The organism is Fortiea sp. LEGE XX443 (assembly GCF_015206815.1).
In the GTDB taxonomy this organism is placed as follows: domain Bacteria; phylum Cyanobacteriota; class Cyanobacteriia; order Cyanobacteriales; family Nostocaceae; genus Nostoc_B.
The window spans coordinates 1-40,926 of the sequence record NZ_JADEXZ010000056.1 but is presented as its reverse complement, the minus strand read 5'-3'; the positions used below and the strand labels follow the sequence as shown (position 1 = coordinate 40,926).

Below are 40,926 nucleotides of genomic sequence, written 5' to 3'. Positions count from 1 at the left end.
CCTTTTAATTGCTGTGCAGTTTCCTTCAACAAATGCTTTAGTGAATCTGTTAATTCCATTGACACCTATGCACATCCAAAATCGAATCATCATTGAATTTACTACAAAAAGGGAAGGGAAAGGTTGCCGTTAGCAACCTTTCCCTTCCCGCCACCAGAATGATTATCATTTTCATAAGTTGTATACTTTATTCTCTGGAAGTCCCTAAGCAGACAGATTCTAGTTTCTGATAACAAAAATAGAGTGTAATGTTCCAGATTGCATTGTTCTGTCGAGGGTTTACTGATTTCTCTAATTGTCCGATAAGTAGAAAGGTGCAAATAAACGGAACTATGTAACGGAAAGTAAAGTAGGTTGAAAACCTCTTCCCTTCTGCCTTCTGCCCTCTGCCTCCTGCCTCACCTCACAAAATCGCATTGCTCCCGACAAGGTTTAGCTTCCCCAAACAATGGTAGGTTTTCACCAGACACAATATTATTCTTGTGCGCCAGCTTGTTGCAAAGTTTTGACTATATCTTGATAGCCGTTAAATTCTGCCAGCATTAAGGCAGTATAGCCACCGCGATTTTTCAAATTCAGATTTGCGCCTGCGTTAAGTAATATCTGCACAGTTTCAGTGTAACCCCCAGAGGTAGCCCACATTAATGCTGTTGCCCCAGCTATGTCTTGAAAATTAACATCTGCACCTTTGGCTAGTAGCAGTTTCATGATTTCTATGTGGTTGCGTTTCGCAGCCTTGAGTAAAGCAGTCTGACTGTCATTTCCCAGAGTATTAGGATTAGCACCGTAGTCTAATAATACTTTGACTGTTTGGGTATGTCCCAAGGATATTGCAGCGATTAAAGGAATCTCTGCTTCTGCATAAGGACTTGCGCCTGAACGCAGCAGTGCTTCGAGAATTTCGCTGTATCCTTGCAATACGGCGACTAATATGGGTGTGTCGCCTAAGTTATTTCTGACTTGGACATTGGCACCACGACTTAGTAACACTTGTACTACGTTAATATGGCCTTCGACAACAGCAATATGTAATGCAGTTTCGCCGTCTTTGTCTTGGTGAAGAATTTCTGCACCTTTCTCTAGTAAAACAGATGCGATCGCACTATTGCCAGCAGCCGCAGCGGCCAATAGCGCTGTACCACCATCGCTGTTTTGTAAGTTGACATCTGCACCAGCCACTAACAATGCTTGGACAATCTCCAAATTTCCCAAATCCGCAGCAATCATCAACAGTGTTTCACCATCTTCATCTTGGTGATTTACATCTGAGTTATTTTGTGCTAATAGTTGCACAACTACTGCATGTCCCTGTTTCACCGCCAATTTCAAAGCAGTGTCATCGTCTTTATCGGCAATATTTACATCAGAACCAGCAGCAAGTAATATCCGCACTATTTCTACATAACCTTTGAGTGCAGCTGCCATCAATGCTGTGCTGCCATCTTCATTGATAGCATCAACATCAGCATCTCTCGATACTAAAAGCTGCACAATATCTACCTGTTGATTACTAGCAGCCAACATCAACGCTGTTAACCCATAGCGTTTTCTGGGTAAGTTGATATTTGCCCCCGCATCTAAAAGCGATCGCACAATTTCGGTGTAGCCTAAATTAGCAGCATACATTAACGCTGTAGTCCCATAGCGATCGCCCGCATCCACATTCACACCAGTAGCTAAAATCTCACTTAGCCGCTTGATATCCCCACTCTTCGCAGCCTTCAGCAGTAAGACATCGTTGTTTTCAGTCATGAATTAAATCCTGCCCAGGCAGTTTTATCATCTAGTCCCCAAACTTAGTTTGAAATTCTTTGAGTACTTTTGCAATAGGGCTATCTGAAGAAAGTGCTGAGTAAAAATAGTCTAGTTTGTGAAGTTATATTGCAGGAGGAATGCTCAACCCGAAGAATGTACACAGTACATCACACCTGATTAATTACGAATTACGAACTACGAATTACGAATTAGCATTAAACTTATGCTAATTTTTATTAAGATTTAAGAATTGGGCGAGAACACAATGACTCTGGAACTATCACCCGCGGTTAAATATTGGCTTAACTTTTTCCACCCGCTAATGATGTGGGTACTTTTAGCGCTTTCATTTTATGCTGCTTACTTGGGGTTGCAAGTACAGCGTACCAGAAACGCTCAAGGGGATGAAAAGAAAGAACTGATCAAAGGTAAATTTAACGTCAAACACTACCAAATAGGGTCGATTCTTTTAGCTTTGATGGTAGCAGGTGCAATTGGTGGTATGGCTGTCACTTACATAAATAACGGTAAGCTATTCGTGGGGCCGCACCTGCTGGCGGGGTTGGGAATGACTGGTTTAATTGCTTTTTCTGCGTCCTTATCTCCTTTTATGCAGAAAGGAGCTAATTGGGCAAGAATGACTCACATTTTGTTGAATTTTGTGATTTTAGGTCTTTTTACCTGGCAGGCTATCAGTGGCGTGCAAATTGTCCAAAGAATTCTTAGCAACGCATAATTAATGATCAATAATCAATAGTCAATGGTCAAAAATTTTTGGACTATTGACTATTGACTCTGGACTTATCGCTTTTTCTTAGAATTACCGGAAAAAGGTATTCCCAAAGACTGATGAAAATCTTCTTGAACTTTGCGTGTTAAACGGCGAGAGACTTGACGGACAATTTGATTAAGCAAGCGATCGCCTGTAGATTGAATTAAAGACTTGGGCAATCGTTGAATAAACCGGGGAAAGTGAAGATAAACTTTTAAATCTAATTCCCATTCAACGCGCGTTATTTCACCTGAAATAGTCGCAGCATCGTCAGTTTGATCCTCTTTTAATTGCATTGATGCCCGATAATCTACATCATAGCCCGGTGCTTGATAGTCAGGAATAGCGATCGTCCGAATGTAATATATCCCTTCTTGCGGTGGTAAAAGTTCTAAACCAATTTTTGGCTCTACTTCATAACCAAAAGAGCCAAAACGTCCAATAATCAACGCATAACCATTTTCTCCCAATGGCTGTACCTTCATTGGTTCGGCACAACGTGTAAACCACGACGAATGAGCATTGAGATATTCAGCAACTTGATGTACTGGGGCGTACATCTCCATAAAATCGCTATAGCAACCGCAAAACTGGGTTTGTGTCCCGAAATTTGTATCTGTAACTACATCATCAGTTTCTACTGCATTAGATTCTACAGGTAAAACAGTTTCTTTTATATCAAAAGATTGATATTCGCCGTTTGTTGAAAGCATCAATGCGTTCCCCTCTGAGTTGGCGTTTGGCTATATTAATAATTCCCAGCTTACTTGGGTGATTTCGCACGCAAGATTCTATTTTGGCTGAAATTTTAAGGTTCCGTCATGAACTTTATGAAATCACTAAAATACGGATAAATCACACACTAGTTTTTTAGGATAGCGTTTGTAATGAAAGCATTTGTAGCAGGAGCCACAGGTGAGACAGGGAGTAGAATTGTCAAAGAGTTAGTAGCGCGTAACATTCCCGTGCGTGCGTTAGTGCGAGATATACAGAAAGCTAGAGCAATTTTACCCCCTGAGGCTGAGTTAATTGCAGGTGATGTGTTGCAACCAGAAAGCCTCCCTACTGCTTTGGGAGATAGTACTGTGTTGCTGTGTGCGACTGGTGCAAAACCAAGTTTTGATCCAACTGGGCCATATAAAGTAGATTTTGAAGGTACTAAAAATTTAGTGGATGCTGCTAAAGCCAAAGGAATTGAGCATTTTGTTTTGGTTTCCTCCTTGTGTACTTCTCAGTTATTCCATCCCTTGAATCTATTCTGGTTAATTTTAGTTTGGAAAAAGCAAGCGGAAGAATACATCCAGAAAAGTGGTCTTACCTATACTATTGTGCGGCCTGGCGGTTTAAAAAACGAAGATAACTCCGATGCGATCGTTATGCAAAGTGCAGATACATTATTTGAGGGTAGTCTTCCTCGACAAAAAGTTGCTCAAGTTTCTGTCGAAGCACTATTTGAGCCAGCTGCACGTAATAAAATTGTTGAGATTGTAGCTAGACCTGACGCTAGTACAAAAAGCTTTGGAGAGTTATTTGCTAACGTTGTCTGATATACAAAGTTGGGTTGCGCTGTCGCTTAACCCAACAGCACCAAGGCTTTTGTTGGGTTAGGCGTAAACCGTAACGCACCAAAAGATTTGGGTGGTGCGTTATGCTTCCCTGCGGAAACGTTAACACACCTTATATTTATTACAAAAATTAAATATCCCACATCTCAACTTAATTGTTCATACTTAAATTTTCCTTTAATAAACTTATGAAAATATTGACCTTTAGACGCTGCATTGTCTAAATCTTCCTTAACACTGGATGGTATTTTAAAATACTCGTAAACACTTCCGCCATCAAACTCAATAGTCAGTGTTTGAGTGTTTGAATCATAGCTAAATTCTTTGATAAAACTACCTTCAGGCTTGAGTAAGGGGAATGCGATTACATCCCGAATACTTGCAGAATCAGTCAATAACATCACTAACCGATCAATTCCAATACCTAGGCCGCCCGTAGGTGGCATTCCGTATTCTAACGCTGTGAGGAAGTCTTCATCTACGCCTTGGGCTTCTAAGTCACCAGCAGCTTTGCGGGCGGCTTGGGCTTCTAAACGTTCTCTTTGGTCGATGGGATCGGTTAATTCTGAGAAACTGTTAGCAGTTTCACGTCCCACAATAAATAACTCAAATCGTTCTACCAAACCAGCCACAGAACGGTGCGGCTTGGCTAACGGCGAGATTTCTACGGGATAGTCAATGACAAAGGTAGGCTGAATCAAGTTAGCTTCTACTTTCTCTTCAAAAGCTAAATTTAGTATCTTACCAATTGATTGGGCTTCATCTACACCAGGAATCCCAGCATTTTTAGCTGCTGTTTTTGCTTCTGCTAATGTTTGGAATGAATTGAAGTCTAAACCCGTATGTTCTTTGACTAAATCGTGCATTGTCACCCGTCGCCAAGGTGGTGTTAAATCTACAGTTTCCCCTTGGTAAGTAATTTGCAATGTGTCGAGAACTTCTTGGGCGACGGTGGTAATAATTCCTTCCGTCAGCGCCATCATATCGTTGTAGTCGGCGTAGGCTTGGTAAACTTCGATTGAGGTAAATTCGGGGTTGTGGCGTGTGGAAATGCCTTCATTGCGAAAAATTCGCCCCAATTCAAACACTTTTTCAAAGCCACCGACAATCAACCGCTTGAGATGGAGTTCTGTGGCAATCCGCAGATACAATTCCATTTCTAAGGTGTTGTGATAGGTGACGAAGGGACGTGCATCTGCACCGCCAGCTTCACTTTGCAAAACAGGCGTTTCAATTTCGAGAAAATCTCGCTGTTCTAAATAGCGGCGAATACCGGCAGTTATTTGGGCGCGACGGCGAAAAGTTTGCCGGACTTCGGGGTTAACAATCAAGTCAACGTAGCGCTGACGGTAGCGCTTGGCAACATCTGTTAATCCATGCCACTTGTCGGGTAGAGGCAGTAGGGATTTGGTCAGGATGGTGTATTGTTTGACGTAGACTGATAATTCGCCCTTTTCAGTCCGTTTGATTGTGCCTTTAACTCCCAGAATATCGCCTGCATCTGTGAATTGCTTTAGGTGGTTGAAAGCCTCAGCATCAATCTCTGCCATGCTTTCTTGGATACGATTTTTTTCCAGATAAAGCTGTATGTTGCCGGTTTCGTCTTGCAAGGTGAAGAATGCTAACTTACCAAAAACCCGACGCGCCATAATGCGCCCGGCAACGGCAACTTCTAAATCCACTTCTTCGCCACTGGGTAAATCAGCAAATTTTTCTTGCAACTGGGCGGCGTTATGGGTAGATTCCCAACGATAGGCGTAGGGATTAGCCCCTAACTGCTTAATCTGGTCTACTTTTTCCAGCCTGGCGGCACGGATATCTTCTTCCGACATGGTAACGAACTAGAATAGGGCAAGATTAATTATAGATGCTGCGATCAAGTGGGTGCTGATAAGTCAACTAAGTTGACAGCGCATCTTGAGCTAAATTTTGCATAATATGTAAACTACATCTACGTAAATAAATTAAATAGACTTAACATTGGGCTTGATTCTACTTTTGAGAATGAGAATATCACGAGAGAGCGATCGCTTTCTTAACTAGTTATATAGTTTATTTGTACTACTATAAACACACCTCTACTGATCACTTTGTCAACATTTAGATGCGATCGCCCTGAACCCAAGGTAGAAAGTAAATTAAACTGAGTTAGGTTTAATAAGCTGTTAAGCATTTAATTTGCACATTGAGGCAGCAGGGGGGCAGGGAGCAGGGAGCAAGGGAGAGGGTTTGCAGCTTTGATTACCATGAAAATGGTGCAATTTAAATGACGATTAGCTTACCAAGTTATCAAAATTAGTCTTGTTGATAATCAAAGTGGTTCTTAAACCAACTTTCAATTCAATAATCCGAACTAAGACAACTTGGTATGGATTTAGCTAACTATCTTTATAAATTGTCAACTCTAGATTCAATTACACTTTGAACAGATGAAGAAACATTAGAAAGGAAATTGTAGGTAGTTCCAGTTCTACTAGTAAGTCTTGATTCTAAAGTATCAACACTAATTCTATAATCTCTCCAATTCGCGTTTCTCACACCTTGTGTATTGGGTATGTCTACAGTAATTACTCTTGTAGCAGTAGTTACGCTACTAGCTCCAGAATTTGGTTTAGGTAAAATTACAATCACTTTGTAAGTTCTTTCTGGGACTGTAATTCTACCACTATCAATTGTGGTTTTGAAACCGTTCGACCCTGTACCGCCAGTACCATAAGAACCGGAAATTATTACAATTTCGTTAGTTGAGGTTAGTAAGCTTCTAGTATAACTTTCCAGATTCGCCCATACACCTTGATTATTATCAGGGGCTTGGGGAATCATATTTGTCATCAAGAATGTAGCAGAATTATTGGCAACTGTGTTGGTTCTATCAGCAGAAGGAGACATGTGTCCTCTGTCAAATCCGCTACCAGAGTAACTACTACCTGAGACTCGATAGCAGCCGGAAGGTAAGGTAGTATCTGCACGAAAATCATCCTGGCGAGGCGCACTTCCTAACCACTCATTGTTTAACTTCCAACTTACCCAATTGGGTGTTCCTCGGGAACAGTTATGTGAGGTTGCGTACTGAAATTTGCTCAATAATAAATTACTGAAACTAGTACCAGCGTTAGTGGGATTTCCTAACACTAAATGATTCGCTGAACTTGCGCTTTGAGCAGTAAGTGGCTTTTGGAAAGCATTAAACAGAGCGAAAATTGTAGCTGGTAAGGCAATAGGTAGAATAGCCTTGAAAAAATTAGACTTCTGCATGTTCATGTGTTGCTGATTTGTTGAAAAAAACTACACTTGTTTCTGGATTTATTACAGAAACTAAGTAGAACTTAAGCGTTTGAAGTATAAATCTGCTTCAATAAGAAGAGGTAAAAGAGCCGTAAACTTCGCATTAATATTTAGTAATCATTCAAGTAAATGCGGGATGATTTTCTTATATTTATCTCTCAAAACCTCTTCTTCTCTACGAGACGCTGTGCGTTGGCGGAAGCCTCTCGTAGAGAATGCGTACTTTGCGTACTTTGCGGTTCATTATTTCATCCCTAAATTCAGCAACGCCAGAATTGTTTGTAGTGATTTCTGGATGAATAAGCTACAGAAAAAAATAATTAACCGCGGATAAATGCAGATGAATATGTATAGTAGAGACGCGATTATCGCATCTTTAAATGGTATGTATTTAGATGACCGCAGGTGACAGCAACAATATCAGCGATCGCGCTTTTTTTCAAGTTCTTCTTACAAGGCTGGCTACTACCGTCGCTAATTCAGCAGGTTCAATGGGTTTAGGTAAATGTAGTTGAAAACCTTCTTGAATAGCACGCATCCGATCTTCGGCTCTAGCGTAGGCGGTTAAAGCAGCTGCGGGAATTTTACCACCTTGTTCTGGGGGTTGCGATCGCAATTGGCGAATCAATGAATATCCATCTTCACCAGGCATACCAATATCACTAATTAGCACATCTGGTTGCCACTGGAAAATTACTTGTAATGCTTCTTGTGCCGAACCAACAGCTTGCACTTCGGCTTGACATTGTTGCAAGACTGTGGTCATGTATTCGCGGGTGTCGGCTTCATCGTCAACAACTAGTACTCGCACACCTGTGAGCAAGGGACATAAAGGTACAACATCAAGGTTTGCTTCTGGGATGCTAAGAGGCTGAGAAATCGTTTCTTTGTTTGGTAATAGCAAGGGTAATTTGACAGTAAATGTTGCTCCTTGTCCTTCCCCCATGCTCTCTACATGTAGAGTACCACCATGCAACTCTACCAAGTGACGCACAATTGCTAAACCTAATCCTAAACCACCGTGCGCCCTGGTGCTGGAACTGTCGGCTTGACGGAAGCGATCAAATACGTAAGGTAGAAACTCTCGCTTAATGCCAATACCTGTATCAATTATTTGGATTTGTGCGTAACTGGGGATGAGTAAAGATTCTTGCACATGACCAATGTTTTTGGAGAGTTTAATTTCAACTTTACCGCCTTTGGGTGTAAACTTGATGGCATTTGATAGCAAATTCCAAATGATCTGCTGCAAGCGATCGCAATCACCAGAAATTAAAAATTGCGGTGGCAAATCTGTATCTTGAGGCACACAACATAAAAGAGGAGTTAAAGATGCTCCATTTTCATTGTGCTGTGGCTCCCACTCCTCAAACCTAGAAAATTGCAACTCAATTTCTTTAGCTTGGGCTGCGAGAGTCACAGTTTCAATTGTTGATTCAATAATGGGTACTAGATTGCATGTAGAGACTTTGAGCCGTAAGTTACCTCTGATCATCCGGGAGATATCGAGTAAGTCTTCAATCATTTGGGTTTGCGCCCTAGCATTGCGTTCAATGGTTTCTAGAGCTTTTGCCATTTGGATATCGCTGAGTTTGCGGCTGCGTAGGAGTTGCGCCCAGCCGAGAATAGCGTTGAGGGGCGATCGCAATTCATGGGAAAGTATGGCTAGAAACTCGTCTTTCATACGGTTGGCTGCTTGCAACTGTTCGGTTTGCTGCTGCAACGAAGTAATTAAACTTGACCTTTCCATTGCGATCGCAATTTGATCGCCAACTGCTTGCATCATACCTCTTTGATTTTCGGTGAAGAAATCACGCCGCCGACTACCAAAAGAAAGCGTACCGAACAATTTTCCTTGAGCAATTAACGGGTAACAGTAGTAAGCCTTAACGCCTAGTGAGCGAATCAATTCTGTTTTAACATCGGTTGCTTGCTGGACATCTTCTACATAAATTAGTTGGCGACATTGGGCTGCTGTACCGCAGACAGCTTGACCAAATTCTAACCACTCAATTTCTTTTGCTAGTTCTTCTGCAACGCCTCCATAAGAAGCTAGGCGCATTACCTGGGAGTTGTCTTCAACCAAGTAGTTGAAGTAAACATCTAAACTAATTTGTTCTTGAAGTTGGCAAAAAACGCTGTTAATCAGCGCTAAAGGTTCCTGGCTAGATAATAAAGCGCTGGCTGTATTAAACAATAGCTGGAGCCTTTTGTTACCTAGAGATAATGCTTTTTCTACCTGCTTGAGTTTAGTAACATCTTGAAATACAACTACACAAGTGGCTGGATAACTGTGCATTGCTGGAAGCGTATCAGCAAATATTAATAAAGAATGTACACCTTTGCTCGTGTGCCAGTCCATTTCCACGCCATCTAAACGTTCACCACGGGCAACGCGTACCCCTGGCATTTGGTCATTGGGGATGCGATTGCCTGTGGCATCTGTGTAGTGGTACACCGTGTGATGCTCTTCGGCTGGTATTCCTTGGGGAAATTCACCTCCAGCTAATTCGTTCGCCGCTCGATTAGCAAATGTTACCCGTCCCGTTCCTGGTTCAATAAACAGTAATGGTCTGGGCATCAGGTTTAACACATCTTCTAGCCACTTTTGTTGATTCTGCTGTAATTCTTCTGTTTGCTTGCGGCTAGTAATATCTAAGAATGCACCAATACAGCCTCTAGTCTTGCCTTCTTCATCGAATAATGGTGCTACGTACTCCAACAAATTGACAACTTTGCCATTGTCATGAATGATATCGACTTCAAAATTTAGAACTTCCACGCCATGCGCTGCGGAGTACTGCATGGGTAGTTCTTCTGGCAATAATTCCCGACCTTCGCGGTAGGCTTTAAATGTTGTTGGTCTTTCTTCGGCAGGTGCGCTGAGGGAAGCATTCTGGTCTGGTGTGATGCCCAATTGCTTGGCAAAACAAGGGTTAACGCGAATATTTTGACATTCAGGATCTTCTGCAATTCCAATTCCTATAGGAATCACATCCAGTAAAGTTTGCAACTCGACAACCCGCCGCTGTAAATCTCGATTTAGTTGCAGGATTTTTTCTTCTGCTTGTTGGCGATCGCTTAAGTCTAGAATAAAGGCTACAGATTCTTCCCGTTTTTCTCCTACTAAGACGTAGCCAATTAAAATCGGGATGCGGCTACCATCTTTGTGAATATATTCTTTTTTATAAGGTGTACAAGCACCAGTACTATTTGCCTTAGCTTCAGCAATTGCTTGCTCATCTAAATGCAAATTCTCTGGTGGTGTGATTTTTTCCCAATTTAATCGGCCTGCTAGTAAATCTTCTCGCGTATAACCCATCATCCCCAGAAATTTGTCATTTGCTTGGTGAATATTGCCGTAAACATCCCCAAACAAAATGCTAATAACGTTAGAATCTACAAAACTTCTGAGTTTTTCTTCGTAGGCTCTGAGCGCTTTTTGAGCGCATTCGTTTTTGTACCAGAGACGTTGTACGACTACTGCACATTGCCAAATTAAAAAGGTAAAAACAATAATCAGGATCAATGCAAAGACAGCTATGGCAAAAGCGGTGTCATAATGTCTGTTTCGCTGACCTTGAATGATTAACCATCCTGATAATAAAGGTACAGCGATCGCAGCTATTAATAAACGACGAGCTAGTAAACCGCTGTAAGTTTCACTCATGACTACGCGCATGAATCCTTTATCGACATGCGACCAGAGAATTCCTACACACAACACACTAAACAGTACTACTGTGTGTAACGCCATAGGTGTTCCTGAAGGAAACAGGCTGTAGAGAATTTTGACATTGTAGGCGTAACCAATGAGTGCTTCTAAAGAAATCACCCCAGCAATCAGAACGAGAATCTGACTATACCAATTCCTGCAATTGCTTTTTAAAGACACCAAAAATTCTAAAGCAGAACCCAGCAACAAAAAGTTTAATGCTGTGTTTAACCCCATCCGTCCTGGATAAGATGTCAACAAAGGAGTTGGTGAGTCTTGAAATAATAGCTCGTCAATGCCAAAATTCCAGCCGAATAAATATTCAATAATTGTGAGTGAGGCAACAATTATTGGTACTAAACTCAACGCTCTAACAACTACCTTGATTTTTTGCCGTAAACCCACATCAGACTGTTTGTTTTTGTTTATCTGTAACAGCCACAGCGACACCCCCAATAATACAAAACACAGCGCTGTGTTTGCCGTCATTGTCAATAAACTGGGGTAGTTACCGTTTTTGAGAAATTCAATGTCGAACATCCACCCAAGCAATACAAAACTACCAGCAAGGGTGGAGATGGCAGCTGCAACCCTTACCACTATTGAATTCCGTACATCTTGCAGTTGCAAGTGGTTGCTGTTTAGCATTGATATTTTTGTCAGTAAATTTATAACTAGACTAGCGTGTTAAATTTTGAGTATTTTGCGGGTTTACATCTTTTATTGTTCGCCATAAATGATACGAGCCATTTGCAATTTTTTCATCTGTCTATGTGCAGATTTCACCCTTTAGTTAAGCAAAATCAGCACTCAATGTATTAATTATTCGAGCGATCGCATTAATTAATCTCTCCCTCAATTCCTGTCAAAAATTGAGAGAAACCCTAAATTTTTGCGTCCTCTCTCGCAGGGAAGAGGACTGGTTTATGTCTGATGTGAGAGGATGCGATCGCGCAACAATAAAACAGCAAGTTCGTAATTCAGGTGACGTGATCAAGAGGTTCAACTTGTACTGAAGAAGCGTTAGCAACCCCGCCAAGAGACTCACTAACGCCCTTTACTGACCCCTTATGGATAAATTAATCATGCCACAAAACAGCAAATACAAAGATTCCACTTCAGAAACTCAGGCTCAGGCGATCGCCTACAAAGAACGCTTAAATCCTTGGACTGTTACTCGTCTACTTCCAGATATGCAACAGGTAACAGTTGCTAGATTTCGCAGTCGCTCTGATGCGGATGGTTATTTACAAAGTTTACATCAACTCTTACCTGACGCTCATTTTGTCGTGGTATTTGATTGTCCCCATCACGAAGTAGTGATTTAAATTTTAGGAGATAAGACTGTTGGTTGTTATTTTTGCTGACAGTTATAAAAAATCTCTCCAAATCTCTTTTCTACGGTGTACACACAAGTATTTTAGTCAGCAATGTTAATGTGTTAACTCACAATGTTAATGTGTTAACTCACAATGTTAATGTGTTGACTTGCAATGTTAATGTATGGCCTGCAAAAGTTAACGGGAGCATTCACTTTTGAAAGAAACACCGGGCGATAGGAAATTGCGGCTATACGAACAAAACCCGCAAAGGCGGACTTTGTTTGTGTAGCCCCAGACTTCTAGCCTAAGAGGTTGTTTGAAAAGTGGCTGGTTGTGATGATTTGTACTTCTTGATCCCCCCTAGCCCCCCTTAAAAAGGGGGGAAATGCTTCAAAGTCCCCCTTTTTAAGGGGGATTTAGGGGGATCTAAAAACGGTATTAGCTTTCCGCAGCAAAACCATAACCTCCACCACCAGGTGTTTCAATCACAAACACATCACCAACATTCATCTCAACTACAGCTTTGCTACCTAAATCCTCAACAGTTCCATCACACTTTTCCACATAATTTTTTCCCACTTTACCCACTTCACCGTCAAATAAACCAAAAGGTGCAACTATACGATGATTTGACAGAATAGCTGCTGTCATTTTTTCTAAAAAACGCAAACGACGAATCACACCATTTCCCCCATGATGATGTCCTTTACCACCACTATCATTACGGATAGCAAAATTTTCTAAAACAACAGGGAAACGCCATTCTAATATTTCTGGATCTGTTAAACGCGAATTAGTCATGTGTGTATGAACTGCATCTGTACCATCAAAATTTTTACCTGCACCAGAACCACCGCAGATAGTTTCATAATATTGATAGCGTTCATTACCAAAAGTAAAATTATTCATTGTTCCTTGAGAAGCAGCTAAAACACCCAACGCGCCATATAAAGCATCGGTAATTGCTTGAGAAGTTTCCACATTTCCCGCTACCACAGCAGCGGGGTAACGGGGATTTAACATACAACCTTCAGGTATATGAATTTCTAAAGGTTTAAGACATCCAGCATTTAAGGGAATATCATCATTAACTAACGTGCGGAAAACATATAAAACTGCTGCCTTACAAACTGCCGCTGGAGCGTTAAAATTATTATTCAGCTGCTGAATTGAAGTGCCTGTGAAATCAATTTTAGCGCTGCGGGTTTCTGGATTGATAGTAATTGCAACTTGAATGATACTACCATCATCCAAAGCATAACTAAAACTACCATCCTTTAAAACTTCAATTACACGCCGCACCGACTCTTCCGCATTATCTTGCACAAAACCCATGTAAGCTTGCACAGTTTCTAAGCCGTAATGTTCTACCATCTTGAGGAGTTCTTGCACACCGCGTTCATTAGCAGCAATTTGGGCTTTTAAATCTGCTAAATTTTGCGTGATATTCCGTGCAGGATAAGGTTCACTTGCAAGCAAATTTACTAATTCTATTTCGCGGAAACTTCCGCCATCAACTAACTGAAAATTATCAATTAATATGCCTTCTTCTACTACATTTATACTGTTAGGCGGCATAGAACCGGGAGTAATACCGCCAATATCTGCATGGTGTCCCCGTGAGGCGACGTAGAAAAGTAGAGATTGGGAAAATACTGGAGTGATAACGGTGATGTCTGGTAGGTGAGTACCGCCGTTGTATGGGTTATTGGAGACAAATACATCACCAGGTTTGATAGTATCGCCATAGTTAGTAATTAAAGCTTGCACACTTTCACTCATCGAACCCAAATGCACAGGAATATGAGGTGCATTCGCGACTAATTGCCCAGAACCATCAAAAATTGCACAGGAGAAATCCAGCCTTTCCTTGATATTGACAGAAGAACTCGTATTTTGTAAGGTTATACCCATTTGTTCTGCGATCGCCCGCAACAAATTGTTGAAAATTTCCAGCATTACGGGATCTTTTTGAGTGCTGTTAGCGGTAGCGGGGCGTTCAGCCCGTACTGAGTACTGAGTGCTGTTAGCGGTAGCGGGGCGTTTAGCCCGTGCTGAGTGTCTTGTTAAGACTAAGTGATTGCGTGCAGTTAATTTTGCTTGCCAACGAGGTTCAATCACATTTGTACCCGTCGCCTCAACAATAATCGCTGGCCCTGAAATACAATCCCCCGGCTGTAAATCCTGCCGTTGATAGACTGGTGTAGACTGCCATGTACTAGCAGTGTACATCTGCACAGTTGCCACTGCTACAGGTTGTCGTTCATCTCTGCGTGATACCAAAGCTTCTGCCGGTACATCATGTTTCACCACCACCTCAACCGCCACCGCTTCCACAATCAGCCGCTTCTCTGGCGCAATAAACCCATAACGCTGACGATGCAACTCCTCAAACTGACACTGCATCATCGCCACATCACCAAAATCCACACTTAACGGCGCATCCGTCCCCTCATATCTCAAATGCACCTTGTGATAAACCTCTATCTCCCCTCCTCCCTCCGCGCCCTCCGCGCCTCTGCGGTTCGTGTCCCCAAAAGCCTCCGCCACCAACGCCACCGAACCCTCACTCAAAACAACTTCCACCGACTTTTCTCGCATCACCCTTACATCAGCCAAACCCATACCATAAGCCGACAACACCCCCGCATAGGGATGAATAAACACCTGCTTCATCCCCAAAGCATCAGCAATCAAACAAGCGTGTTGCCCACCAGCACCGCCAAAACAACACAAAGTGTACTCCGACACATCATAACCACGCTGGAGAGAGATTTTTTTAATTGCATTCGCCATTTTATCAACTGCGATCGCCAGAAAACCCGCAGCTACTTCCTCCGGTGTTCTCCCATCCCCAATTTCCGCCGCCAATTGCTGAAACTTACGCCGCACAACCTCTGCATCTAACGGCAAATCTCCATTCGCCCCAAACACTTTGGGAAAAAACTCCGGTTGCAACTTACCTACCATCACATTGCAATCAGTCACCGTCAACGCCCCACCCTTAGAATAAGCCGCAGGGCCAGGATTTGCCCCGGCTGATTCTGGCCCCACCCGATACCGGGAACCATCAAACTGCACAATAGAACCACCACCAGCCGCGACGGTATGAATTGCCATCATCGGTGTTCGCAGACGCACTCCCGCAACTTCTGTTTCAAAGGTGCGTTCATACTCGCCATTGTAATGAGCCACATCGGTAGATGTGCCACCCATATCAAAGCTGATAATCTTGTCAAACCCAGCCATGAGGCTTGTCTGCACTGCCCCAACTATCCCACCAGCCGGCCCTGATAAAATGCTATCCTTGCCTTGAAAATTTTCTGCATCCGCCAGCCCACCATTGGATTGCATGAACATCAATTTTACAGGGGAGTGGGAAGAGGAAACGGGGCAGGGAGCAGGGAGCAGGGGGTACGGGTTGGACTCTAGCGCAGCCTGTAGGTGGGAAGAGGAAACGGGGCAGGGGGCAGGGAGCAGGGGAGATGAACTTACAGTAAAATTTCTCTCTTGCTCCCTGTTTTTCATCTCCTCTGCTTTTTCTTCCTGACTCCCAACGCCCAATTCCCTATTGCTCGTTGTCAATTGATTAGAGACTTGATCAACATAACGCCGCAAAATAGGTGATAAATAAGCATCAACTACAGTTGTGTCGCCCCGACTGACTAATTTCATTAAAGGGCTGACTTGGTGAGACACTGAAACTTGAGTAAATCCAATACTCTGCGCTAAATTAGCAACCTGCTGTTCATGGTTGGTGTAGCGGTAACTGTGCATGAAAACAATGGCACAACCACGAATTCCATCATCATATGCCGCTTGTAATTCGGGACGAACACCATCAAGATTTAGAGGTATTAATTCCTCGCCTTGGGCGCTATAACGTTCTTCGACTTCAATCACCCGTTCATAGAGCATTTCTGGCAAAATTATCTCAAGGGCAAAAATGTCGGGACGGATTTGATAACCGATACGTAGAGCATCCCGAAAACCTTTGGTAATTACTAAAACGGTGCGATCGCCTTTTTTTTCCAATAAGGCATTTGTCGCTACAGTTGTTCCCATTTTCACCGCCGCGATGCGATCGCTTGGAATGGCCGCATCAGCCGAAACTCCTAAAATTTCCCGAATTCCCTGCACTGCTGCATCGGTATAGCGTTCAGGATTTTCTGACAGCAGCTTGTGAATTACCAACTCCCCATCAGGGCGTTTCGCCACAATATCAGTAAATGTCCCGCCTCTGTCAATCCAAAATTCCCAACTTTCAGTAGATGCTGATGCCCCAGTCATGGTAAATTCCTCAATGCTGATTTTGCGGCTGCCAAGGTTATGATTTTTAAGTTATCAGATGCTTGCTGGCATGATTTGCTAGATATTTGGAGTAAATTGCGTGGTAATTAAAAAAATTCCCTGTTTTCAAATGGCTTTCCAGATCAAAGGTTCTGTTATTTTATCCATTTATCAAGGAGTGATTTGGTTTGGCTGCTTTGGATTTTTGATTTCTGTACTATATTATTTTAAGTTACCTGTATCCCAACCAATTTTAGCCAATGTTATTCCTAGCATTGTTTTAGGTTTATTATTAGTTTTTCGGACAAATACAGCTTATGATAGATTTTGGGAAGGTAGAAAAATCTGGGGTTCTATCGTTAATAATACCCGCAATTTAGCGCGACAAATTTGGGTATCAACTAATGAAGTATCACCAGGAGACAGAGAAGGTAAAATTGTTGCATTGAAATTATTGGTAGCTTTTGCTGTGGCTACCAAGTTGCATTTACGAAATGAAGAAATAAATAGCGAATTAAAAGACTTAATGCCATCTTCTAGATACTTCAAATTGCAAGGTATGAATAATCCACCTTTAGAAGTGGCTTTTTGGATTAGTGATTATTTACAACAGCAGTACGATCGCAACTGCTTGAACAGCGATCAATTAACAAATATGCAGCAATTATTAAATTATTTAGTCGATAATTTAGGTGGATGCGAACGTATTTTAAAGACACCTATGCCTCTAGCTTACGCCATTCATCTCAAGCAATTGTTATTCCTGTATTGCTTGTTGTTACCGTTTCAAATGGTAGAAAGCTTGGGATGGTGGACAGGATTAATTGTGAGTTTAGTTAGTTTTACATTATTTGGCATAGAAGCCATCGGCTTGGAAATCGAAAACCCTTTTGGTTATGATACCAACGACTTACCCTTAGATACAATTTGCCTGACCATGAAACGGAATGTTGACGATTTGATCAGTCTCCCTCCGAGTGTGCGATCGCTTCAATCAGATGAATCTGCAATTTCTGATAATTAATTGCCTTGATTTATGGTTACTTCATTTTGGCAAACAAAATATTTGTTTTCAAGACAAGTCTAAGTAATAACGTCCCGTCGCGCTAATTATTTTTAATTGTCATGCTCTTGTTGATAGTTATCTGTAGATATATTAGTTTCTAATAGACTGGAAATAAATACATCTGGTTTTCTACTAACAACAGATATAACTTTATCAATAGCAATTACTTCACTAGTTTTCACAACCATTTCCCACAAAGTATCTTCTTCTGCATCTTTATTGTGAGTTCTGTGTTTAAAACATAACAAATCATCGCAAACCTTAGTAATAGTTGCGAAATACCATTTATCTCGGATTAATAACCAAATTTCTTGCTCTAAGTATGTTTGTAGAATTGATTTCACAATAATTTAGATGATTAAAAACAATGTCGTAAATACTATTTGGGGATGAGAGACTGGTGCAACAGGGAAAATACTTAATTGTGACTAAAGATAATACTACTACATGAATAACCGTATTATATCAGTGGTGCGTTACGGTTTTAACCTCACACACCTTATAGTATTTTTACTTCAAACTTCAGACTTCAGTTGAGCGATCGCGGTTAGCATTTGTTGGTAATACTCAATGTTTCCTTCTTGATAATAGATGTTGGCGGATTTTTGAAAATCAGCGATCGCACCTTGAAAATCTTCTAATTGACGGTAGACATCAGCCCGTAACATATAAGCTGAAGCCCAATGAGGTTGACGCTGCAAGGCTTGGTTTAAGTCAGTTAATGCTCCCTGTAAGTCTCCCAATAGCAAACGGCTACGACCTCGATGATACCAGTCTTCTGCAAAGCTAGGATCAAAGGCAATGGCTTGATTGTAATCTTGGATGGCGCTTTGATAATCTTGCAGAGCATAGTATGCACTGGCGCGATCGCTGTAAAATGCCGCAGAGTTGGGATTAATCTGCAAAGCTGTGGTGTAATCAGCAATTGCACCTTGATAGTCTTGCAAGGCATAGCGCAGAGAACCACGGTTGTAATAAGCTTCTACTAAACTGGGGTTGATTTTTATGGCTTGATGATAATCTGCCAAGGCTCTTTGTTCGGCTCTTAAAAGGCGCAGGGCGTTACCTCGGTTACAATAAGCTTGAGAAAAATCAGGAGAAATTTTGATTGCTTGGGTGTATTCTTCCACAGCGGCTAAATAATCTTCCAGAGCTTCGCGGGCTAAACCACGGCCATAGTATGCTGTAGCTAAATTGGGTTTCAGCTGCAAGGCGCGATTGTAATCTAAAATTGCTCCTTGATAATCTCCCAAACAACGACGAGCAGTAGCCCGATCGCAGTATGCTTCTGCATATTCGGGGTGAATTTGCAAGATCCGATTGCTGTCTCCGATTGCGCCTTGGTAGTCGCCCAGTTGGCAACGAGCATGAGCTAGAAAACCGTAGACTAAAGCTAAAGTCGGATTTTGTGCTAATGCTTGCTCATAATCGGCGATCGCACCTTGATAATCGCCCAAAGTTGCCCTTACTAGTCCCCGTTCGTAGTATGCTTGGACATCTTCAGGATTTAAATTCAGAGCTTGGTTAAAGTCTGCAATCGCCGCTTGATAGTCATTTAGGTAGGAACGGACAAGCCCGCGATTGTAGTATGCTGGTGCAAAACTGGGGTTAAGTTGTAATGCCCGATTGTAATCAGCAATTGCACCTTCATAGTCTCCCAGGGCATAGCAAGTATTACCTCGGTAATGATAAGCTTCCACCAGATGAGGATCTAGCTGTAATGCCCGTTCATAATCGGCGATCGCTTGCTCATACTCTTCTAAAATATGGAAAATATTACCCCGACTGCTGTAAACGGCAGCATACTGAGGATACCACTGTAATGCTTGCTGGAAATCTGCCAGCGCGTCTTGATAATGTCCATTCTCGCTGCGAACTACACCTCGATCATGAAAAGCTCGCGCTATATCAAAATCTATATATGTAACTAACTCAGGATTAATTTCGATCGCTTGGTGATAATCAGCGATCGCTCGATCATATTCTCCCAAGGCACAGTAAACATTTCCCCGACCGTGGTGTGATTCTGCTAAGTTGGGATTAATTGCCAATGCTTCCTCGTAATCTGCGATCGCTTCCTCGTAATCTGCTAGAGAATAACGAGTGTTGCCTCGGTTATGATAAGCTTCTGCAAAATTAGGTTTAATTTGGATTGCCTTGTCAAAATCGGTGATCGCTCTCTCATAATCAAAGAATGAGCTATAAAATATATTACCGCGATTGTAATAAGCTTCAGCAAAGTCAGGATTTAGCTTAATTGCCTGACTATAATCAGCGATCGCGCCTTGAAAGTCTCCTTGCAAATTTTTGTTGAAACCCTGGTTAAAAAAATCGTCAGCATTCATCTACGTTAAATGGGCTGTGAAACTCCCGTTTCCTAATTTTAGGCTGGGTGCAGTTTCGTATCAATTGATTTCAGCGGATTTTTACAATTACACCTGTAAATATAAATTAGAACATAGTAAAGTACAGCAGAAAAACAGATAATATCCTACTAATAGAAAAAACACAGTATAGATATCTTAATATTTATACTTTTATCTTGTTGTAGGATAGAAATCCCATTTGATTTATGAACTTACTACATAAACATCGGGAACAGGGAACAGGCAATAGATTTGTTGCAAATTAATTAAGATTGCCAAAGTTCCGCAAAAGGGTATTAAGAGCAAAACACAGTAAAATTCCAAAAAATATCATAGAGGGACTAAACCAATGAATATTTTGGTCACACCTGAAGATGATCAATTACATAAATTCCGGCTCGAATTAGGAAAATATCCCAATACTCAGGAAGTGATTAGCACAGCGTATAAGGTAATAGAAGAAAATACGCATCGTCCCACAGACATAAATCAAAAAATAACTATAGAAGATGAAAATCTTTACTGCCGAACTTTTGGCGATCGCTCAATAGCAGAAGGATGTAATCATACTGAAGATGACATTTATACTGGGTTAGTTGAAAAATAAGGTCATAGCCAGTACAGATAAAAAAGAACTTTAGAGTTGGTAAATATTCGTGAACAAAAAGATTCCCCGACTTCTTAAAGAAGTCGGGGAACTGAGCCTCTCAATTTTCACAAATCAAATTGGATTGCTCTGTATATAGCAACGATCAAGCCAGTTAGGACATTGCTAATTGCTCAAAGCTCTTAAACAACTGGATTTACACTCAGCACTCAAAACTCAGCACGGGCTGAACGCCCCGCTACCGCTAATACCGTTTCACTTTAAGTTTGATACAAGTAGGTCGGAGGGGGCAGGGGGTAGGGAGCAGAGGGAAAGAATTAAAAACCATTAATTTGTATCAAGATTTTCGTGAATTGGTATAACAGCACTTTGCTATATTAAGCAGCGACTTTTTCTTCCATTGGTTTAAAAGTCTTTTTGGTAGCACCACAAATTGGACACTCCCAATCATCGGGGATTTCTTCAAAAGGTGTGCCTGGTGCAATTCCAGAATCAGGATCACCAGCAACAGGATCGTAAATCATGCTGCATTGTCTACAAATCCATTTGCGAGTTTGAGGATCTTCACTAGCCACTCTGGTGGCTGCTTGTCCGCCATTTAATACTTCTAGCGCTTCAGTATAGCGATCGGCATGGTAATTTTCGATAAATTTGAGTAACCCAAAACGGTGCGCTGCTTCCCGAAAAGTATTGGCGTGTTCGCCAGATTCTTGTGCTTGCTTGAGAAATTCTGCTGCGGCTGGATTGTCAAGATCGCTTTTAGCTGCTGCCGCAAATTCGGGATACATTGTAGTGTATTCGTAAGTCTCACCTTCAATTGCTAAAGATAAGCAACGAGAGATAATTTGCCGTTTTTGTTCATCAGTTAAAGCCGCTGGATTTTCCACCACGATTTCTGGATGTAACAACTCAAAATGAGCAAAAGCATGTTCAGTTTCTTGTTCTGCGGTTTCCCGAAAAAGTTTTGCCAAATCTGCAAATCCCAATTTATTAGCAACCTTAGCGAAAAATAAATACTTGCGGTTTGCCATCGATTCACCACCGAAGGCTGCTTCTAAGTTATGAAGTGTAGTAATGTTGGATAAATCCATAGTTTTGGGATGTCTGTGAATTAATATTTATTGCCTAGTAAAAAAACAGACTAACAATCAGATTAATGAGCTAATTTTGTATAACAGAAAACGTTTTATACAAATTTTTATTGCCCATCTTTCTTTACCTGCTTTGTTAGCTGTTCCAGGAAAATTATAGAACTAAAAAAGTGGTAAAAATCACCACTTAACTTGCCTGAAGTTCTAAAAATGGATAGTCTGTATATCCACTAGCATCGGGAGCGTAAAATGTCTTCTGATCTGGTGTATTTAACTCGGCGTTTAACTGCAAACGCTTCGGTAAATCAGGGTTTGATATGAATAGTCGTCCAAAAGATACTAAATCGGCATCATTGTTGGCCAAAATACTATCTCCTGTTTGGCGATCGTAGCCGCCATTTGCCATCAATGTCCCTTTATAGATTTGCCGGAAGAGAGGTGTGACGGGATTGATAACTTCACGGTTTGCCAAATCAATATCATTTGGTTCCATTAGGTGTAGATATGCTAGTCCAAAGCGATTTAGTGCATTGATGACATAGCCAAATGTTTCTTTAGGATTGGAATCAGACATTCCATAAAAGGTGTTACTAGGTGAAAGCTTAATGCCTACACGGTTTCCACCACAGACATTAGTGACTGCTTCCATAACTTCCAAGACGAATCGACTGCGATTTTCCACTGAACCGCCATACTCATCAGTGCGCTGATTTGAGCCATCTTGCAAAAATTGGTCGATTAAATAACCGAATGCACCGTGAAGTTCGACACCATCAAATCCCGCAGCCAAGGCATTTTCTGCACCTTTGCCAAATTGCTTCACAACACCAGCAATCTCCGGAGTTTCTAAAGCGCGGGGTGTTTCTAAAGAGACTTTACCATTGGGAGTGTGCAGCGAACCAACACCAGCGATCGCACTCGGTGCAACTGGTAACTCTCCACCCAGCAAAAACGGATGAGCAATTCTCCCTGAATGCCATAATTGCAAGAAAATTCGTCCCCCTTGTTCATGCACAGCATCAGTTACTAAACGCCATCCCGCTACTTGTGCATCTGTGTAAATTCCAGGACAGTTGATATATCCCAAACTTAACGGAGAGACTGCTGTACACTCCGTTACAATTAATCCTGCACTTGCACGTTGGCCATAGTAAGTCGCCATCAGTGAGTTAGGAATATTGTCAATTGCCCGTAAACGAGTCATGGGAGCCATGACAATGCGGTTAGGGAGTGTGTAAGCGCCAAGTTGAACTGGTGTGAATAGATTGATTTGAGAGTTCATTACTGACATTTCCGTAGTTAAAGCCAGAATTCAAGAAAAAGAATAGAACATTTTTAGATGAAACTCAAAGTTTCGAGCAAAAAGCATGAAATTTTAAGTAAAAAGCTTGACATTTCAAGTTCAAAACCTGACACTTCGAGTTCAAAGCCTGACGCTTCGAGTTCAAAGCCTGACGCTTCGAGTTCAAAGCCTGACGCTTCGAGTAAAAAGCCTGATGCTTCGAGTAAAAAGCCTGACACTTCGAGTTCAAAGCCTGACACTTTGAGTTCAAAGCTTAAATGCTTATTAATAGCAGTGATTATTTTGGATAAACAATCATGCTGCAAGATAACTCCCGAAAAGTTGAGCGCCATTTTGCCCTTCTGATGGGCGTAGTATTTGCTACTACCTACAGCATCCCCATCAGCGCCCAACCCATAATTCCCACAGCATCCCAGTCACCAACAACAGAAAACTCCGCCACATCAAGAACGCGACAACCCATACAGGCATTTGGCGGACAACTTGTCGTATTTCTGGGGCATCAGAATAGGCTCACCAGTACAGCATTTAGCCCCGATGGTCGGCAAATCCTCACTGCTAGTGCAGATAAAACCGCCCGGTTGTGGGATATCAAAGGCAATCTCCTCCAAGAGTTTCGGGGTCATGAAAGAGACTTAACAAGTGCAGTATTTAGTCCCAATGGCAAGCAAATTCTCACCGCCAGTGAGGATAGAACCGCCCGGTTATGGGATACTAAAGGCAATCTTCTTCAAGAGTTCCGGGGGCATGAAAATACCGTCAACAATGCCGTATTTAGCCCGGATGGTCGCCAAATCCTCACCGTGAGCATTTTTTGGGATAAAGTCCGGTTGTGGGATACTAAAGGCAATCTGCTCAAGGAGTTTCAAGCACATAAAGCGGTTATTAGTGGGGCATTAGTCGCCCCAAGAGCTGTATTTAGCCCCAATGGCCGCCAAATCTTCACCGTCGGTGCAGATGGAACAGCCCGGTTGTGGGATACCAAAGGTAATCTTCTCAAAGAGTTCCAGGGAAATAAAGATAAGATTCTCAGTGCAGTATTTAGTCCCGATGGTCGGCAAATCCTCACCGCTAGTGTAGGTCAAACTGCCCGGTTGTGGGATACCAAAGGTAATGTTCTAGCAGATTTCCAGGGACATGAAGGTTCTGTTTACAGTGCAGTATTTAGTCCTAATGGTCGCCAAATCCTGACTGACAGCCAAGATGGAACAGCCAGAATTTGGGATACTAAAGGGAATTCACTGGCTGTGTTTGGGCGAAAGGGATATTCCGAGTCGAGTTCTGTCTGGATTGCCACAGGATTTAGCCCCGATGGTCGTCAAATCCTTACCAGTAGCAAGGATGGAACAGCTAAAGTTTGGGATACCAAAGGTAATCTACTGGTAGAATTGCGAGGGCATAATGATATCGTCCAGGCAAGATTTAGCCCAGATGGTCGTCAAGTCATCACCACTGGTTACGATAAAATCGCCCGCTTATGGGACATATCAGCTACTCGTGCTGCCCAATCTGAGCAAATAGCTGCCAGGGAAACCTTTCAGGAAGGCGTGTCTGAGAATAACGCTCAACTAGCAATATTCCGGGGGCATCAAGAGCTTGTCAAAAGTGCAGTATTTAGTCCTGATGGTAGGCAAATCCTCACCGCTAGTGATGAGAAAACCGCGCGGTTGTGGGATATTAAGGGTAATCTTCTGGCAAAGTTTCCAGGGCATAAGGAAGGAGTTAGTAGTGCCATATTTAGCCCGGATGCTCGCCAGATTCTCACCACTAGTTATGATGGCAACATGTGGTTGTGGGATACCAAAGGCAATCTCCTCAAAAAGTTCCTGGGGCGTGACAGTCAAATCAGCAGTGCAGTATTTAGCCCTGATGGTCGTCACATTCTCCCCAGCGATCGCGCTTATCCTGCCAGACTGTGGGATAACCAAGGCGAGCGCCTCACTGAGTTCCGCGTACCTGATGAGCCTGATATAAGATTTCGCCTAATAGTCAACAGTGCCGTATTTAGCCCTGATGGTAGCCAAATCCTCACTGGTAGTGATGATGGAAAAGCCCGGTTGTGGGATACCAAAGGTAATCTTCTGTCCGAGTTCCAGGGACATGAAAAAGCGATCGCAAGTTTAGTATTTAGCCCCGATGGTCGGCAAATCCTCAGCACTGGTGGTGACGATGAAACCGCCCGATTGTGGGATATCAAAGGCAATCTCTTAGCCGAGTTCCGGGGGCATAGAGAGAAACTCAAAAAAGCCATATTTAGCCCCAATGGTCGCCAAATCCTCACTATTGGTCTAAATAACGTCCACCTGTGCGATACCAAAGGTAATTTATTAGCAAAGTTCCAAGGACATGAGAAGGGAATTACCAGCGCCGTATTTAGTCCCGATAGTAACCAAATCCTCACCGCCAGTTACGATCGCACAGCACGAGTTTGGGATACTAAAGGCAATCTCCTAGCTGTGTTTCGGGGGCATGAAGGTTATGTCAACAGTGCAGAATTTAGCCCGGATGGTCGCCAAATCCTCACTGCTAGTAATGATGGAACCGCTCGTTTATGGGATTTTGCGATCGCTCGTGCTAACCAAACCCGAAACTTTCAGGAAAGTGCTGCTAAAAATAACGCTCAACTAGCAGAGTTACGAGAAGATAAATATGGAGTCGATCAAGCAGAATTTAGCCCCGATGGTCGCTACATCCTCACTGATAGTAGTTATCCTTCTGTAACTACCCGCCTGTGGGATACTCAAGGTAATCTGCTCACCGAGTTTCAAGTCCCTAAAGAAAGGCTCAAAAACCCAAAATTTAGCCCCGATGGTCGCCAAATCCTGACAATTGGTGATGAAACCGCCTATTTGTGGGATAGCAAAGGCAATCTCCTCACCAAATTCCAGGGACACAAGTATTCTGTGAGAAGTGCAGAATTTAGTCCTGATGGTCGCCGTATCCTAACTGCCAGTATCGATGAAACTGCTCGGTTGTGGGATATCAAAGGTAATCTCTTAACTGTTTTCCCAGAGCATGAGAGTCAGTTAAAAAGTGCAGTATTCAGCCCTGATGGTCGTCAAATTCTGACCAACAGTTTAGATAAAACTGCCAGGTTGTGGGATATCAAAGGCAATCTCTTGGCTGTATTCCAAGGAAGTGAGGCAAGTTTTGATAGTGCCAAATTTAGTCCCAATGGTCGCCAAATTCTGACTGACAGTGGTTATCTTTATGGAAATGCCCGCCTGTGGGATACCAAAGGCAATCTCCTAGCCGAATTCCCAGGACGAAAAGATGGAGATACAAGTTCGTTCAGGCACTACAGGGCAGAATTTAGCCCCGATGGTAATCAAATTATCATTGCCAGAGGGGATGGAACAGTCCGTCTGTGGGATATCAAAGGTAATCTCTTAGCAGAGTTACTAGGGCATGATTTTAGAGTGAACACTGCCGTATTTAGCCCCGATGGTCGTCATATCCTGACTGCTGGTGCTGATAAAACTGCCCGGTTATGGGATACCAAAGGTAATCTTCTCGCCATCTTCCGGGGACATGAGCAAGAGGTGAACACTGCTGTATTTAGTCCTGATGGTCGGCAAATTCTGACAGCTAGTAGAGATAGAACCGCCCGTGTCTGGGATATCTCCGCAGCAATCAAGGTTTCTGCGGCTGAAGTAGCATTTATCAAAGGAAATCAATTTTCTAATCAAGGAACCATCGAATCAAGAAAACTAGCACTTCAAAAGTTAGAAGAAGCTGGCGCACTCTATCGTGCAGATAAAAATTACGCTCAAGCCGCACTAACTCTGTTATCAATTGGAAAAATTCACGCCAATTTAGGTCAATTCCAAAACGCCCTAGACTCCTACAATCAAGCGTTGCCTTTATCAAAACAAGCGGATGCTCAAGCCGAACAAGCCGCTATCCTCAACAGCCTTGGTCAACTCTACACCGATTTAGCTGATCCGAAAATGGCTGTGGATTACTACAACCAAGCGTTACCCTTGTTTTACCAATTAAATGATCAAGGAGCAGTTGCTACCACCCTCAACAACATTGGTGATATTCACGCTGCTACAAAAAAAAGGGAAAATGCCCTACACTCTTACAACCAAGCTTTGGTAATCTCTCGTCCCACAGGTGATTTAGCCGCAGAAGCTACTGCTTTAATTGCTATTGGTAGAACACACATCGTTTCCGAAGAATGGGGAACCGCCCTCAATGCCTATAACCAAGGTCTTCTAATCTCCAGATACTTAAATGACAAAGTAAAAGAAACCACAATTCTTAATCAACTAGGCAAAGTACACGCCGCTTTGGGTCAAAAGTCCACCGCAATTGAAAACTACAACCAAGCTTTATCTTTATCTCGCCAGTTGGGTTACAAAACTGAAGAAGCAAACATTCTCTACAATCAAGCTATCTTTAACCGCCAACAAAATAATCTCACAATTGCTAAAACAGAAATTGAAACGGCGATTAATATTATTGAATCACTCCGCACCAAAATCGCCAGCCAAGAATTACGGCTATCTTATTTTGCCAGCACCCAAGATTATTACAAGTTCTACATTGATCTGTTAATGCAGTTGCACCAGCAAAACCCCAATCAAGGTTATGATGCTGAGGCTTTACACATTAGCGAACGCGCCCGCGCTCGGAGTTTATTAGAATTAATTACAGAATCGCAGTCCGATATTCGGACTGGTGTAGATGCCAAATTACTACAAGCAGAACAGGATATCAAACAACAACTTGATAATAACGAAAAACGCCGTATACAATTGCTCAGTGGCACATATACACCAGAACAAAAACGAGCTTTAGAAGCAGAAACAGCCAAAATTTTAAACCAATATCAAGATATTCAAACTCAAATCCGTATTAATAGCCCTCGTTATGCTGCGATCGCTCAACCTCAACCGTTGACATTAGCACAAATTCAACAACAAGTCTTAGATGAAAATACGATAATTTTAGAATATTTTCTCGGTGAAGAAAAGAGTTATTTGTGGGCTATTTCCAAAACAGAAATAGCCAGTTATGAACTTCCTAAAAATGCCGAAATAGAAACTTTAGTTAGAAACTTTCGAGACGAACTTCTCAAACCTTATTCAACTAACAAAACAATAATCCAAGCATCAGCACCTTTGACAAAAATATTAATAGAACCTGTTGCCGAAAAGTTAACTAATAAAAGATTAGTAATTATCGGTGATGGGGCTTTGCAATATTTACCCTTCGCTGCTTTATCAATACCCAATAGTCAAGAATATCAACCATTAATTATCAATCACGAAATTATCTCTTTACCATCAGCTTCTACAGCCGCACTACTTCGCACTGAACAAAAAGGACGAAAACCTGCAACAAAAAGTATAGCAATGTTAGCTGATCCAGTTTTTACAAGAGATGATGAACGTTTCAATGATCAAAGAAAACCAACCAAAATAAATATAGACAATTTAGCCTATCGAGCTTTTAAAAGAGCCGCAGTTAATACAGGCATTGAATTTGAACGTTTACCTTTTACTCGTACAGAAGCAGAAACAATTTTAAAATTAGTCCCTAAAAATAAAAGTTTACAAGCTTACGATTTTGCCGCTAATCGTGATTTTGTAAGCAATCCTCAACTGAGTCAATACCAGATTCTACACTTTGCTACTCACGGGATTCTCGACAGTAGTCAACCAGCGTTATCTGGTTTAGTCTTATCTTTATTTAATGCTAAAGGTGAACCAGAAAATGGCTTTTTACGTTTGCATGATATCTTTAATTTAAACTTATCAGCAGACTTGGTGGTTTTAAGTGCTTGTCAAACAGGTTTAGGTGAACAAATTAAAGGAGAAGGTATTGTCGGATTGACAACGGGGTTTATATATGCAGGCAGTCCCCGTGTAGTGATAAGTTTGTGGAATGTTGATGATGAGGGAACTTCGGTACTGATGGAGAAATTTTATCAAAAGATGTTTCAAGAAGATTTAAAACCGAGTGAGGCATTGCGACAAGCGCAAATTGAAATGTTCAAGAATCAGCGTTTTTCTAAAGCTTATTATTGGGCAGCTTTTACGGTGCAGGGTGATTGGCGATAATTGAGGGAGTAATGATATGCACTTTGATAACTTTTAATGAAAAGTCTTTAAGCAGACACGATATTACATCTAAGTAGAAAGGTGCAAATAAACCGAACTATGTAACGGAAAGTAAAGTAGCTTGAAAACCTCTTCCCTTCTGCCCTCTGCCTCCTGCCTTGTCATAACGACAATTTTTAACACCGACCTACTTATTCGCAGTAGGAACGCACCGGGGATAATAACCCATGCTGGAGATAATCTGCCAAATATTTTTCTAAAACGCTAAATTGGGGAATATTTAAGCTGTAATAAATCCAACGTCCCTCTTGACGGGAGTTAACTAAGCCAGCTTCCTTCAGAGTTTTGAGGTGAAATGAGAGTTTTGATTGACTTACCCCCAAAGCATCACATAAATCACACACACACAGTTCTTGTTGTCGCAGTAGTTCTAGCACGTTAATCCGCAGGGGATCGGAAAGGGCATGAAAGCCAGCAGCGATTAAATGTGAAATATTGGAAGTGGGGGTTTGCATGAAGTTAGATGTTAATGAGAGTATGCAATCTTAAATTCCAGATGGTGTTGTAGAAATTTATAGCGATCGCTGATCAAAGCCTTTCACATACTAAGACGGTTCCCTTTTCGCCACAAGTAATCCGCAACTCCTCATCAAGATAAATAATTTCTAGACGACCTTTAGGCGATCGCTCCATTATAAAGGTAACTTCTCCAGTGTCAGGATTCATGGTTTGTGGCGGAACTAGACCAAACATCAACCGAAATAAACCCAACATCAAAGTTTCTTTCAAAGTTCTTTTTGCAGATTGGCGCTGCTGGCCAAAAACTTTCTGCCAATCATCCATACTATTTAGGTCTTGTGGTGCTAAAGTTCCTCCGGTAAATCTAACTTGTAGCACCGTATCACTAATTGGATGACAAACACCTTGGTTGCGAACAATCCCAGACAATTGCGGAAAAGATTCATCTGCTGTTGTAAATTCGACAATAATATCGTGACTGCGCTGTTCGCCATTTCCCAACAAAAAAACAGGTTGCAGTACTCTGTCAATCACCACTTTTAGGTTTGTTGGCTGAAACATATTGAAAGCGAGGCGACCAAGAGTATAAGCAAACTTACCATCCCTCAGGCGATCGCCTCCAGGAAAATTGGGCGCACTAATCAATAACCATTCATTATCCAGTAGCTTACCGTTACGAGTTGGCGCTGGATTCGGATTGAGAAGTCGCAGATTTTCAATAGCAGCAATTACGGCGTTGTTTTTAGTATTGCCACCACAAGCAGCCAATGCTTGACGCAAAGCTAGTTTAGCCTCTGCACATTTCCCTGTGTCTACTGCCATAGTGCTGAAATTGTTTAGCTCAACTGCATGTTACTTTAGACCATCGGCTGATTTCGTGACTCTGGTCTGCCATCCTCATTAAAAAATTGTTACATTTTTTGTGAGTAGACAATCATTACTTTACGCATCTCATCATGTCCAACAGCCTGTTACAGCCATTATCCCAAACAAACACAGAAAAGCTTCCTGCTGGTGGACTAGATCCAGAACGTTTTGACTGGCTAGAGGTTTGGTATCCCGTCCACTATGTTGCAGATTTAAATAAATCCCAGCTAACTCGTTTCACCTTACTAGAGCGAGACTTAGTTTTGTGGTGGGACAATAATGAACAAACTTGGCGAGCCTTTGAAGATCAATGTCCACACCGTTTAGCCCCACTTTCTGAAGGCAGAATTAACAAAGATGGCTGGTTAGAATGTCCATATCATGGCTGGGCGTTTTCTGGAACAGGTAAATGTGAAAGCATTCCGCAACAAGTAGCAGGCGGACAAGCCGAAACTTCTCCCCGTGCTTGCGTAACTTCACTACCTACCACAGTCCGACAAGGATTATTGTTTGTTTATCCTGGTAAAGCGGAGAATGCAGCTAAAACAAAGGTTCCCGTCGTTGATGTTTTAGAAGAAAATTCTGATGACTGGGTTTGTTTGAGTACCTTTCGGGATTTACCATACGATGCTTTGACATTAATGGAAAACGTTCTCGACTCCAGTCACATTCCTTATACACATCATCGCACCGTTGGCAACCGGGCAAATGTTTCGCCTGTGGAATTGGAAGTCGTAGAATCAGGGAAGTGGGGATTTAAAGGCGTTTGGCAAGAAGGCCCTCGCAAAGGAACTTTAGGAAGACAAGATACTACCTTTATTGCGCCGGGGTTGATGTGGCATGATCTCACCTCGAAGCAGTTTGGTAGAACGTTGACAGTCGTCTATGCAACCCCCATCCGCAAAGGTGAATGTCGCTTATTTGCCATTTTTCCGTTCAAGTTCTCTGCAAAATTACCAGGGTTATTTCTCAAACTCACTCCGCGCTGGTACTCCCATCTTGGGCAGAATGGTGTGCTAGAAGATGATCAGATTTTTTTACATTACCAAGAACGCTATTTAGAACAAAAAGGTGGCACTGAAAACTTTACTAAAGCATTTTATTTACCAACTAAAGCTGATATTTTTGTCTTTCAGTTGCGCTCTTGGGTGAAGCAATATTGTGCAGAACCGTTCCCAGAACAGACTTTACCACCACCACTGCCCAAAGAAGCCCTACTAGATAGATACCATTCCCACACAAAAAACTGCGCTAGTTGTCGCCCAGCTTTGAAAAACCTCCAACGTTTACGCTTAGGAGTGGCGATCGCAACAGCATTAGTTTGGAGTTTACTGCCTTTACTGGTTTTAATTCAAGGTCATACTTCTACTATCACCGTGATTATTGCCAACTTAGCTGTTTTACTCGGTGCAGGAATTTGGTTTAGTTTAGGCAAATTAGAACAACAGTTTTATCAAGGGCGAGAAATTCCACCGAGAAATATGCCTTCGTAAGTGCCAGATTTCATGACAATTCCTCTTTTAAATATTGCTCATAGCCTAGTTCTTCTAACTTTGCTTGCTTTGTTATGACCAATTCTGATAGAGATTGGCGATATTTCTGCACTTTTTCGAGTAAATCTGGTTGGTGAGTGGCAAGAATTTGTACTGCTAACAGCCCGGCATTTTTGGCGTTACCAATAGCTACCGTTGCTACTGGAATACCTGCGGGCATCTGAACAATAGAATATAGAGAATCAACACCTTGTAAGTTACGGGTGGCTACAGGTACACCAATCACAGGTAAAGGAGTGAGAGATGCTACCATTCCAGGAAGATGAGCAGCGCCACCAGCACCAGCGATGATTACTTTAATACCCCGTTGATGTGCTTGTTGAGCGTATTGCACCATGCGTTCTGGGGTACGATGAGCAGAAATGATCGCCACTTCAGTTTCTACACCAAACTCGGCACAAATTGCGATCGCATCTTTCATTGTGGGCAAATCAGAATCACTGCCCATGATAATACCAATAAGGGGAGCCATAAAATTTTGGATTTTAGATTTTAGATTTTGCATAAGTAGAAAGGTGCAAATAAACCGAACTATGTAATGGAAAGTAAAGTAGCTTGAAAACCTCTTCCCTTCTGCCTTCTGCTCTCTGCCTCCTGCCTTGTCATAACGACAATTTTTAACACCGATCTACTTAGTGTGTCACAGAAAAAAGTTGAGCAAACTTTTCGAGACAGATTTTAGATTTAAGGGCAATTATTGCATTTACAATCGGTTCAGACCTAGCTACTTTCAGTCCAAGGTGATGACCCAAGTAACACACAACCCCATCGTTACAAACGTAGATATTATCAATGCAAGAGTACCTGGTTATCAAGGTTTACAGATGCTCTTAATTAACCGTGAAGGGATGATTGAGCAAATCTTGCCAATGGGTACGCTACGGGCGCAAAGCCTTACACCCGTAATAGATGTAGCTGGTGACTGGATTTCTTTAGGTGGAGTTGATTTACAAATTAATGGTGCATTGGGTTTAGCTTTTCCAGAATTAACCCAGGAAACCGCGGATATGCTGCCAAAAATTTCACAATATCTGTGGGATTTAGGGGTAGATGGATATTTACCGACATTAGTAACTACTTCAGTAGAAAATATACAGCGATCGCTTGCTGTGATTGCTAATGTTTCTTCCAGTCAAACAACAGGTGCGAAAATTCTAGGAGTACATCTAGAAGGGCCATTTTTGAATTACGGGAAGCGCGGCGCACATCCGGCAGAATATCTGTTACCCCTTACAATGGAACAAATTCGCAGGGTGTTGGGCGATTATGCCTCTGTGGTGAAAGTTATCACCCTAGCACCAGAGTTAGACCCTACCGATGAAGTTATTCCGTATTTGCGTTCTTTAGGCATTACCGTTAGTTTAGGGCATTCTCAAGCAACGGCTACCCAAGCACAACATGCCTTTGATTTGGGTGCAAGGATGGTTACTCATGCCTTTAACGCTATGCCACCTTTACATCACCGCGAACCAGGGTTATTAGGCGCAGCAATTACCTATCCTGATGTGATGTGTAGTTTTATTGCTGATGGACAACACATCGTCCCAACCATGCTGCAAATTCTTCTCCGTGCTACCCAAGGGCTGTTCCTTGTTAGTGATGCTCTCGCTCCTCTGGGTTTACCCGATGGTTTTTATCCTTGGGACAGCCGACAAATAGAAGTAAAAAACGGCACAGCACGGCTATCAGATGGCACACTATCAGGGACGACCTTATCGTTATTGGTAGGAGTGCAAAACTTGGTGAAGTGGGGAATTTGTGATTTAGAAAGAGCGATCGCTCTAGCTACCGATGCACCAAGAAAAGCCATTGATTTGCCTGTAATTTCCGTATGTCAAGTTGCTCATTTATTACGTTGGCATTGGGATGAAACAACAAAAGAATTGACTTGGCAGCGATTACTGACTACATAAAATACAGAAAAAAAGAGTGGGAGTAGGCATACCAAACGCCTAATTCTCCCACTCAACATTTGCCGCTGTAGCGCACAGGAATATGTACAAACGTCGCCCTTTATTTAGGGGGCTAAATTATACGAAAATGGCAACGTATATATGTGTTAAATATTCCCATTGCAGCAAATGTAAAGCCTGATTAATTAATGTATTTTCTCAGATTAATCATCTAAAATTTGAGAGTAAATTCATGATGTCATAACACAAAATACATTTTAGATAAGAATTAATGAGGTATTTGATTTTCTTGGTAGCCCCTGATAACAAAACCCTTGAAGTCGTTTATCTTTCATCAATTTAACTCAGTTAATCTGAGTTGGGTTGCCATTTTGGCAGGTTTTTAATGTAGGATTTACTCACAAAGATTAACTTCTGAGACTGGATGTAAGGACAAATTAGGTATGCAACATTAGGAAAATTCTGTATATTAAGCTAAATTGTTCCTGATAGAAGAATAAAGCGCAACCTCACAGAGAATTTGTCTGAGAGATAGTTATGGCTTTACCAATTGAAGAATTTCCAGTACCGCAGCGATCGCAACGCACAGTTGAGCAAATTCCTACTCCTGATCCGACTACCAGAGATCCACTCATTCCTAAAGTTTGGCAGCGCGAACAATACATTGGCATTTTTATTCTGTTTATCAGCTTGATTGCTGCTGTAGGATTATTTAGCCGCCGATTTGAATATGCGCTGTTATTTGCGTTGTCCCTCAGCGTCGTCCTGATTATATTCTTTCTCTCTGTTTGATGAATTCAAATTGATCAGACTTTGGCGATCGCTAACTACAAACCATTGCTACTTTAATTACCTGACGCGCTTTCATATCATGAAACACTTGTTCCAAATCCTTCAAAGGTCGCTTTTCGCTGATGAGTAATTCCCAAGGTATTTTACGACTAGCTATTAATGAAAGTGCTTTTCGCACATATTCAGGTGTATTGTGAAACACGCCTTTTAAAGTGAGTTCGCTATAGTGTAATTGTTCTGTATTAACTGTAATCGTCGTATCTCGTGGACAGCCGCCGAATAAGTTAACTGTTGCGCCAGGACGAGCGCAGGCGATCGCAGTTTCCCATACACTAGGTACACCCGTCGCTTCAATCACCACATCTGCACCCCATCCTTGGGTGAGTTCTTTCACGACACCGGGAATATCTGGAATTTGATGATAGTTAAATGTTTGGGCTGCACCAAATTTTTGACCAATTTCTAGCCTTTGGTCACTACCACCCCACAGCAACACCTCAACACTATCAGCCAAAGCGGCGACAAACATTAATCCGATCGCCCCATCTCCCAAAACAACTACTTTATCTTTGGGTTTGATATTAGAACGGGCTACACCATGCAATACACAAGCTAAAGGTTCTGTCATAGCTGCCAATTCAAAGGGCAATTCATCAGGAACCCGCAACAAATTATGCTGTACGATGGGTGCGGGAATTTTTAGATATTCGGCAAATGTGCCATTATTCCAGGTTAAATTAGGACATAAAGAATACTCTTGGCATTGACAAAAAAAACATTCCATGCAAGGTGCAGAGTTATTGGCAACAACGCGATCGCCCACTTGCCAATCGGTCACACCTGCGCCCACTTCTACAATTATCCCTGCGGCTTCATGACCAAACAGTGTGGGGGGTTTCAACATCTTGGCATGACCGCCACGCCGCCAAACTTTTAAATCTGTACCGCAAGTTGTCGCTGCTCCCACTTGCATGACGACTTCACCAAATGCTGGTATGGGATCAGCTACCTGCTCTAATCGTAAATCTTCCTGACCATAAAGTAACGCTGCTAACAAAGCTTTTGACCTAATTAAAAAGCTCCACCTGATTTTATCAGGTAGAGCCTCTCATACTAATTTGCTTTCAAAAATAGTATTGAGTAATGAGGAAGTAGTTAAAAAATCATCCTTCCTCATCTTCTAATTTAGCGATCGCTTCGATGACACTTGCCTACGTCCAGTGATTATGACTTCATCGCCAGACTTAGGAAGTTACCTTTGGCTGAGTGAGTACTCCTGTATTCCGAGTATCTACATTAGCTAAACGATTAATTGTTAACTGCGGCACTTCTTGTCGGCAAGAAAGGCAAAGCCAATACAATCCACCATGACGGACATGACGCAGTAAAGAACCGCCGCAACACGGGCAAGTGTTGGCTCGCATACTCATTCCAATGTCCTCCTCAAAATAAAATTGATGTTAAATGCAGGTAAAAAAAAGATGTAAATTATGACCGAATTTTAGTAGCGTGGATGTAACCGTTGAGGTTGATGCGATTTTTAATAATTTGTTTGTAAACTGCTTCGTAGCCATCTACCATTTGAGTAACGCTAAATTTGTTTTCAACGTGTTCTCTACAGGTGTGGCGATTAAGTTTCAAAGTAGCAGGAATCATGGCTGCCATTTCTTCGTAGTTTTGGCAAATAAAACCTGTTTTTCCAACAATCACTTCTGGTACAGAACCGAAATTCATAGCAATTACTGGTGTACCTGTGGCCATTGATTCAATCATTACCAAACCAAATGGTTCTTGCCAAGAAATAGGGAAAAGAGCGATCGCAGCATTGCCTAGAAGTTCAGCTTTTTTGGTGTGGTTGATTTCACCGAGATATTCAATTTGCTGGCCATCTATTTGGGGGACAATCTCTTGTTCAAAAAACTTAGAGTCTGCTACATCAACCTTTCCGGCCATTTTTAAGCGCCAGCCAGTTTGTTTTGCAATTGCGATCGCTTGGTGTGGCCCCTTTTCTGGAGAAAAACGTCCTAAGAATACCAAATAAGGTGATTCTTTTGGTTGAGCTATAAACGGATAATCTTCGAGATGAATTCCGTTATAGACTGTGGCAATATAATTTAAATCAATTTGCCTTTGTGCGTTACTAATGCTGACGTATGGCTGTCTTTGGTGGTGACGATATACATTAATGTTATCTTTTGTAAAATTGCTGTGCAGAGTATGCACACTGGGAGTTAAAACCAAACTCGCCAAAGGTAATGCCGAAATTCCCACATGAGAATGAATGATATCGAATTCCGCAGCTTGTTGGTAAGCTTGACTCAGTTCTAACATTTCATACACTGCATACTCTTTAACATCATTGTCTAAACGTAATGCTCGTGGATAAATTGCTGCTAAACGAGCCAGAGTTTGTGAATCGCCAGAAGCAAATAAAGTTACTTCATGACCGCGACGCACTAATTCATCGGTCAATCGACTCACTACCAGTTCAATTCCTCCATAATTTGGAGGTGGAACTCGTTCCCATAAGGGGGCTACCTGAGCGATTTTCATAAGTTGTTTTGGTTCGGACTGTAAAAGAGTCTTTTTGTAAAGATTAATAAAATCTTTTCTCGAAGACAAAGCATTTTTACTTACTCTTTTAAGATTTCAATTAACTTAACTGACTCTTAAAAGTGAAACATTAGTTAACAGTAACGTAAAAGCCTACGGATACATTTAAGACGATTTAGATGTTGTAGTCAGCATGTGTCTACACTTTTAAAATATAGCTCACGTTCCTTTGATTTCATCTACCTTGGGGATCAGAGCCAGTTAAGGAATTTTGTAGCAGAACTTACAAAAACACAGATTTTGTAGCTGAGAATACTAAAAATATGACACGGGATCAATTTTGTAGTAACCTCAATTTGAGCAAAAATAGGCAATTGAGAGGATCATTAACATAAAGATTAAATAATACTAAAATTTTTATAAATGAGAATATCACGCATTAATTCGACAAATAACTAAATGAAAATTGTTACTTGGAATGTAAATTCAATTCGCACTCGTCTAGAACAGGTGATCAATTGGTTAAGTCAGAATCCTGTAGATGTGCTTTGTTTACAAGAGACAAAGGTTATAGATGCCGACTTTCCGCGATCGCCCTTTGCAGAATTAGGCTATCACCTCTACATCTCAGGACAAAAAGCTTATAACGGTGTCGCCCTCATTTCTCGTCAACCACTGACAGATGTTTCTGTAGGATTTACAGCAATTTTGCCTCAGCTTGAACCAGAATGGGATGAGCAAAAACGCGTAATTACAGGTGTGATTGATGGTATTAGGGTTGTGAATTTATATGTTCCTAACGGTTCAACAGTTGGCAGTGAAAAATACGATTTTAAGTTACGCTGGTTAACTGTGCTACGCGAGTATTTACAATTACTGCTCAAATCACAACCAGCCATTTGCATCTGCGGCGACTTCAATATCGCCCTGGAGTCGATAGATATTCACGACAAAGTAAATGCAGAAAACCACATTATGGCATCTGAACCAGAACGCCAAGCCTTACGAGATATTCTGGAATTAGGCTTTGCCGATGCTTTTCGCAAATTTACTAGTGAAGGTGGGCATTACAGCTGGTGGGATTATCGCACCGCTGCTTTTCGACGCAATTTAGGTTGGCGAATTGACCATCACTATCTCACACCAATCTTGTACGATCGCGCCAAAAGTTGCACAATCGATGTTACCCCCAGAAAATTATCCCAACCCAGCGACCATACACCAGTGATTGTGGAATTTTAGTAGACCGAAAAGTTCTACTGAAAGTCGTCATCCTTCAGAATTTACCTGCACCATACAATTTCTCCCTTGGGCTTTTGCCTGATAAAGTCCTTGATCGGCAGCTGCAATTAAGGTTGCAGGAGATGATTGGCTATGGGGAATGATAGTTGCTATGCCCAGGCTGAGGGTAATGAGTTGATTGACCAAAAAGAAAGTTTTTTCTTCTCCCTTCACACTCCACACCCTAGTTTTGGTCAAAGTCCTGACTAATGCAGGTTTTTCTCCTTTTGACGTTGGACTTTCATCATCACTTATTCATGACATTTGGTATATAATTTAGCGGCAAAATGATTGTAAATGTAGTACCGATACCAACTTGACTGTTGATGCTGATTTGACCTTTATGAGCTTCTACACACTTTTTAACGATGACTAACCCCAGTCCTGTACCTGGAATGGATTGTGCATTTGAAGCTCGGTAAAATGATTCAAAGAGTCTAGCTTGATCTGCTTCAGGAATACCAATTCCTTGGTCTTGAATGTGAAAAATAGCTACTTTCTCCATTAAATTACAAGTTAAATCAAAAAATATATTGCCGCCTTCTGGAGAATATTTCACTGCATTAGTTAGTAAATTAGTAAATATGTAATGTAATAGTTGTTCATCCATGCAAGCGTCTGTGCGATCGCTGTGACAATTAAAAATAATTTCCGATCCGCTATGATGAATTGTAGTAAATTCTGCGATTAACTCTCGACAAAATTCTTCCAGATACAGTGAACTAGGATGGCATTCTAATTTACCTGCTTCCGATTTCCCCATGAATAGTACATCTTCCATGAGTTTTTTCATGGATTGTATAGCACCTTTAATCCGCTTTAAGTAGGTATGTTTTTTAGCTGCTGTTAAGTTTTCTCCTTGCATTTCAAGTAATTCTACTGATGATTGAATTACACTCAAAGGATTACGGAATTCATGAGAAACAGTAGATATAAATAGAGATTTAAGTTGGTTGAGTTCTCGCTCTTTATGCAATGCTTGTTCTAGTAATTGTGCCTGTTGTCGTTCGCTAAGATTCCAAAAAACAACTACTACCCCATTTATTTGTCCAGGCTGCCGCATAATTGGGGAAGCACTATCACCAATGGGAATTCTGGAACCATTTTTAGTAATTAGCGATGTAAATTCATCTAAATATACAACCTGCCCATCTCGCAGTACTTTTGTCACTGGGTTTTCTAAGGAAGTTTCTGTAACTTCATCGATTAACCGAAAAATCTTAGATATGTCTTTTCCTAAAGCATCCGCTTGCTTCCAGCCAGTTATTAACTCCGCAGCCGGATTAATAAATGTTACAATTCCTTGCTCATTTGTAGCGATTACTGCATCGCTCATTGAATTTAAAAGAGTAGCTAATCTGTCTCGATTTTCTCTTAAGTCTCGTTCTAAATTATGTTTTAGTAAACCAATTTCAATCGCTATGCGTAAATCTTTTGAGGTGAATGGTTTAATGACATATCCAAAGGGTTGGGTAACTTTTGCTCGTTGTACTGTATTGTCATCGCCATAAGCAGTAAGAAATATTACCGGGATATCTAACTGCTCACGAATTTGAGATGCTGCTGTAATTCCATCCATCTCACCTTTTAAGATAACATCCATTAAAACTAGTTCTGGTTTGCTCTCGAACGCTTTAGCAATGGCAACTTTTCCGGAAGAAGCTGTACCAATTACTGTATATCCTAGTTGATTCAGTTGGTTGGCAATGGTTCTGGCTACTATGACTTCATCTTCAACAACTAAAATTTTCACTTGCTCCATTAGAAATTTCTTGCTGCAAGGTTAATTGGGGAAATTTGATATTGAACACTGTGCCATGATAACGTTCTAGAGTAATGCTGCCTTCAAGTTGTTCTGTAACTAAGTCATAAACCAAAGATAAACCTAAAGAATTAGTATTATTCCAATTTAAATCATTTGGTATACCAATACCATTGTCTTGGATAGACATTTCGATATCACCATCAATACTGTGTAGAGTAATAGTGATAGTACCCGTTTGCTGTTCTGGAAAAGCGTGTTTAAGCGAGTTAGAGATTAATTCGTTAATAATCAATCCACAAGCGATCGCTTGATCAACATTCAGACTCACTGCTCCAATATCAGTTTCTAAGAGGCTGTTTTAAAAGTCTAAGAGGTGGTAAAAAAACTCTCTCAGTATATGCTGTGAATAGATAATAGACAGCACTGAGAGAGCAACATGAGTAAAGCATACCCTAGCAATCTGACCCGCGCCCAA

At 41.6% G+C, this 40,926-nt stretch carries 29 protein-coding genes and 1 pseudogene; 10 read left to right on the top strand and 20 right to left on the bottom strand.

What is annotated here, in order from left to right:
- Positions 1–474: 474 nt before the first annotated feature.
- Positions 475–1,752, bottom strand: coding sequence for an ankyrin repeat domain-containing protein (locus IQ259_RS19240; protein WP_193887605.1), 1,278 nt, complete (start codon positions 1,750–1,752; stop codon positions 475–477).
- 268 nt (positions 1,753–2,020) lie between these two features.
- Between IQ259_RS19240 and IQ259_RS19235 the strand changes: the two genes are divergently transcribed.
- Positions 2,021–2,491: a DUF4079 domain-containing protein gene (locus IQ259_RS19235; RefSeq protein WP_193887604.1), complete on the top strand. Its 471-nt coding sequence runs from the start codon at positions 2,021–2,023 to the stop codon at positions 2,489–2,491.
- Between the two features lie 65 nt (positions 2,492–2,556).
- On the opposite strand, the gene IQ259_RS19230 is transcribed toward IQ259_RS19235, so the two are convergent.
- A complete protein-coding gene (locus tag IQ259_RS19230; RefSeq protein ID WP_193887603.1) occupies positions 2,557–3,240 on the bottom strand; it encodes a DUF1997 domain-containing protein in 684 nt (227 codons plus the stop codon).
- Positions 3,241–3,414: 174 nt separating this feature from the next.
- Between IQ259_RS19230 and IQ259_RS19225 the strand changes: the two genes are divergently transcribed.
- Positions 3,415–4,074, top strand: coding sequence for an NAD(P)H-binding protein (locus IQ259_RS19225; RefSeq protein WP_193887602.1), 660 nt, complete (start codon positions 3,415–3,417; stop codon positions 4,072–4,074).
- 164 nt (positions 4,075–4,238) lie between these two features.
- Here the strand turns inward: IQ259_RS19225 and lysS are convergent, their stop codons facing one another.
- From lysS to IQ259_RS19210, 3 genes are all read right to left on the bottom strand, one after another.
- Positions 4,239–5,924 (bottom strand): lysine--tRNA ligase, encoded by a 1,686-nt coding sequence (gene lysS, locus IQ259_RS19220; RefSeq protein ID WP_193887601.1) that lies wholly within the window; start codon positions 5,922–5,924, stop codon positions 4,239–4,241.
- Between the two features lie 556 nt (positions 5,925–6,480).
- A complete protein-coding gene (locus tag IQ259_RS19215; protein ID WP_193887600.1) occupies positions 6,481–7,347 on the bottom strand; it encodes a DNA/RNA non-specific endonuclease in 867 nt (288 codons plus the stop codon).
- Positions 7,348–7,816: 469 nt separating this feature from the next.
- Positions 7,817–11,740 carry an ATP-binding protein gene (locus IQ259_RS19210; RefSeq protein WP_193887599.1) on the bottom strand — a complete coding sequence of 1,308 codons (3,924 nt, stop codon included), beginning with the start codon at positions 11,738–11,740 and terminating at the stop codon, positions 7,817–7,819.
- A gap of 437 nt (positions 11,741–12,177) precedes the next feature.
- Here IQ259_RS19210 and IQ259_RS19205 point away from each other — a divergent pair, with 437 nt between their 5' ends.
- The gene (locus tag IQ259_RS19205; RefSeq protein ID WP_193887607.1) at positions 12,178–12,420 is read left to right on the top strand and encodes a hypothetical protein; all 243 of its coding nucleotides are present in this window, start codon (positions 12,178–12,180) and stop codon (positions 12,418–12,420) included.
- A 432-nt stretch (positions 12,421–12,852) separates the two neighbouring features.
- On the opposite strand, the gene IQ259_RS19200 is transcribed toward IQ259_RS19205, so the two are convergent.
- Complete coding sequence (locus tag IQ259_RS19200; protein ID WP_193887598.1) at positions 12,853–16,704, bottom strand: hydantoinase B/oxoprolinase family protein; 3,852 nt, start codon at positions 16,702–16,704, stop codon at positions 12,853–12,855.
- 130 nt (positions 16,705–16,834) lie between these two features.
- Between IQ259_RS19200 and IQ259_RS19195 the strand changes: the two genes are divergently transcribed.
- Complete coding sequence (locus IQ259_RS19195; protein ID WP_228014644.1) at positions 16,835–17,728, top strand: bestrophin family protein; 894 nt, start codon at positions 16,835–16,837, stop codon at positions 17,726–17,728.
- A 92-nt stretch (positions 17,729–17,820) separates the two neighbouring features.
- Here the strand turns inward: IQ259_RS19195 and IQ259_RS19190 are convergent, their stop codons facing one another.
- Entirely contained in the window at positions 17,821–18,114 is a 294-nt protein-coding gene (locus IQ259_RS19190) for a hypothetical protein (RefSeq protein ID WP_193887596.1), read from the bottom strand.
- A gap of 171 nt (positions 18,115–18,285) precedes the next feature.
- Positions 18,286–20,115 (bottom strand): tetratricopeptide repeat protein, encoded by a 1,830-nt coding sequence (locus IQ259_RS19185; protein ID WP_193887595.1) that lies wholly within the window; start codon positions 20,113–20,115, stop codon positions 18,286–18,288.
- Between the two features lie 370 nt (positions 20,116–20,485).
- On the opposite strand from IQ259_RS19185, the gene IQ259_RS19180 reads away from it, so the two are divergent.
- Complete coding sequence (locus IQ259_RS19180) at positions 20,486–20,743, top strand: hypothetical protein (protein WP_193887594.1); 258 nt, start codon at positions 20,486–20,488, stop codon at positions 20,741–20,743.
- 377 nt (positions 20,744–21,120) lie between these two features.
- On the opposite strand, the gene IQ259_RS19175 is transcribed toward IQ259_RS19180, so the two are convergent.
- The 3 genes from IQ259_RS19175 to IQ259_RS19165 all read right to left on the bottom strand — a co-directional run bounded on the left by IQ259_RS19175 (position 21,121) and on the right by IQ259_RS19165 (position 23,469).
- Complete coding sequence (locus tag IQ259_RS19175; RefSeq protein WP_193887593.1) at positions 21,121–21,834, bottom strand: rubrerythrin family protein; 714 nt, start codon at positions 21,832–21,834, stop codon at positions 21,121–21,123.
- 187 nt (positions 21,835–22,021) lie between these two features.
- Positions 22,022–23,116, bottom strand: a complete 1,095-nt coding sequence (locus tag IQ259_RS19170) for an alkene reductase (protein WP_193887592.1) — start codon at positions 23,114–23,116, stop codon at positions 22,022–22,024.
- Between the two features lie 53 nt (positions 23,117–23,169).
- Positions 23,170–23,469, bottom strand: coding sequence for a hypothetical protein (locus IQ259_RS19165; protein WP_193887591.1), 300 nt, complete (start codon positions 23,467–23,469; stop codon positions 23,170–23,172).
- Between IQ259_RS19165 and IQ259_RS19160 the strand changes: the two genes are divergently transcribed.
- Entirely contained in the window at positions 23,434–29,208 is a 5,775-nt protein-coding gene (locus IQ259_RS19160; protein ID WP_193887590.1) for a CHAT domain-containing protein, read from the top strand. The two genes, IQ259_RS19165 and IQ259_RS19160, sit on opposite strands and share 36 nt — an antisense overlap.
- Positions 29,209–29,399: 191 nt before the next feature.
- Here IQ259_RS19160 and IQ259_RS19155 read toward each other — a convergent pair whose 3' ends face one another.
- Both IQ259_RS19155 and IQ259_RS19150 read right to left on the bottom strand, forming a co-directional pair.
- Positions 29,400–29,723: a helix-turn-helix transcriptional regulator gene (locus IQ259_RS19155; protein WP_193887589.1), complete on the bottom strand. Its 324-nt coding sequence runs from the start codon at positions 29,721–29,723 to the stop codon at positions 29,400–29,402.
- 73 nt (positions 29,724–29,796) lie between these two features.
- On the bottom strand, positions 29,797–30,549 hold the full coding sequence (locus tag IQ259_RS19150) for a PAP/fibrillin family protein (protein WP_193887588.1): 753 nt from the start codon (positions 30,547–30,549) through the stop codon (positions 29,797–29,799).
- A gap of 134 nt (positions 30,550–30,683) precedes the next feature.
- On the opposite strand from IQ259_RS19150, the gene IQ259_RS19145 reads away from it, so the two are divergent.
- Positions 30,684–32,087 (top strand): Rieske 2Fe-2S domain-containing protein, encoded by a 1,404-nt coding sequence (locus tag IQ259_RS19145; RefSeq protein ID WP_193887587.1) that lies wholly within the window; start codon positions 30,684–30,686, stop codon positions 32,085–32,087.
- A gap of 10 nt (positions 32,088–32,097) precedes the next feature.
- Here IQ259_RS19145 and purE read toward each other — a convergent pair whose 3' ends face one another.
- Entirely contained in the window at positions 32,098–32,619 is a 522-nt protein-coding gene (gene purE / locus IQ259_RS19140) for a 5-(carboxyamino)imidazole ribonucleotide mutase (protein WP_193887586.1), read from the bottom strand.
- Positions 32,620–32,890: 271 nt separating this feature from the next.
- Here purE and nagA point away from each other — a divergent pair, with 271 nt between their 5' ends.
- The gene (nagA, locus tag IQ259_RS19135; RefSeq protein ID WP_193887585.1) at positions 32,891–34,060 is read left to right on the top strand and encodes an N-acetylglucosamine-6-phosphate deacetylase; all 1,170 of its coding nucleotides are present in this window, start codon (positions 32,891–32,893) and stop codon (positions 34,058–34,060) included.
- A gap of 537 nt (positions 34,061–34,597) precedes the next feature.
- Positions 34,598–34,852, top strand: a complete 255-nt coding sequence (locus IQ259_RS19130; RefSeq protein ID WP_193887584.1) for a hypothetical protein — start codon at positions 34,598–34,600, stop codon at positions 34,850–34,852.
- A gap of 31 nt (positions 34,853–34,883) precedes the next feature.
- Here the strand turns inward: IQ259_RS19130 and IQ259_RS19125 are convergent, their stop codons facing one another.
- The 3 genes from IQ259_RS19125 to IQ259_RS19115 form a co-directional block, all read right to left on the bottom strand.
- On the bottom strand, positions 34,884–35,909 hold the full coding sequence (locus tag IQ259_RS19125) for a zinc-binding dehydrogenase (protein ID WP_193887583.1): 1,026 nt from the start codon (positions 35,907–35,909) through the stop codon (positions 34,884–34,886).
- 187 nt (positions 35,910–36,096) lie between these two features.
- Positions 36,097–36,282, bottom strand: a complete 186-nt coding sequence (locus tag IQ259_RS19120; RefSeq protein ID WP_193887582.1) for a hypothetical protein — start codon at positions 36,280–36,282, stop codon at positions 36,097–36,099.
- A gap of 58 nt (positions 36,283–36,340) precedes the next feature.
- Entirely contained in the window at positions 36,341–37,405 is a 1,065-nt protein-coding gene (locus tag IQ259_RS19115; RefSeq protein WP_193887581.1) for a glycosyltransferase family 4 protein, read from the bottom strand.
- Between the two features lie 459 nt (positions 37,406–37,864).
- On the opposite strand from IQ259_RS19115, the gene xth reads away from it, so the two are divergent.
- A complete protein-coding gene (gene xth / locus IQ259_RS19110) occupies positions 37,865–38,647 on the top strand; it encodes an exodeoxyribonuclease III (RefSeq protein ID WP_193887580.1) in 783 nt (260 codons plus the stop codon).
- A 27-nt stretch (positions 38,648–38,674) separates the two neighbouring features.
- Here the strand turns inward: xth and IQ259_RS19105 are convergent, their stop codons facing one another.
- The 3 genes and pseudogenes from IQ259_RS19105 to IQ259_RS19095 all read right to left on the bottom strand — a co-directional run.
- Positions 38,675–38,860, bottom strand: a complete 186-nt coding sequence (locus tag IQ259_RS19105) for a diguanylate cyclase domain-containing protein (RefSeq protein WP_370568054.1) — start codon at positions 38,858–38,860, stop codon at positions 38,675–38,677.
- Between the two features lie 73 nt (positions 38,861–38,933).
- A complete protein-coding gene (locus IQ259_RS19100; RefSeq protein WP_193887579.1) occupies positions 38,934–40,448 on the bottom strand; it encodes an ATP-binding protein in 1,515 nt (504 codons plus the stop codon).
- A pseudogene (locus tag IQ259_RS19095) lies at positions 40,420–40,800 on the bottom strand (sensor histidine kinase); the annotation flags it as partial. The pseudogene IQ259_RS19095 and the gene IQ259_RS19100, both read right to left, overlap by 29 nt.
- Between the last annotated feature and the right edge of the window lie 126 nt (positions 40,801–40,926).

What these genes read in the sequence shown, in the direction of transcription:
- IQ259_RS19240 (WP_193887605.1), bottom strand. Translation starts at nt 1,752, where the DNA reads ATGACTGAAAACAACGATGTCTTACTGCTGAAGGCTGCGAAGAGTGGG.
- IQ259_RS19235 (WP_193887604.1), top strand. Translation starts at nt 2,021, where the DNA reads ATGACTCTGGAACTATCACCCGCGGTTAAATATTGGCTTAACTTTTTC.
- IQ259_RS19230 (WP_193887603.1), bottom strand. Translation starts at nt 3,240, where the DNA reads ATGCTTTCAACAAACGGCGAATATCAATCTTTTGATATAAAAGAAACT.
- IQ259_RS19225 (WP_193887602.1), top strand. Translation starts at nt 3,415, where the DNA reads ATGAAAGCATTTGTAGCAGGAGCCACAGGTGAGACAGGGAGTAGAATT.
- lysS (WP_193887601.1), bottom strand. Translation starts at nt 5,924, where the DNA reads ATGTCGGAAGAAGATATCCGTGCCGCCAGGCTGGAAAAAGTAGACCAG.
- IQ259_RS19215 (WP_193887600.1), bottom strand. Translation starts at nt 7,347, where the DNA reads ATGCAGAAGTCTAATTTTTTCAAGGCTATTCTACCTATTGCCTTACCA.
- IQ259_RS19210 (WP_193887599.1), bottom strand. Translation starts at nt 11,740, where the DNA reads ATGCTAAACAGCAACCACTTGCAACTGCAAGATGTACGGAATTCAATA.
- IQ259_RS19205 (WP_193887607.1), top strand. Translation starts at nt 12,178, where the DNA reads ATGCCACAAAACAGCAAATACAAAGATTCCACTTCAGAAACTCAGGCT.
- IQ259_RS19200 (WP_193887598.1), bottom strand. Translation starts at nt 16,704, where the DNA reads ATGACTGGGGCATCAGCATCTACTGAAAGTTGGGAATTTTGGATTGAC.
- IQ259_RS19195 (WP_228014644.1), top strand. Translation starts at nt 16,835, where the DNA reads ATGGCTTTCCAGATCAAAGGTTCTGTTATTTTATCCATTTATCAAGGA.
- IQ259_RS19185 (WP_193887595.1), bottom strand. Translation starts at nt 20,115, where the DNA reads ATGAATGCTGACGATTTTTTTAACCAGGGTTTCAACAAAAATTTGCAA.
- IQ259_RS19180 (WP_193887594.1), top strand. Translation starts at nt 20,486, where the DNA reads ATGAATATTTTGGTCACACCTGAAGATGATCAATTACATAAATTCCGG.
- IQ259_RS19175 (WP_193887593.1), bottom strand. Translation starts at nt 21,834, where the DNA reads ATGGATTTATCCAACATTACTACACTTCATAACTTAGAAGCAGCCTTC.
- IQ259_RS19170 (WP_193887592.1), bottom strand. Translation starts at nt 23,116, where the DNA reads ATGAACTCTCAAATCAATCTATTCACACCAGTTCAACTTGGCGCTTAC.
- IQ259_RS19160 (WP_193887590.1), top strand. Translation starts at nt 23,434, where the DNA reads ATGCTGCAAGATAACTCCCGAAAAGTTGAGCGCCATTTTGCCCTTCTG.
- IQ259_RS19165 (WP_193887591.1), bottom strand. Translation starts at nt 23,469, where the DNA reads ATGGCGCTCAACTTTTCGGGAGTTATCTTGCAGCATGATTGTTTATCC.
- IQ259_RS19155 (WP_193887589.1), bottom strand. Translation starts at nt 29,723, where the DNA reads ATGCAAACCCCCACTTCCAATATTTCACATTTAATCGCTGCTGGCTTT.
- IQ259_RS19150 (WP_193887588.1), bottom strand. Translation starts at nt 30,549, where the DNA reads ATGGCAGTAGACACAGGGAAATGTGCAGAGGCTAAACTAGCTTTGCGT.
- IQ259_RS19145 (WP_193887587.1), top strand. Translation starts at nt 30,684, where the DNA reads ATGTCCAACAGCCTGTTACAGCCATTATCCCAAACAAACACAGAAAAG.
- purE (WP_193887586.1), bottom strand. Translation starts at nt 32,619, where the DNA reads ATGGCTCCCCTTATTGGTATTATCATGGGCAGTGATTCTGATTTGCCC.
- nagA (WP_193887585.1), top strand. Translation starts at nt 32,891, where the DNA reads ATGACCCAAGTAACACACAACCCCATCGTTACAAACGTAGATATTATC.
- IQ259_RS19130 (WP_193887584.1), top strand. Translation starts at nt 34,598, where the DNA reads ATGGCTTTACCAATTGAAGAATTTCCAGTACCGCAGCGATCGCAACGC.
- IQ259_RS19120 (WP_193887582.1), bottom strand. Translation starts at nt 36,282, where the DNA reads ATGAGTATGCGAGCCAACACTTGCCCGTGTTGCGGCGGTTCTTTACTG.
- IQ259_RS19115 (WP_193887581.1), bottom strand. Translation starts at nt 37,405, where the DNA reads ATGAAAATCGCTCAGGTAGCCCCCTTATGGGAACGAGTTCCACCTCCA.
- xth (WP_193887580.1), top strand. Translation starts at nt 37,865, where the DNA reads ATGAAAATTGTTACTTGGAATGTAAATTCAATTCGCACTCGTCTAGAA.
- IQ259_RS19100 (WP_193887579.1), bottom strand. Translation starts at nt 40,448, where the DNA reads ATGGAGCAAGTGAAAATTTTAGTTGTTGAAGATGAAGTCATAGTAGCC.